General features: G+C 52.3%; 48 protein-coding genes. 20 read left to right on the forward strand and 28 right to left on the reverse strand.

All coding sequences use genetic code 11. The features are described 5' to 3' along the window. Window positions 1-729: 729 nt before the first annotated feature. Window positions 730-1,755, forward strand: a complete 1,026-nt coding sequence (locus PsWM33_RS07480) for a hypothetical protein (RefSeq protein ID WP_153039909.1) — start codon at window positions 730-732, stop codon at window positions 1,753-1,755. Between the two features lie 208 nt (window positions 1,756-1,963). Here the strand turns inward: PsWM33_RS07480 and ggt are convergent, their stop codons facing one another. Then, on the reverse strand, window positions 1,964-3,562 hold the full coding sequence (ggt, locus tag PsWM33_RS07485; RefSeq protein WP_063299756.1) for a gamma-glutamyltransferase: 1,599 nt from the start codon (window positions 3,560-3,562) through the stop codon (window positions 1,964-1,966). A 115-nt stretch (window positions 3,563-3,677) separates the two neighbouring features. Between ggt and PsWM33_RS07490 the strand changes: the two genes are divergently transcribed. The 3 genes from PsWM33_RS07490 (at window position 3,678) to PsWM33_RS07500 (ending at window position 5,632) form a co-directional block, all read left to right on the forward strand. After that, a complete protein-coding gene (locus PsWM33_RS07490) occupies window positions 3,678-4,109 on the forward strand; it encodes a GlcG/HbpS family heme-binding protein (RefSeq protein ID WP_063299757.1) in 432 nt (143 codons plus the stop codon). A gap of 84 nt (window positions 4,110-4,193) precedes the next feature. Further along, entirely contained in the window at window positions 4,194-4,826 is a 633-nt protein-coding gene (locus PsWM33_RS07495) for an HAD family hydrolase (RefSeq protein WP_063299758.1), read from the forward strand. 101 nt (window positions 4,827-4,927) lie between these two features. After that, window positions 4,928-5,632, forward strand: coding sequence for a methyltransferase family protein (locus PsWM33_RS07500; protein ID WP_208994448.1), 705 nt, complete (start codon window positions 4,928-4,930; stop codon window positions 5,630-5,632). A 53-nt stretch (window positions 5,633-5,685) separates the two neighbouring features. Here the strand turns inward: PsWM33_RS07500 and phaR are convergent, their stop codons facing one another. After that, window positions 5,686-6,303 carry a polyhydroxyalkanoate synthesis repressor PhaR gene (phaR, locus tag PsWM33_RS07505; protein WP_063299760.1) on the reverse strand — a complete coding sequence of 206 codons (618 nt, stop codon included), beginning with the start codon at window positions 6,301-6,303 and terminating at the stop codon, window positions 5,686-5,688. A 351-nt stretch (window positions 6,304-6,654) separates the two neighbouring features. Between phaR and PsWM33_RS07510 the strand changes: the two genes are divergently transcribed. From PsWM33_RS07510 to PsWM33_RS07520, 3 genes are all read left to right on the forward strand, one after another. Continuing rightward, window positions 6,655-7,839 (forward strand): acetyl-CoA C-acetyltransferase, encoded by a 1,185-nt coding sequence (locus PsWM33_RS07510; protein WP_063294534.1) that lies wholly within the window; start codon window positions 6,655-6,657, stop codon window positions 7,837-7,839. 169 nt (window positions 7,840-8,008) lie between these two features. Then, window positions 8,009-8,737 carry an acetoacetyl-CoA reductase gene (phbB, locus tag PsWM33_RS07515; protein ID WP_057464706.1) on the forward strand — a complete coding sequence of 243 codons (729 nt, stop codon included), beginning with the start codon at window positions 8,009-8,011 and terminating at the stop codon, window positions 8,735-8,737. A gap of 179 nt (window positions 8,738-8,916) precedes the next feature. Then, window positions 8,917-9,549 (forward strand): LysE family translocator, encoded by a 633-nt coding sequence (locus tag PsWM33_RS07520; RefSeq protein ID WP_057464731.1) that lies wholly within the window; start codon window positions 8,917-8,919, stop codon window positions 9,547-9,549. Window positions 9,550-9,676: 127 nt separating this feature from the next. On the opposite strand, the gene rpmF is transcribed toward PsWM33_RS07520, so the two are convergent. The 3 genes from rpmF to PsWM33_RS07535 form a co-directional block, all read right to left on the reverse strand. Next, the gene (gene rpmF, locus PsWM33_RS07525; RefSeq protein ID WP_057464705.1) at window positions 9,677-9,862 is read right to left on the reverse strand and encodes a 50S ribosomal protein L32; all 186 of its coding nucleotides are present in this window, start codon (window positions 9,860-9,862) and stop codon (window positions 9,677-9,679) included. Between the two features lie 140 nt (window positions 9,863-10,002). Further along, entirely contained in the window at window positions 10,003-10,719 is a 717-nt protein-coding gene (mtgA, locus tag PsWM33_RS07530) for a monofunctional biosynthetic peptidoglycan transglycosylase (protein WP_063299761.1), read from the reverse strand. Continuing rightward, complete coding sequence (locus PsWM33_RS07535; RefSeq protein WP_063299762.1) at window positions 10,716-11,660, reverse strand: hydrogen peroxide-inducible genes activator; 945 nt, start codon at window positions 11,658-11,660, stop codon at window positions 10,716-10,718. Before PsWM33_RS07535 ends, mtgA begins: the two co-directional genes overlap by 4 nt. A gap of 247 nt (window positions 11,661-11,907) precedes the next feature. On the opposite strand from PsWM33_RS07535, the gene PsWM33_RS07540 reads away from it, so the two are divergent. Both PsWM33_RS07540 and PsWM33_RS07545 read left to right on the forward strand, forming a co-directional pair. Next, window positions 11,908-12,459 (forward strand): peroxiredoxin, encoded by a 552-nt coding sequence (locus PsWM33_RS07540; RefSeq protein WP_063294537.1) that lies wholly within the window; start codon window positions 11,908-11,910, stop codon window positions 12,457-12,459. Window positions 12,460-12,630: 171 nt separating this feature from the next. After that, window positions 12,631-13,173: a carboxymuconolactone decarboxylase family protein gene (locus PsWM33_RS07545; RefSeq protein ID WP_057464702.1), complete on the forward strand. Its 543-nt coding sequence runs from the start codon at window positions 12,631-12,633 to the stop codon at window positions 13,171-13,173. Window positions 13,174-13,314: 141 nt separating this feature from the next. On the opposite strand, the gene PsWM33_RS07550 is transcribed toward PsWM33_RS07545, so the two are convergent. The 3 genes from PsWM33_RS07550 to PsWM33_RS07560 form a co-directional block, all read right to left on the reverse strand. Next, complete coding sequence (locus PsWM33_RS07550) at window positions 13,315-13,674, reverse strand: NINE protein (RefSeq protein WP_063294538.1); 360 nt, start codon at window positions 13,672-13,674, stop codon at window positions 13,315-13,317. A gap of 150 nt (window positions 13,675-13,824) precedes the next feature. After that, on the reverse strand, window positions 13,825-14,187 hold the full coding sequence (locus PsWM33_RS07555; protein WP_208859968.1) for an NINE protein: 363 nt from the start codon (window positions 14,185-14,187) through the stop codon (window positions 13,825-13,827). A gap of 128 nt (window positions 14,188-14,315) precedes the next feature. After that, window positions 14,316-15,557 (reverse strand): SAM-dependent methyltransferase, encoded by a 1,242-nt coding sequence (locus PsWM33_RS07560; RefSeq protein WP_063294540.1) that lies wholly within the window; start codon window positions 15,555-15,557, stop codon window positions 14,316-14,318. A 300-nt stretch (window positions 15,558-15,857) separates the two neighbouring features. Between PsWM33_RS07560 and PsWM33_RS07565 the strand changes: the two genes are divergently transcribed. Next, entirely contained in the window at window positions 15,858-16,763 is a 906-nt protein-coding gene (locus PsWM33_RS07565) for a polyprenyl synthetase family protein (RefSeq protein ID WP_063299763.1), read from the forward strand. Here PsWM33_RS07565 and PsWM33_RS07570 read toward each other — a convergent pair. Next, window positions 16,760-17,311, reverse strand: coding sequence for a cysteine hydrolase family protein (locus tag PsWM33_RS07570; RefSeq protein WP_063299764.1), 552 nt, complete (start codon window positions 17,309-17,311; stop codon window positions 16,760-16,762). The two genes, PsWM33_RS07565 and PsWM33_RS07570, sit on opposite strands and share 4 nt — an antisense overlap. 159 nt (window positions 17,312-17,470) lie before the next feature. Between PsWM33_RS07570 and PsWM33_RS07575 the strand changes: the two genes are divergently transcribed. Beyond that, window positions 17,471-17,683 (forward strand): hypothetical protein, encoded by a 213-nt coding sequence (locus PsWM33_RS07575; RefSeq protein ID WP_057464696.1) that lies wholly within the window; start codon window positions 17,471-17,473, stop codon window positions 17,681-17,683. Between the two features lie 4 nt (window positions 17,684-17,687). Here the strand turns inward: PsWM33_RS07575 and PsWM33_RS07580 are convergent, their stop codons facing one another. From PsWM33_RS07580 to PsWM33_RS07595, 4 genes are read right to left on the reverse strand one after another with little or no spacing between them, the layout of a single operon-like run. Next, window positions 17,688-18,161, reverse strand: a complete 474-nt coding sequence (locus tag PsWM33_RS07580; protein WP_063299765.1) for a YbaK/EbsC family protein — start codon at window positions 18,159-18,161, stop codon at window positions 17,688-17,690. A gap of 28 nt (window positions 18,162-18,189) precedes the next feature. Next, on the reverse strand, window positions 18,190-18,864 hold the full coding sequence (locus PsWM33_RS07585) for an alpha/beta hydrolase (protein WP_208994449.1): 675 nt from the start codon (window positions 18,862-18,864) through the stop codon (window positions 18,190-18,192). After that, window positions 18,861-19,295: a hypothetical protein gene (locus PsWM33_RS07590; RefSeq protein WP_063299766.1), complete on the reverse strand. Its 435-nt coding sequence runs from the start codon at window positions 19,293-19,295 to the stop codon at window positions 18,861-18,863. The genes PsWM33_RS07585 and PsWM33_RS07590 overlap by 4 nt, the downstream gene beginning before the upstream one ends. Window positions 19,296-19,332: 37 nt before the next feature. Next, window positions 19,333-19,974, reverse strand: coding sequence for a DNA-3-methyladenine glycosylase family protein (locus PsWM33_RS07595; RefSeq protein ID WP_063299767.1), 642 nt, complete (start codon window positions 19,972-19,974; stop codon window positions 19,333-19,335). Between the two features lie 72 nt (window positions 19,975-20,046). Here PsWM33_RS07595 and gluQRS point away from each other — a divergent pair, with 72 nt between their 5' ends. Continuing rightward, a complete protein-coding gene (gluQRS, locus tag PsWM33_RS07600; RefSeq protein WP_063299768.1) occupies window positions 20,047-20,904 on the forward strand; it encodes a tRNA glutamyl-Q(34) synthetase GluQRS in 858 nt (285 codons plus the stop codon). A gap of 1 nt (window position 20,905) precedes the next feature. Here the strand turns inward: gluQRS and PsWM33_RS07605 are convergent, their stop codons facing one another. Further along, window positions 20,906-21,868 carry an AEC family transporter gene (locus PsWM33_RS07605; protein ID WP_063299769.1) on the reverse strand — a complete coding sequence of 321 codons (963 nt, stop codon included), beginning with the start codon at window positions 21,866-21,868 and terminating at the stop codon, window positions 20,906-20,908. Window positions 21,869-21,898: 30 nt separating this feature from the next. Further along, window positions 21,899-22,912 (reverse strand): AEC family transporter, encoded by a 1,014-nt coding sequence (locus tag PsWM33_RS07610; protein WP_208994450.1) that lies wholly within the window; start codon window positions 22,910-22,912, stop codon window positions 21,899-21,901. A gap of 113 nt (window positions 22,913-23,025) precedes the next feature. Between PsWM33_RS07610 and PsWM33_RS07615 the strand changes: the two genes are divergently transcribed. After that, the gene (locus PsWM33_RS07615) at window positions 23,026-24,153 is read left to right on the forward strand and encodes an ATP-binding response regulator (protein WP_063299770.1); all 1,128 of its coding nucleotides are present in this window, start codon (window positions 23,026-23,028) and stop codon (window positions 24,151-24,153) included. Here the strand turns inward: PsWM33_RS07615 and PsWM33_RS07620 are convergent. After that, the gene (locus PsWM33_RS07620; RefSeq protein WP_063299771.1) at window positions 24,150-24,752 is read right to left on the reverse strand and encodes a 2-hydroxychromene-2-carboxylate isomerase; all 603 of its coding nucleotides are present in this window, start codon (window positions 24,750-24,752) and stop codon (window positions 24,150-24,152) included. The two genes, PsWM33_RS07615 and PsWM33_RS07620, sit on opposite strands and share 4 nt — an antisense overlap. A 211-nt stretch (window positions 24,753-24,963) precedes the next feature. Here PsWM33_RS07620 and PsWM33_RS07625 point away from each other — a divergent pair, with 211 nt between their 5' ends. Further along, window positions 24,964-25,803 (forward strand): phosphatase PAP2 family protein, encoded by an 840-nt coding sequence (locus PsWM33_RS07625; RefSeq protein WP_063299772.1) that lies wholly within the window; start codon window positions 24,964-24,966, stop codon window positions 25,801-25,803. Between the two features lie 67 nt (window positions 25,804-25,870). Here the strand turns inward: PsWM33_RS07625 and PsWM33_RS07630 are convergent, their stop codons facing one another. Further along, the gene (locus tag PsWM33_RS07630) at window positions 25,871-26,356 is read right to left on the reverse strand and encodes a low molecular weight protein-tyrosine-phosphatase (protein WP_063299773.1); all 486 of its coding nucleotides are present in this window, start codon (window positions 26,354-26,356) and stop codon (window positions 25,871-25,873) included. Between the two features lie 155 nt (window positions 26,357-26,511). Between PsWM33_RS07630 and PsWM33_RS07635 the strand changes: the two genes are divergently transcribed. Beyond that, on the forward strand, window positions 26,512-26,805 hold the full coding sequence (locus tag PsWM33_RS07635; RefSeq protein ID WP_063291276.1) for a 4a-hydroxytetrahydrobiopterin dehydratase: 294 nt from the start codon (window positions 26,512-26,514) through the stop codon (window positions 26,803-26,805). A 21-nt stretch (window positions 26,806-26,826) separates the two neighbouring features. On the opposite strand, the gene PsWM33_RS28360 is transcribed toward PsWM33_RS07635, so the two are convergent. After that, window positions 26,827-27,051, reverse strand: coding sequence for a sulfurtransferase TusA family protein (locus tag PsWM33_RS28360; RefSeq protein ID WP_057464685.1), 225 nt, complete (start codon window positions 27,049-27,051; stop codon window positions 26,827-26,829). A 94-nt stretch (window positions 27,052-27,145) separates the two neighbouring features. Here PsWM33_RS28360 and PsWM33_RS07645 point away from each other — a divergent pair, with 94 nt between their 5' ends. From PsWM33_RS07645 to PsWM33_RS07660, 4 genes are all read left to right on the forward strand, one after another. Continuing rightward, window positions 27,146-27,718, forward strand: a complete 573-nt coding sequence (locus tag PsWM33_RS07645; RefSeq protein ID WP_063299774.1) for a DUF924 family protein — start codon at window positions 27,146-27,148, stop codon at window positions 27,716-27,718. 365 nt (window positions 27,719-28,083) lie between these two features. Next, window positions 28,084-28,422: a P-II family nitrogen regulator gene (locus tag PsWM33_RS07650; protein ID WP_057464729.1), complete on the forward strand. Its 339-nt coding sequence runs from the start codon at window positions 28,084-28,086 to the stop codon at window positions 28,420-28,422. A 22-nt stretch (window positions 28,423-28,444) separates the two neighbouring features. Continuing rightward, window positions 28,445-29,761, forward strand: coding sequence for an ammonium transporter (locus PsWM33_RS07655; RefSeq protein WP_063299775.1), 1,317 nt, complete (start codon window positions 28,445-28,447; stop codon window positions 29,759-29,761). A gap of 364 nt (window positions 29,762-30,125) precedes the next feature. Next, entirely contained in the window at window positions 30,126-30,491 is a 366-nt protein-coding gene (locus PsWM33_RS07660; RefSeq protein ID WP_063299781.1) for a YybH family protein, read from the forward strand. A gap of 76 nt (window positions 30,492-30,567) precedes the next feature. On the opposite strand, the gene PsWM33_RS07665 is transcribed toward PsWM33_RS07660, so the two are convergent. The 10 genes from PsWM33_RS07665 to PsWM33_RS07715 form a co-directional block, all read right to left on the reverse strand. After that, window positions 30,568-30,942, reverse strand: a complete 375-nt coding sequence (locus PsWM33_RS07665) for a hypothetical protein (protein WP_208994452.1) — start codon at window positions 30,940-30,942, stop codon at window positions 30,568-30,570. A 138-nt stretch (window positions 30,943-31,080) separates the two neighbouring features. Then, window positions 31,081-31,899 carry a carbohydrate ABC transporter permease gene (locus tag PsWM33_RS07670; RefSeq protein WP_063299782.1) on the reverse strand — a complete coding sequence of 273 codons (819 nt, stop codon included), beginning with the start codon at window positions 31,897-31,899 and terminating at the stop codon, window positions 31,081-31,083. A 224-nt stretch (window positions 31,900-32,123) separates the two neighbouring features. Continuing rightward, entirely contained in the window at window positions 32,124-33,011 is an 888-nt protein-coding gene (locus PsWM33_RS07680) for a cation diffusion facilitator family transporter (protein WP_063299783.1), read from the reverse strand. Between the two features lie 168 nt (window positions 33,012-33,179). Further along, window positions 33,180-33,923, reverse strand: coding sequence for a DUF1223 domain-containing protein (locus PsWM33_RS07685; RefSeq protein WP_063299777.1), 744 nt, complete (start codon window positions 33,921-33,923; stop codon window positions 33,180-33,182). A 122-nt stretch (window positions 33,924-34,045) separates the two neighbouring features. Next, window positions 34,046-34,639: a DsbE family thiol:disulfide interchange protein gene (locus PsWM33_RS07690; RefSeq protein WP_063299778.1), complete on the reverse strand. Its 594-nt coding sequence runs from the start codon at window positions 34,637-34,639 to the stop codon at window positions 34,046-34,048. A gap of 5 nt (window positions 34,640-34,644) precedes the next feature. Next, window positions 34,645-34,875, reverse strand: a complete 231-nt coding sequence (ccmD, locus tag PsWM33_RS07695) for a heme exporter protein CcmD (protein ID WP_063294558.1) — start codon at window positions 34,873-34,875, stop codon at window positions 34,645-34,647. 5 nt (window positions 34,876-34,880) lie between these two features. Beyond that, window positions 34,881-35,660, reverse strand: coding sequence for a heme ABC transporter permease (locus tag PsWM33_RS07700; RefSeq protein ID WP_057464678.1), 780 nt, complete (start codon window positions 35,658-35,660; stop codon window positions 34,881-34,883). Window positions 35,661-35,838: 178 nt separating this feature from the next. Further along, the gene (ccmB, locus tag PsWM33_RS07705) at window positions 35,839-36,498 is read right to left on the reverse strand and encodes a heme exporter protein CcmB (RefSeq protein WP_181951980.1); all 660 of its coding nucleotides are present in this window, start codon (window positions 36,496-36,498) and stop codon (window positions 35,839-35,841) included. Between the two features lie 11 nt (window positions 36,499-36,509). Beyond that, window positions 36,510-37,214 carry a heme ABC exporter ATP-binding protein CcmA gene (ccmA, locus tag PsWM33_RS07710; RefSeq protein ID WP_208860058.1) on the reverse strand — a complete coding sequence of 235 codons (705 nt, stop codon included), beginning with the start codon at window positions 37,212-37,214 and terminating at the stop codon, window positions 36,510-36,512. 150 nt (window positions 37,215-37,364) lie between these two features. Continuing rightward, window positions 37,365-37,805 carry a cupin domain-containing protein gene (locus PsWM33_RS07715; RefSeq protein ID WP_063294568.1) on the reverse strand — a complete coding sequence of 147 codons (441 nt, stop codon included), beginning with the start codon at window positions 37,803-37,805 and terminating at the stop codon, window positions 37,365-37,367. A gap of 466 nt (window positions 37,806-38,271) precedes the next feature. On the opposite strand from PsWM33_RS07715, the gene acnA reads away from it, so the two are divergent. Then, window positions 38,272-40,947, forward strand: a complete 2,676-nt coding sequence (gene acnA, locus PsWM33_RS07720; RefSeq protein WP_063299779.1) for an aconitate hydratase AcnA — start codon at window positions 38,272-38,274, stop codon at window positions 40,945-40,947. Window positions 40,948-41,193 lie beyond the last annotated feature (246 nt).

Here is a 41,193-nt window from a genome sequence, read left to right on the forward strand (position 1 = left end):
TTCACCGCCCTCCCGCTCATAGCAAAGGGTTTGCGCCCTCAGAAAAAAGGCACAAAAAATCCGCTAGTTGACGGGAGCGGTTACCGCTGACAAAGAGGTTTCGAAGCCTCGTTGTCAGGATGACCGTAGATGTATGTGGTGTCAATGGGGGGTTCTAAAGCTGGCAATTAAGTGTGACTGGATTGCAAACTCGGGTACTCCACAAAACAGCAATTGCTAAGTACTTAACCCGATAGCGGTACCCACACACTAAATCACCTTAATATATCTCACCTGAAACATAAATTAGATTAATTAATTCAAGCAATTGACTCCAGATAACGATTGCAGCCATCAACACCACCTACTTACTATTAGATTCAGATTTTATTATTTTATGAGGGCAATATGTTTAATCCTGCAGATAACCTAAAATCTGGAGACAAAGCTCGTCTTTTTCCGGTTCTTTCTGAAAATTCCAAAGAAGGACGAGCACTATCTATTCTTCTTTCATGCCTTCAAAACATACCTGAGTTTGGGCAAGCAATGCTGGCTGACCTTGGTATACGAATTGGTGCTCGCACGAAGATTGAGACTTACACTGAAGTCGTTTTTTCCGACGCAGAAAACGAGAATAGACTTAGACCAGACGGGCTGATCGTCGTCAAAACTGGTTCTAAAATCTGGACGGCTCTGGTAGAGGCCAAGATCGGCAACGCTGATCTGGATGCTTCACAAATCGAGAGCTATATGGACATTGCGAAAGCCAACAAGATCGATGCGGTAATAACAATTTCCAACCAGTTTGCTCCGTTACCATCTCACCATCCGCTCACTGTTTCAGCCGCAACCAGAAAGAAAGCTGAACTTTATCATTGGTCATGGATGTATGTACTCACAGAAGCTTCATTGTTACTCCAAGGCGATATGATTGAAGATCTTGAGCGAAGGATTATCATCAACGAGTTTGTGCGTTTCCTTACTCATACCAGCGCTGGAATTAAAAGCTTCACGCAAATGCCTGCTGCATGGACAACAATTGTCTCAGCAGTCCAAGCAGGCGGAGCAATTTCTCAAAACTCAGAGGATGCAAAAGAAGTCATCGGAGCTTGGCACCAAGAAGCCAGAGACTTGAGTTTGATCTTAAGTCGGCAACTTGGTCGCGATGTGAATATTAAGACAACAAGAGCCCACGCTATTGATCACCAAGCGCGGATTAAATCTGATATTCAGAATCTCTCTGTTGAAATGCGTTTGGAAACCACGCTTTCTGTTCCTAACGCCGCAGCCCCAGTAGAGATTTGCGCCGATCTTCAGACGAAATCCATCAGTGTTTATATGCGCCTAAAAGCACCTGAAGACAAAAAATCGACGAAAGCACGTACAAACTGGCTGCTCAGACAATTGCAATCAGCTGAACCGGCAAATCTACACATTCGTCATTTCTGGCCCGGTCGCGGGCCATATGCTCAGCACTCTCTCGCTGACCTGAGGCAAGACCCAAGCCTCGCATTCACAGAAAAACCAAACGCAATTGCCTCCAGTTTTGAGGTGGTGATGGTCTGTGACCTTAGCGGCAAATTTGCCCAACGGAAAAACTTTATCAGCGAGCTGGAAAGAATAGTTCCTGAGTTTTATGAGCAAGCCGGACAGAACCTCAAAGCTTGGCAACCACCAGCGCCGCGATTGAAAGAGAATAAAACAGAAGCAGACAATGTTAGCCCTCAAGCACTCGCTGAAGCTGCCGATAGCGCAGAATTTGAAACGACAGAATAGACCATTGAACAGTTAAAACGCTTAGCTAACTTCTGGTTCAAAAAAGCCACCTCCGTCTGGATCCCGCATCAAGTGCGGGAAGACGGCGGTGGGTGACCAGCTTGTTGCTCCGCGAAGACCTATGCCTCACTGACATTGAAACACCAGCACCCAGAGCAACCACTCAGCCACTCTGGATACCCATCACAGCCAGCAAAGCACCTGCGCCTTAGTACCCCAGTGCGCAGCCGTCCTTGCGTGGGTCAGAGCCGCCAATCAGGCCGCCGCCGTTGGCTCGGTCAAACATGATCGCCTGTCCACCGCCGATAGGGGAAGCCACAATGGACACCTCATGGCCTAAAGCTTGCAGTGCTTCAACCGTCTCCGCTGAGACACTGGTTTCAGCTTGCAAAGACAAGGACTTCTCGTCGATGAACATACGTGGGCAATCAATCGCTTCCTGCATGTTCATGCCGTAGTCCAGATGGTTGGAGAGCACATGTGCATGCCCGCACGGCTGATACCCACCGCCCATCACACCAAAGCTCATATACGGCACGCCATCCTTCAGAACCATCGCCGGAATGATGGTGTGCATTGGCCGCTTTCCAGCAGCAATCTGGTTGGGATGCCCTTCTTCCAACGTGAAACAAGCACCCCGATTTTGCAGCAGCACACCAGATTTCGGCGTTGCAATGCCAGAACCGAAGCCGTGATAGATGGAGTTGATGAAGGAGATCGCAAGACCGTTCTCATCAACCACACTCAGATAAACCGTATCAGACTTTGGCGAGAGAACCTCTTCCGGCTGACGCGGCAACACCCCATCAGTGCGGATCAGCTTTGCAAGGCTGTCGATGTAGGCGCTATCAAGAAACGCCTGTGGGTCAAACTCCATAGACTCAGGATCTGCAAGAAAACGATCGCGTCCGGAGTAAGCAATCTTGGCAATCTCCAATTCCAGATGGAACCGCTCCGGCCCCGTCGGATCAAGATCAGCCCAGTCAAACCGCTTCATCAGCTCCAGCATGACAAGAGCAACAATGCCCTGCCCGTTTGGCGGCAACTCAGCAACCGTCACACCGCGATAGTCTGTGGTGACTGGCGTCAGATCAACAGCCTCATGCGCAGCCAGATCCTCCGCAGTCAGATAACCGCCCTTAGACTGGACAGTGGCTGCAATCTCTTCAGCAATTGGGCCGTTGTAGAACGCATCCGCTCCACCCTTTGCAACAGCTTCCAGTGTCTCAGCCAGTGGGAGGTTGCGCATCACTTCGCCAACAACAGGCGCACGGCCATCCTTCAAAAACAGCTCTGCTGCACCTTCATCACGCTTGAGAAAGTCAACAGCATCTTTCCAGTCAGCAGCCACACGCGGGCAGACTGAATATCCGTCACGCGCATAGCCAATCGCCCGCTTCAGAACCTTGTCGAAAGAAAACCGTCCATGGTCCTTGAGCAGTTTCTCCCATCCACGCAAGGCTCCCGGAACGGTCACTGCGTGAATTGAATCCACGGCAACATCAAGCAAACCATCAGCTATCAGCTTATCCGCACTCACATTTTCAGCAGCGCGCCCAGATGAATTCATGCCCGAGAGCGTCCCATCCGGCTGCGCAACAATGGCAAAGCAATCACCACCAATGCCCGTCATATGCGGTTCCACGACAGAATGAACAGCCATCGCGGCCACAGCAGCATCAACGGCAGTACCGCCCTCTCGCAAAATTTCGAGCGCTGCATTGGTTGCCAATGGATGGGATGTCGCTGCCATTGCATGTGGTGCATAAACAGCGGAGCGACCCGGAACCTGAAAATCTCTAAACACGAAAAATCCCTCTTTGTAATTACCAGTGAATCTCCGGTCCCCTAACGAAGAATTCCCCGCATCATCATCCTCTGCTAAAACAGGGTGATTCAGCAAAACCTATCAGGAAATACTTATGGTGCAATTCAATCTTGATCACGCCCGGACAATCATCTCAGCAGCACAGGCTAAGGGAAGCGAACTTGGCCTCAAACCGCTCACCGTCGCTGTACTGGATGCAGGCGGCCACCTCGTCGCGCTCGAACGTCAGGATGGCTCATCAATATTGCGCCCACAAATCGCAATGGGCAAAGCCTATGGAGCCGTAGCCGTTGGCGCAGGGTCCCGCTGGCTCAACGACAACGCCCAAAGCCGCCCTCACTTCGTGCAGGCACTCAACGGCGTTGCAGGTGGCGGCATTGTGCCAGTACCGGGCGGTGTTCTGGTCCGCAACACTGACGGCGAAATTCTAGGCGCAGTCGGCATCACCGGCGACACATCCGAAAACGACGAAGCTTCAGCCATTGCAGGCATTAAAGCAGCTGGTTTCACGGCTGACGCAGGCTGACACAACTTTACCGCAGTTGCTGGACTATATTGCGCCCAGCAACTGCACCACTATCACGGTTCACTTCATTTCAGATTGGTACCCATGCCTATTCGCTTTGTTATTTTTGATATGGACAACGTCCTTTACGATTATGACCATCCCTACCGTCTGAATGTCCTCGCTGACATGACCGGCAAACCAGCCGAAGAGATCGATCATATCGTCTTTAAGGGGCCAGAAGAAAACGCCGCCGAAGCCGGCACCCCGCACACCGCAGCAGAATACCTCTCGCAGTATCAACGGCTTCTGGGCCATCCTATTTCACGTGAAACGTGGGTCAAAATCCGCCGGGACATGATGACCGAATGGCCGGATATGCTCTCCCATGTGGAAGCAATCAAACAAAACCACGAAGTCGCATTGCTCACCAACAACGGCATGATGCTGAAAGACGCGCTCTATGAAGTCGCTCCAGCACTGGAGCCAATCTTTGGTGACCGCGGCCACGCCTCCGCTGAATTCGGAACCCGCAAACCAGACCCGAACATCTACCTGACAGTCTGCGAGAAGTACGGCTTCCAACCAGAAGAAGCACTGTTCGTGGACGACCGCCTCGACAATGTGGAAGGTGCCCGCGAAGCAGGCCTGACCGCTTACCAGTTCACCACAGAACCTGCGTTCGCCAGTTACATTCGTACACTGGGGCTGATCAATGAGCAGGTTCCGGCGAATTAGAAACATCCCACTAACCGGGCATTCAGCAGACCAGCAATCTGTTCGCCTCAAAGACGGTTTCTCTCCGTAAACTTGTGCAATTGCAACAAACGCAAGTTGAGATGGAGAGAAGTCTGTACCTACGTCTGACCATAAGCTCAGCGATGCTCGCCATATTCATCGCGCTCGCTATCCTGCCATCCATCGCCTTCGCCAGCTCATCACTGGCATGGCCACGCGGCTTGATGATTGTCGCGCTGGTTTACTTTGCGCAGATCGGTGTAGGCTTATGGCTTGCCCGCATAAATCCCTGGCAGTTCAAAGAACGCACCTCGTTCCCCTCCAAGGCCCTGAAGGGAGACAAACGCGCCACTCTCATCCTGTTTGGAGTGATCTTCGTCTACTTCCTGCTCGCTGCTCTGGACGCCCACCTCTGGCACATCCTGCCTCAAACAGGAGACGTGAAACCCATACTTAGAGGCCTGTTCCTCTTCATTTGCGGTGTCATTCTCATCGTCTGGACCTTCAGCAAAAGCCCATTCGCCAAACCAACACCTCAAATTGACCTGAACGAGCAACAATGCGTCGAGAGCTGCGGGCCTTACGCACTGGTCCGCCACCCCATGTATCTCGGCCTCATGTTCTGCATCGCAGGCCTTTCCATGATATTGGGCTCAAAACTCTTCGCCATCCTCGCAATCCCCCTCATCATCCTCGGCTTTTTGCCGTTGATGAGAACGGAAGAGAAAACACTCGCCAGCGATTGCGAAGGCTACACAACCTATGCACAAAAAGTCCCCTGCCGCCTGTTCCCATGGATATATTAAAAAAGCCGAAGGTGTCCCTCCGGCTTCCGTAATTCAGCAGTAATATTAGTGTATCAGGCGTCTTTTTTGGCCGCCGCAAGAGCTGCAATCTGCTTTTGCATTTCCGCAAGCTGCTCTTTTAAATCAGAAATATCGCCACTGCTGGCCTGCGTTTCTGCAGGTTTAGGCGCAGATTCCTTTTCCGGCGCTTGAGCTTGCCCCGGCATATCCGCAGGATTAGTACCATCAAACGGCAGGAACATTTTCATCGCGCGGTCAAACATGTCCGCATTGCGCTTCACCTGATCTTCCAGAACCTCAAAGGCTGAGGAGCCAAAGTTCTGGTTCATTTGGCTGCGCAGCTTCTCTTGCTCTCGTGTGAGAGAAGACATAGAGAATTCCAGATAGCTCGGCACGAGGTTTTGCATGCTGTCACCGTAAAACCGGATCAGCTGGCGCAGGAAAGTAATCGGAAGCAGGTTCTGCCCCTTGCTTTCCTGCTCAAAGATAATCTGCGTCAAAACAGTCCGGGTGATGTCATCACCCGACTTGGCGTCAATGACGACGAAGTCATCTTCATCCTTCACCATCACCGCAAGATCCTCGAGAGTCACATAGGTGCTGGTTCCAGTATTGTAGAGCCGCCGGTTGGCGTACTTCTTGATGATAGTGGCTTCGTTTGTCTTAGCCATCAGATTTGAGTACCTCAATGCGCTATTATGGCTGATCTGGAACACTATCCCAATTTGCTCCGGCCAGCTCCCCCCTGATCCCATATTTTTTACATACGAGATTAACTAGTAAGCCGCAGAGTAAGCTAAATCCCACCTTTCACGCTAGCGGTTTCATTGGTCTACTATGGTCTTAATTGGAATTATCGAATTCATCTGGCTTTCCCCCCTACAAATTGAATAGTCTACCCATTAGGTATTCTACGAATTCGAAGGATCTCTTATGCTGCAATGCACCAGCATGGCTGCCCGCCCTGGTGATTTGCGTGCGAATAAGAAGTCCCGCATTGCACAAATATTGGAGAATTGCACATGACCTCGCCTAATGATGTTGTAATTGTAAGCGCGACACGTACCCCAATCGGATCCTTCAACGGGTCCTATGCCAACACCCCAGCTCAAGACCTCGGCACAGCGGTTATCAAGTCAGCGCTTGATCAGGCGAAAGTGGAAGCAAACGACGTCAACGAAGTCATCTTCGGCCACGTGCTCACTTCTGGCCTTGGTCAGAACCCGGCACGTCAGGCAGCGCTCAATGCTGGCATGGCAGATGATTCGACTGCAATCGTCATCAACCAGGTTTGTGGATCAGGCCTGCGCGCTGTCGCAATGGGCATGCAGCAAATCCAGTCCGGCGATGCAGACATCATCGTTGCAGGCGGTCAGGAAAACATGACCCTGTCCCCACACTGCCAGAGCTTACGTGCCGGCGTGAAAATGGGCGACTACTCCATGACCGACACCATGCTGAAAGACGGTCTGATTGATGCGTTCCAAGGCTATCACATGGGTATCACTGCAGAAAACATCGCAGAAAAGTACCAGATCACCCGTGAAGCTCAGGACGAGTTCGCTGTCTCCTCTCAGAACAAAGCAGAAGCTGCTCTGAAAGCTGGCAAATTCAAAGACGAAATCACTCCAATCACCGTGAAAGAGCGCAGAAATGAGCGCGTGGTGGAAGATGATGAGTTCATCCGCATGGGCGCTGAAATCTCCGCAATGCAGAAATTGCGCCCGGCATTCAAAAAAGACGGCACCGTCACAGCAGCAAACGCATCCGGCATCAACGATGGTGCAGCAGCTCTTGTTTTGATGAGCGCAGATGCAGCTGAAAAGCGTGGCCTAACACCGCTGGCAACCATCAAGTCATGGGCAACCGCTGGTGTTGATCCTGCATACATGGGTCTTGGCCCAATCCCTGCTTCCAAAAAAGCACTCGAAAAAGCTGGCTGGGCTATCGATGACCTCGATCTCATCGAAGCAAACGAAGCGTTCGCAGCGCAGGCACTTGCCGTTGGTCAGGAACTGGGAATCGACTCAGATAAGCTGAATGTCAACGGCGGCGCAATCGCTCTTGGTCACCCAATCGGCGCGTCCGGTGCGCGTGTACTTGTAACACTTCTGCATGAAATGAAGCGCGAAGAGAAGAAAAAAGGCTTGGCAACCCTATGCATTGGTGGTGGCATGGGTATCGCACTGTGTGTTGAGAGAAAATAACCTCAACATTGGTAGTAATGTCACCTAATTGGAATAATTGAGCTTTATGGTCCCTGCGTAAAGTTCAAGTCAATTCCCTAACTAATGACGGAGTTGTCTTTGCTCCGTCATTATTATTACCTGTAACGGTGGGTTCCAATATTTTATTCCTAAGGCGGGGAGTATATCGATGAGCAGGGTAGCAATTGTAACCGGAGGAACGCGTGGCATCGGCGCAGCGATTTCCAAAGGATTGAAGGATGCAGGGTACACAGTTGCAGCAACATATGCAGGCAACACGGAAGCGGCTGATAAATTCAGCGCAGAAACCGGCATCAGTGTTTACAAATGGGATGTAGCGGACCCTAAGGCCTGTGAAGCAGGCATTGCTCAGGTGGCAGAAGAACTCGGCCCGGTCGAAGTTCTCGTAAACAACGCGGGCATCACCCGCGATGGCTGGTTCCACAAGATGGATTATGACCAGTGGACCGCCGTGATGAAAACCAACCTCGACTCAATGTTCACAATGAGCCGCCCAGTTCTGGATGGCATGCGCGAGCGTGGTATTGGCCGCATCATCAACATTTCTTCCATCAATGGACAGAAAGGCCAGATCGGCCAGACCAACTACTCCGCAGCAAAAGCAGGCGTGATCGGCTTCACAAAAGCACTGGCGCAGGAAACAGCACGCAAGGGCATCACCGTGAACTGTATCTGCCCGGGCTATATCGACACTGACATGGTCGCTGCTGTCCCTGAGAAGGTTCTGGAAGGCATCATCGGCCAGATCCCGGTGGGTCGCCTGGGCAAGGCAGAAGAGATCGCAGGCATGGTCTGCTACCTCGCCTCCACAGCCGCAGCCTTCGTCACCGGCTCCGTCATGACCATCAACGGCGCTCAGTACGTCGCAAACGGTTAAAATCAAGCGGTGAGGAACCTCCCGCTCTGTAACATTACATGACGACAAATCACCAAAACCGCCTCTCTACGGGGCGGTTTTTCTTTGCTGGAACGCACCCGCAAAGTTGAACTAGTTTGATGTGTGCGGTCAATTCCGATATGACCTCTCGTTTGCATACGAACTCGGGTGGAAACGCAATGCCAGATCTTTCAACGCTGCTTCTGTTCACAGCAGCGTCCTTTGCCCTTACTGCAACTCCTGGCCCGGACATGCTGCTCATTGCCTCCCGCAGTGCAGCTCAGGGAAGACGCGCAGGGCTAGCCACCTTCGCAGGAATTGCCACAGGAACTTACTTTCATGCGTTTGCCGCAGCCTTTGGCCTTTCACAGCTCTTTCTTGCTGTTCCTATCGCTTATGATGTTGTTCGGTTTACAGGCGCTGCTTATTTGCTGTTTCTGGCTTGGAAGGCATTCACCTCAAAATCAGAGGCCGCCAGTACAACTATTGAAAATAAAACGCACTCATCCATTCAGATGTTTCGTCAGGGCCTTCTAACTAACCTGCTCAATCCCAAGATGGTCATCTTCATCCTGGCCTTGTTTCCTCAATTTGTGAAACCTGAAGCTGGAAACGTCGCAGTTCAGATAATGATCCTTGCCACCGTGTTGAACACAGTCGGCTTCTTCATCAACGGAACTGTCATTGTCGCAGCAAATCACATGATGCGAACACTCGGAGGCAACGGAAAGCTTAAGTTTCTCGCAAATTATGTTTTAGGTGCCGTGTTCGCAGGTCTTGCAGCAAGATTAGCTTTCGAAACCCAACGCTAGCAGAAAATCAAAAAAGGCCGCCCTTTCACAGAGCGGCCTTTCTTAGTTCAAGCGAAGCATCACAAAAAGAAAAAGCCGCCCCGAGGGACGGCCTTTTCAAAATCAACTCGCGCTGATCGCTTCAGACTTAAGCGTCGTCTTTAGCCTGAAGGATCTGACGACCCCGGTACATACCACTCTTCAGGTCAACATGGTGCGGGCGACGAAGTTCGCCGGAATCCTTGTCTTCCACGTAAGCTGGTTGTGCCAGAGCATCAGTAGAACGGCGAAAGCCGCGCTTCATACGCGATACTTTTTTCTTAGGAACAGCCATTGTAGCTCTCTCTCTCGTCACATGCGCACGCGCCACTCAAGCGCGGCGTTAACGTGCGAAATACACAATCTCTCAGATTGGCGGGGGTTATACAGGCAAACAGAAGGATTTGCCAGTCCTTATACGAAAATAATTTCGCACTACCTCTCCGGCGCCGAAATACAGTTAAGCACTTCGCCGGCCACCTGAGCTCGGCTACGGTTTATACCGGCAAGCCTGCGATGTCCAGAGCTAGGTTTTGCGGGGTTCCTGGCAATTGGGTTTGGGAGCGCTGTAGCCAGCAAAGAGGCCTGAGTCGCAGAAAGTTTTGCAGCACTTTTCCCAAAGAAAGTTTGCGATGCAGCTTCCACTCCAAAGATCCCCGGACCCCACTCCGCAACGTTCAGATAGATCTCCAACACCCGCCGTTTCGACAGCACCGTATCGATGAGCATCGCCAGAGGAACTTCCAGCACTTTGCGCAGATAATCCCTGTCGTTCCAGAGAAACAGGTTCTTCGCAAGCTGCATGGTGATGGTGCTCGCCCCCCGAGGGCGCTTGCCTTCAAACAACTTCCAGGCCTGCCCACGCACCGCAGGCCAGTCAACGCCGCCATGAGTGCAGAACGTAGCGTCCTCGGAGACAACCACAGAACGTTGTAAATTAACGGAAATTTCTTCCATAGGCACCCATTCACGCCAAACGGGTTGACCAGTCACAACGCGAAACAGCATCAAACTGGAATAAGGAGGAACCACAGAATACAGCAGGGTCAGCACCACCGGCAAAGCCACAAGCACCCCGAGTGTACGCAACACCCAACGCCTGATCCTGCGCTTTAATGGCTCTGGTTTCTCCTTTGAACGCGCTTTTTTCAAGCACTTTTCTCCGATACATCTTGAGGAACCGAGACGTCTCTTTGAGTTTCAACCATAAAGCGTTCCAGAGCCTTGCAAAGTAATTTTGCATTTCCTTCAAAAGAAGATTTATGCCTCCAGACCATTCCAATCGTCCGGCGCGCATTCTTGTCGGCAATCTTGATCAGCTTCAAAGAGGTCCCGCGGTCGATATCTGCATCTACTGCAATACGTGGCACCAAAGTGACGCCGATGCCGTTATCCACCATTTGCACAAGTGTTGATAAAGATGTGGCTTGTACATCTTCATTTGCCGTCAGCATGCGCCCTCCCGTTGCGGCAAGCACATGGTTTCGCAAACAGTGGCCATCTTCCAACAGCAACAACACCTCATCTGCCAGATCTTCCATCATCACTTCATGGGCTCCCGCCAGCGCGTGTGCGCTCGGCACGGCCAGATAAAAGTCATCGCTCCCAATCTCGGCAGATTCAAACCCCGTCGTGTCATAGGGCAGCGCCATCAGTGCCGCATCAATGCGCCCTTCCCGCAAAGCAATCATCAGATTGCGCGACAGATCCTCACGAAGGAACAATTGCAGCTCAGGATAAAGCTCTCTGAGCTGAGGCAGAAAGCGCGGCAGCAGAAACGGAGCGACAGACGGGATCACCCCCAACCGGAACCGACCACACAACGGCTTGTTCTGCGCACGAGCCCCCTGCACAAGGTCCTCCGCATCACGCAACAGCAAGGATGCCCTCTCAAGCACCTTCTCTCCCGTTTCAGTCAGGACGAGCGTGCGACCAGAGCGGTCCAGCAGCTCACATCCAAGAATGCCTTCCAACTGCTTGATCGAGGCAGAAAGCGTTGATTGTGTGATGAAACAAGCCTCTGCCGCCTTCGAAAAAGACAGGTGTTTGGCCAGCGATTTGAAGTACTGAAGCTGTTTTAATGTGGGTAACATTGTGCGACCAGATGACACAGATCAAAGCTCATAGATTAGAATTTCTCTAAGTTTTGGCGGAATTTGGCCAATCCTGAGACAACTTAGCATACCCATCGAAAAAATCGATGGACTTCTTCGTTATTATCGTTTTGACCGATCAAAACAAGAGTTGCATAAAGACCCCAACGAAGATGCGTTTTTCGACATTTTCATGAGAATCACTAATCGACGCGCTCTGGCGTCATTCCATATTTAGGAGAGTACCATGCTCGGTATCGGCGAAAAGCTTCCAGAATTTGAAGTAGTTGGCGTAAAGCCTGGTTTCAACAACCACGAAGAAAACGGCGAAAGCGCATTTGAAGCAATCACTGAAAAAAGCTTCGAAGGTAAGTGGAAGGTAATCTTCTTCTACCCAAAAGACTTCACTTTCGTATGCCCAACCGAAATCGCTGAATTCGCTCGCCTTGCAGGTGAGTTTGAAGACCGTGACGCAGTTGTACTCGGCGGTTCTTCCGACAACGAATTCTGTAAGCTGGCATGGCGCCGTGACCACGCAGACCTCGACAAGCTGCCAATCTGGGCATTCGCTGACACCAACGGTTCCCTGATCGATGGCCTTGGCGTTCGCTCCCCAGACGGCGTTGCATTCCGCTACACCTTCGTTGTCGACAACGAAAACACCATTCAGCACATTTACGCAACCAACCTGAACGTTGGCCGTAACCCTAAAGACACACTGCGTGTTCTTGACGCTCTGCAGACCGACGAACTCTGCCCATGTAACCGTGAAGTTGGCGGCGACGTAATCGCAGCTTAATTCCGGAATGATCAGGACCGGAGCACATAAAGCGAAAAATCGCAGGCTCCGGTCTTTTTTAGCGTACTTCCGAAGACAATAAAAAACAGGTTTCGGAAGAGTTTACGCATCAAAAACTAAAAACCATCACTTTGCACGTGGCCTATTGCCAAAATCATTAGGAGAAACATCATGTCCATCGATTCCTTGAAATCCCGCCTTGGTGACTTTGCTAAGGACGTTCGTTTGAATCTTGGCTCTATGGGAACTGATGAATCTCTGACTGCTCAACAGAAATACGGCCTGATCGTCGCTTGCGCCATCGCCACCCGCAACGCAGACGTGAAAAAGGCCCTGATTGCAGAAGCTGCTCCGCACCTGTCCGCAGAAGCGATGAGCGCCGCCAAAGCTGCTGTGTCAATCATGAGCATGAACAACATCTACTACCGCTTCGTACACCTCTCCTCAAATGAGCAGTACGGAACCATGCCTGCCAAATTGCGCATGAACGTGATTGGCAAGCCGGGCGTAGACAAAGTTGATTTTGAATTGTGGTCGCTTGCTGTATCCGCCATCAACGGCTGTGGCATGTGCATCGATAGCCATGAAGCTATCCTGCGCAAAGCTGGAGTAACTGCCGAGATGGTGCAAACAGCTGTTCGTTTCGCATCAATCATCCAATCTGCTGCTGTCGCCCTTGAAGCATCAGAACTGGAATTGGAAGCAGCTGAATAACCACAAGCGCCTCTCCTAAGGTTTTCGCCCTGTTTAATCCCCTCCCAGGATTATTCGTGCCCGAATAACAGGCGATCCCTAAACTGGCTCCAAGAGCTAAGCCGAAGCCCCCCAGCTTCGGCTTTTCTTTGTGATGAGCCTCTAACGAACCTCATTCGGCTCGGAAGGTGTATTGAACACTCCCACAAGGATGATCAGAAGATCAACGAACGCCCACGCAGAGACAATCATTCCCAACCCCAAAGCTCCACTGACAACGGCCAGCATCCCGTTTGGATCCAACGTTTCCATCCAGTTCAGACCGCTCACAATCAGAAAAGCCGTAATCAAAGAGAGAACAAGCATCACTGCTCCGCTCAGCGGCTTACCAAGATAAAACCGATGCAGCCCCAAGCCACCCAAAAAGAGCGACAGGATCACCGTCACCACAGCAGATTTGTGCGGATTCTTGAGATAAAAGAAACCTCTTTTACTAGGCGGAATGACGGTTTGATCGCTCATAACTACGACCTCCGGTGAGCTTCGATCACACTCAGAGGCTGACACGCATTATCGATCAACACATCTCTCGAAATTTACGGCATAGAACTAGGGGTTATGAATTCTTCCTAGGCAAATCTGAAGCAACCAAGTCGCCACCTCACAGCTGCCCTAAAAGCTCTCCCGAATAAGCAATACAATCAGCACGATCAGATCGATAAACACCCAAATGTTCGCAATCATTGCCATGCCGATGGCAACGCCGAAGCCAACCCACTCGCCTGTCGTCAGATCAGCAATCAAATTATGCCCGTCCAATCCCATCAGCAACGGGATCAGGATCAAAACTGCTGTAATGTTCAGGCAGTTGATGACAACAGCACTGCCAAGCTTGCGCAGATAAAACCGGTGGGCCGCGAACTGCCCAAGCAATAGCGCAAACAAAACGGCATAAGCTGTCGATTTACCCGGTTCGGAAAAATTGAAAATGCCCTCTCGCCGCCTTTGCGAGGGCAATGGAATATCATCAAACACCAACGACCTGCTTTCACCCATGCATTCTAAACATCGGGAAAGTAGCCAATGATTTTACTGGGCGTCAATGATCCAATCCAACAAACCCCGGAACTAATTCCGGGGCCATTTCTTTAATACAGAGCAGCTTAGGCCGTTTTTCTGCGATCATCACGATGAGAGATCATCGCCTGCTCATTGTCACCAATGAAGTCACGGATAATCGGCACAGCATCCCGTTCTTTAGACAGGATCAACTGGAACACCATGAGTCTCCCGTGCAGGAAGTTCATTTCGCAGCCTGACAGATAAAACTCCCACATTTTGCAAAAGCGCTCGTCATACAGCTCTTTGATCTTGTCTCGGTTACGCTCAAAGTTAAGGCGCCAATCTCTCAGGGTGTAATAATAGTGCAGCCGTAAGATCTCGTTATCACAGACCCAAAGACCTGTTTTTTCAATATCGGCAAAAGTCTCTGAAAGAGCAGGACAATATCCACCTGGGAAGATGTACTTACTCAGGAACGGACCCGTTACACCCGGAGGTCCACTGCGACCAATTGAGTGAATGACAGCATAGCCATCCTGTTTCAGACAGTCTCTGACCTTAGCAAAGTAAGCACCCAGATTGCCGTGGCCAACATGCTCCATCATGCCGACAGAAACAACGCGGTCAAACTCACCTTCAAACTCGTTGTAGTCCAGACAGACAAAATCAACCTTGCCCTCAAGACCGGCAGCTTTCACCCGTTCTTCAGCAATTTTGATCTGCTCGGTAGAGACATTGAGAGAGGTCACCTGCGCACCGGTCTGCGCCATGCGAATGGCCAGAGAACCCCAACCACCACCAATTTCAAGCACTGACATACCCGGCTTCAGGTCCAGCTTGGCAACCAGATGATCCAGCTTGGCCTGCTGGGCTTCTTCAAGTGTGTCTTCAGGTGTCCGGTAATAAGCGCAACTATAATTGAGCCCGTCATCCAGAAACAGCCGATACAAGTCCGTCGACAGATCGTAATGATGACGCACCTGCGCTTTGTTTTTCTTCAGGTTCAGGCCAAGTCGCCGCCGCGTATGGCCGTCTTTCATGAAGGTTAGAATTCGTTGAATAGGATGTTCTGTAAGCAGGCCATCATTCGCCATGAATACAGCAACCAGATCATTCAAAGTGTGACCCGGCTCCATGGTGATCAAGCCATCCATATAGGCTTCGGCTGCTTTCAGCTCAGGATCAATCAGAAGTGTGTAGGGAAGCTTCTGACTGTGAAAACGCAATGCAGCGGAGGGGCCGCTTTCATCGCTACCAAAAACATGCTTTTTATCTTTGGCATCAAAAATTACAAGTTGCCCTATCTGGACAAAATTCGACAAAATCTTCGAAAGTGCACGCATTTCTATTCCCCCTATCATCTCTTATAGCTGACTTACTAGGGCGCCTTATTACGAGGCTCTTATTATATGACCTTAGGTAACTTTAGATTTAACCTAAAGAAAAAAACAGCATCAAGGCAACTCCGCAGGAAATCTCAGCCGAATATTTACGGGGCGAAAATCCGCAGGAACCTTACGGAAACACTCCATTTCACTTGACGTTGAGCTGTTTTCAGGACAAACGATCAACTTGCTATCTGTCGAATAGGTAAGCACTTTCAAATCTGTTGTACTTTATTTGCTCGTTTGGGATGGGGTTCTGTGTCTGTTGCTTTAAAATCGGTCATCACCGAAACCGCTCAGTCTCTTGAAGAAAAGCTCACCTCTCTTTTAGGGGAGACAGTTCGTTCTGAGGAATTGGCCCGCCCTGAACGCTTACTGGAAGCGATGAACTATGCAGCGCTGTCCGGAGGCAAACGTCTGCGCCCGGTTCTCATGGTGGAAGCTGCCCGTTTATTCGGTCACGAAGATGAAGGCACGCTTGTAGCCGCATCGGCACTGGAATGCATTCACTGCTACTCCCTCGCCCATGACGACCTGCCTGCAATGGATGATGACGATGTGCGTCGTGGCCGTCCAACAACCCATAAGGCATTTGACGAAGCAACGGCGATCCTTGCAGGGGATGCACTACTCACGATCGCATTTGACTTCATTGCTGATGAGCAGGTGCATCCTGATCCGGCCATTCGTCTGCGATTGTCTCGGGAACTCGCCCGCGCATCCGGCATTGGCGGTATGGCAGGCGGCCAGATGCTCGATCTGGCCTCTGAACATCGCGACAGAACAGAAGCTGAGATCCGTCAGCTACAGGCGATGAAGACCGGCGCCCTCATTCGCTATGCATGTCGTGCAGGCGCAATGCTCGCAAATGCCACAGAAGACGACATCGCTCGCCTCACCCGTTTTGGCGAAATCATCGGTCTGGCGTTCCAACTGGCAGATGACCTGCTGGACTTGACTGGCGATGCAGAAGTGGTTGGCAAGGCAACGGGCAAAGATGCAGAAGCTGGCAAGGCGACCCTCGTCAGCCTGCTGGGTGAAAACCACACCCGTCAAGAGCTCTCACGCTTGATTGCAGAAGCAGATGAACTGCTGGAGCCATACGGTGCAAAGGCCAACACCTTGAAGACGCTGGCCCGTTACATCGCAGATCGCGAAAGTTAAGCCGTCACTGCCTGCGCAAATTCAACATCAACCTCTGGAAGGGCGGAAATGCTGCCCTCATACCCACGAAGATAAATCAGCGTGTTGTTGTGATGCTCTCTGATTTGCTGTCCAGTAGCGTGCTCTTTGTCGTGCGTGGTGTGCGCATCATTCACCAGTCGCAGGTTAAACCCAAGCGAAGCCGCACGGCGGAACGTGGTATCTACGCAAAACTCTGAAGCAAACCCGCAGATCGTCAGATCCGTAATGCCGCGCTCATCCAACAACTCTTTCAGATTGGTTTTGTAGAAGGAATCCGGTGCAGTTTTCCGCACCTTCAAATCACTGTCCGTTACAACAAGATCATCCGGCAATTCCCATCCCTCAGAACCATAAGCCAATTGATGGTTTGCCCGCTCATGCTGAACAACGATAACTGGTACGCCTGCTTCACGAGCTTTTGCGCTCAGTCTGTTGATACGGGCAATCGTTTCATCCCGCTCAAACGGGTGCGGCTCCACATCAAATAAGTATTTCTGGACATCAATAATAATCAGCGCGGTGCTCATCGTACCCTCATTTGTTGGAGGAATAGGTCTGTCCTTCTTCCCCTAAAAATACGCCCATGAATTAGTCATAAGCAATTGTAATCAATAAATATTTTCTTTGACCTTTGTAACCATCAAACAGATAGTTGGTCCTGAAGCAGGTAGACAGGAGGTCGTTACATGGATCATGAAATGATGATGGAAGGCTTCGCTCTTTGGCAAGTTGTCATTATGATCGTCTGGATACTGGTTGTTGTCATTCCAATCGCCAGAATCCTGAACCGTCTCGGCTTTTCAAGGATCTGGACCATTCTGGCTTTCATTCCCCTGGTCAACCTGATCTTCCTCTGGATCCTAGCCTACGTTCATTGGCCAGTCGAAGACAGAATGTAGCCTGCTACTTCACGCAGATGACCTGATGGTCTCCCAAAATGTCCGGCAAATTTCCGGGCATCATGAACACTGCACTCGGCGTTCCGGCGGCAGCCCACACTTCATCAAAGCTCAACAGATCTTCATCCACGAAAACCGTCAGCTCCTGTTTATGTCCCAGCGGTGGAATGCCGCCAATTGAGAACCCGGTGACGTTTCTGACGAACTTGGCATCAGGCCGCCCGATCGGCCCACCAACAACTGTAGAAATGGCGTCTTCGTTAACGCGGTTCGTCCCGCTCGCCAGCACCAAAATAGCTTCCTCGGTATCCAGCTTTTGAAAGACAAGGGATTTCACGATCTGTTCCTGAGCGCAGCCCAGCGCCTGCGCAGCCTCTGCAGCAGAACGTGAAGACTCTGGCAGCTCAACGACTTTTAACCCAAGTCCACGATCATCCAAAAAACTCTGAAATTGCTTTGCACGCTTACTTCGCAACATATAACCCCTCCTCCGGCCTGTGCTTCCTTTAGATAGTGGTTGGCGCTGAAATTCCAAACCGCTCTTTTAGGAACCGGAGCGCCAATGCCTGTGCCTCGCTATTGATGGAATGATCGAGCCCCGCTAGATCATGCGCTTCCACATCAAACCCTGCATTCTCCAGCACCGTTTGGGCAGCACCAAGATACGCCGCAGACACCACATCATCCTCACTGCCATGCAGCAACATCACCGGAGGCCGCACAATCATCTGCTCCACCAGATGCTCAGGCCCGCCCAGAACACCCGAGAAACTTAGCAAGCCTGCCGCCTCAGAAAAACGCCGAGGCCCCACATGCAAAGCAACCATAGCACCCTGCGAAAAGCCACCCAGCACCATGTCTCGCTCTAACAGGCCATAATGCTCCAGCTCGGCATCCAGCACCCGGTTGATCAACGGTGCAGCAGCCTGCACACCAATCCAGATTTCTCGTGCATCAAACTCAGAGGCCACAAACCACTGCCGCCCCTCAACCCAATGTGCGCATGGCTCTGGTCCATTCAGGCAAACAACAGCGGTTTCAGGCAGCTCGTCGCGCAAGGCACGCGCCGTCGGCTCCATGTCCCCAGCATCACCGCCATACCCATGCAGCAACATCAGCAGTTTGCACACCGGTGCATGGCTCGGCTCCAAGCGGATGCACTCAAGCTCGTGCATACTCATTCAGCCTCTTTCATCGTCATATGACCAGCAAGGTCTTGAAGCAGACCATCCTTCAAAAGGGCGCGCATCACCTCACCATCATAATAGCGCTCTTCAACAACCTTACCAGCATCCCAGCGCTGCCAGCACAAACCGTCAATCTGCTGCAACACACCAGCACCATCCACAAACTGGCTGAGATTGCGGAAGGCGCATAAACCACGCGCCTCATCAATCACAACATCTTCAATCTTGCCAATGATGGATTGCGCCGCTGAAATAAACGGCTCTTGCTTGGCACAACCTTCAGCAGCGCCATCCGCAAACAGCACATCATTGGCATACATCTGCACAGAGGACGCAAAGAATGCATCAAACGCTTCAAGCGGCTTCCCATCGCGAAGCAGTTCAATCTGTGCGTCCACAGCACCCACAAAATCATTAGATTCCATCAAACAGCTCCCCATTTCATGATTGGCTCAGCCCCCTTCAAACTGGCAGGGTCTCGCGCCCTTCTTTCATCACGCGATAATAAGACCAGAACAAACGCGCCGCAGTTCCACGATGAGGAGACCATGCCTCAGTAATTTCGACAAGCACTTTTCCCTTGGGGCGCTCTTCCAGATCAAACGCATGCTGCACAGCCGCCTGCAAAGCCACATCACCAACCGGAAACACATCCGGATGCCCAGCGCAGAACAGCAGGAAGATATCCGCAGACCAAGGGCCGATGCCCTTAATCTCACAAAGCCGCTTGTGTGCTACCTCACCCGGCCAGTCCACCGCCTCGTTCAAACACAAACCAGCCTTCAGCTCTTCAGCAATGGCCTTCAATGTTCGCAGCTTGGCATTGGAAAGCCCAACACCCAACAGTTCCTCATCGCTTTTGGAAAGCAGCACATCCGGCTCAAATGGCACCACCAGTGCCTCCAACCTTGCCCAGATGCTTGCCGCAGCCGCCACAGAAAGCAACTGCGCCACCACGATATTGCAAAGTCCGGCAAAATCAGCTGAGCGCCTGCGCAAAGGCACCTCACCTGCAACATCAGCAACGCGAACAAGCCGCTCATCTAACTGCACAAGGGACGCGAGCTCCCGCTCAATATCCTCAAGCGTATTTATAGGTCTCAACGCCCTCTCCTCAAGCAAGCAAAGATGCTCTAATAACAAGCTGTCCATATTCCAAGTAGAACCATTTCGCAAATGAACTCGCCTGTCTATCGCTTTGCCCCTTCACCCAACGGCCACCTCCACCTTGGCCATGCCTATTCGGCCATCCTCAACGATGAAGCTGCAAAGCAAAACGGCGGAAAGTTCCTACTGCGCATCGAAGATATCGACACAGTCCGCTGCACTCCGCAACTGCAAGAAGATATGCTGGAAGACCTGAAATGGCTGGACCTGCATTGGGTAACGCCAGTTCGCAAACAGTCAGAGCATTTCAGCGAATACGCCAAGGCACTCGCACAGCTGGAAGCAATGGGCCTTGTCTACAAAGCCTACCTCACCCGCGCCCAGATCAAACGCTTCGTCGCGAAGCAGGATGCATCGGACACGCCATGGCCACGAGACCCTGACGACGCTCCACTTTACCCCGGAGACAGCAGCGTTCTCTCTGAACAAGAACAAAAAGCCCTTCAGAACTCCGATGCGCCCTATGCCCTGCGCCTCAACATGGCCAAAGCCATTGAGCTAGCGGGAACATCTCTCTCTTGGAACGAAGCACATCACAGAAAAATTCAAGCCGACCCGGCAGCTTGGGGCGATGTCGTCCTTGCCCGCAAAGACACCCCAACCAGCTACCATCTTTCAGTAGTTGTAGATGATGCCCTACAAGGCATCACCCACATTCTGCGCGGCAAAGACCTCTACCACGCCACCAGCGTCCACCGCCTGCTGCAAACTCTATTGGACTTGCCAGAACCGCACTACGAACACCACGACCTCATTCTCGACAAAACAGGCCGCAAACTCGCCAAATCCGCCAAGGACACTTCCCTCCGCGAACTAAGAGCAAGCAGCGTCACTCCCGAGCAAATCAGAGAGAAGCTGGGTCTTTAGCTCAATACCCCTGTACCTGAATGAACCAGAGCCAGAAGCTTACGGTGAAAACCGAGATGCCTGTGGTGATTGCGATGCCGTTGGTGGACATGGCATGACCGGTGCCAAACTGGTTGGCCATGATAAAGGAGAACACGCCTGTCGGGCACGCTGCGATCAGCGTTGCCACACCCACCCAGACAGAGGGCAGGCCCACCACGTGTGCAGCAACTACAAACACCACAAACGGCATCAGGATCGACTTGATAATCGCCAGCACGCTGCCAATCGCCAGATTGCCTCGAATACCGTAGTTCACCATACTCATCCCCACTGCGACCAGCGCCACAGGTGAGGCAGCTTTCGCCAGTGGAGCCAGAACGTCATCAGCCAGCTTTGGAATTTCCAAACTTGATACATTCCAGAGCAGCCCACCCACAACACCATACAGGATCGGGTTCGCCAACAAGCCTTTGCCAACTGCAATTAAAAGCTCTTTCTTAGAGCGCGGCGCCTTATGACCATCAATCACCACCGCACGCTCCATCAATACAGAAGACGTCAGCGCGGTTAGCGGTGCGTGGAACACAATGAGAAGCGAAATCAAAAGCGTCCCCTCAGATCCATAAACCGCATCTATCAATGGAATACCAACCAACACGGTGTTGGAGAAAGACGCCGTCAGCCCGGCAATCACAGCTGCACGTGCTTCACGCTTAAACCCAATGCGGACAAGCAGGCCACCCAAAAAAGCAACCACAATCATGGAACCGTAGTAAGTCGCCCAATACCCCCAAGGCGAGATGCCATCCAGGTCAGCGGAACCAAGGCTACGGAACAACAGGATAGGAATGAGAAGGTTCACGCAGAACTTGCTCAGAATATCGCCAAGACTGCGATCCAGATATCCAACATTTGCTACAACATAGCCAATGCCAACAAGAGCGAAGATCGGGAAGACGACGAAAAAGACCTGAACAATCATGGGAAACTCGAAAGAGGGTGCAAGACCTTCTTAGTAGCCCAGAAAGTTTAAGATCCAAAGCCAGAAGCTCATTGTGATTATTGAGAAAATGGTCGTCAGGCTGATGGAGTTCGCACTCATGGCGTGCCCGGTTCCAAACTGGCTGGCATAAAGGTAAGCCACAACACCGGTTGGGCAGGCCGCCGCCAGTGTCGCCACCGCCACCCAAAGCGGTGAGAGCGGAAAGACATAAGCACCCAGAGCCAGCACCAGTGCTGGCATCAGCACAATCTTGAGCAAACTCAACACGCTGCCAATGGCAATGTTCCCACGCACACCATAGTTGAGCAGCGTCATACCAACAGAGAACAGCGCAACCGGGCTGGCAGCTTTTGCCAGAGGATGCAGCACACCATCCAGCAACACAGGCAACTCGTAGCCCGAGAAGTTCCAGCCCACACCCAGCAAAATCGCGATGACCAGCGGGCTCTTGATCAGCGTGGTGAACAGCGAATGCATAACGTCTTTGAAAGGCCGTGCTTCCTGATAGCCATCCACCACAACCGCCCGCTCCATCGCCAACACAAACACCAGTGTGACGGACGGCGCATGCACGGAGATAATCAGTGAAATAGGGACCAGTGCCTCCTGCCCAAAGGCTGAGGTAATCACCGGAATGCCGACCAACGACATATTGGAGAACGCCGCAGAGAACCCGCCAATGCAAGCAGCTCTTGCTTCCCGACCGAACACCTTGCGCACCATATAACCACCCAGCACGGCACTGGTTGCCAATGCTGTGTAATAGGTGCCCCAAAGCGCCCATGGGCTCAGCCCGGCAAGATCAGATGTCGCCAGAGTACGGAAGATCAGAACCGGAATAAGCACAGTGATGCAGAAGGTGCTGAGGTTGTCGCCAACCTGCTTGCTCAGCAGTCCGGCATACCCAAACCCATAGCCCACACCCACTGTCGCAAAAATGGGAAACACCACTTGCAGCGTACTAAACAGCATTCCGTGTCCGCTCTCTTTCCACCGTACAGCACTCTCCCAGAGCGCAAGCATATGCGCTTGCAGCAGCAAAACACAAAATCTCGGTGGATCCTTGCCAGAACTGGGCGAACTTTTTCTGCCAGTGTTTTAGGCTCTTCTTCGAGGATTGATCAAGGAGTTATCTCATGCCTGCGCCAAAACCGGCTCCAAAGCAGGATGTTGCAAGGCTGGTGCACGACCTGAAGACACCACTGTCTGCCATGAAAACGGCTTCTGACCTGATCGCACAGGAACCACTCAGCGATCAGCAGCAACATCACCTGAACACTCTGCAAACAGCCATCAATTCGCTTAAGGAGCTGACGGCTGCAATCCTGGGAGCAAACACACAGGCTGAGCATCATAGCCATGCAACAAGCAAGGCCGGGCCTCAAGCAAAATCGCTTTTGGATCAGCTCACCTACATCGCAGATTTGTTTTCACCGCAAGCAGCAAGCTCTGGTCACACCCTCACCCACCGCTGGTCACGAGAAGCCATGTCGGCCTACCAAACCCAGTCAGATGAGCTGCAGCGCATTCTCGCAGTCCTGGTTGATAATGCTATTTTGTACAGCAATACGGGCACCATCACGCTAAGCGCACATATCAAGTTCTCAAACCATCAACCCAACATCGTGGTAACGCTCAAGGATGCTGGCCCAGGCCTGACACCAGAGCAAGCCTCACATCTGGACGCCGCCCCAACGCCAAAACGTAGATCCGACGGCCACGGCCTCGGGCTCTGGAGTGCACGGCACCTTGCCTGCGACCATCAGGGAGACCTGAGGCTCGTCACCAACACCGGGCATGCAGCTTGTTTTGAGCTCGTTTTGCCAATCCAAGAGATCGAGCAGACACAGCAGCTTTCAACTCCAGCCCCAAATATGACGCGCTCCAAACTTTCCGGCTCTGTGCTAGTGGTTGACGACAATGAGCCAAACCGGGAGTTGCTGGCAGCAATCTTCTCATCATTTGGCCTGACAGTGCGCATCGCAAACAGCGGAAAACAAGCGCTGGCAGTACAGTCAGAAGCGCCGTCCGACCTGATTTTTCTGGATTTGAACATGCCGGAAATGAGCGGCTCGGAAACTCTCACTCAAATGCAGGCAAACGGACATATCAAAGATAAAGCTTGCTTCGCGATCACAGCGAGCATCGCACCAGAAGATCGCCCGGCACTCTTCAAACAAGGCTTCACGCAGATTCTGGAAAAGCCAATCAATCCATCCGCACTCTATAGCCTTCTGGAAAGCACGCTTCAGAAGGCTAGCTAACCAATCCGTACAAAGGAGGCATCCAACGCCTCATCAAGGCGGTCGTTGCCCCAGTAAAGATCGCCCTTTTCGGTGATCATGCTTGGTGCTCCAAACACACCCAGTGCTTCTGCCTCCGCAACCGCTGCCCGCAAGCCAATCTTGACCTCAGTGGTTTCAGCCTGCCGCATGACCTTATCTGCATCCAGATCCAGCTCACGCAACAAGGCAATCATCAGCTCTGGTTTGGAGATATCCTCATCCAGCACAAAAGCCATATGATACACAGCGCGGGTAAATGCACCGATCCACGGCTCCTTACGTCCCGCAAAAGCAATACGAGAGGCAAGCAGGCTGTGCTGTGGAAAGATCTGTGGCTTCTTCCAGGGCAACCCGAGGTTCGCAGCGGTACGCGCAACATCCCGCCACATATAAGCCCCCTTCTTCGGGTTCTCTAAAAATGGAGAGCTCTCTATCCCCTGACGCCGGAAGATCGGCCCCAACAGAAAAGGCCGCCAATCAATATCTATGCCCCTATCTTTCGCAAGCTGTTCAATACGTGCTGCGGTCAGGTAGGAGTATGGGCTGGCAAATTCATAATAAAACGCGAGCCGAGGCATTTATTCTCTTTCTGATCCAATAGACCGGTAAGACCCAACCTACGGCAATGGAAACAATTTGAATTTATCTCGCAGGCCCCTATATGGGGGTTTGGCACTGCGAGACGTAATCTTGCTGAGCACCAATGGAATTTCAAGGCAGCACATTGGCGCAACCTTCGAAAACAAGTATACCGCCTTGTAACCCAAAAGAGCGAACTCAGGAATTCCCGTGGCAAAAGACGGTTCGAAGACTTCAATCCTAAATATAATCATTAGTTTCTGCGGAGAACGCCCGTTCACGGCAATCCTGACATATATCCTTGTCGTCTCAGCAATCTTTCTGATTTTCCCGAGGCTGGATATCTGGGCCTCCACCTTCTTTTATGACGGTGAAGGCAGTTTCCCTGTTTCAAAAGACCCGTTTTGGCGCGGTCTGCGATACTTCGGCGTCTACATCTTCCAGTGGGTTGCAGGCCTGTCCTTGTTTGTGATGCTCTTCAAGCTTGCATTTCCAAAGCTGAAAGCGCTGATGGATTTGCGCCACCCGATCTTCGTCGTATCCACGCTCATCCTCGGGCCGGGCCTCGTCGTCAACGCGTTCTTCAAGAACCTGTGGGGCCGCCCACGCCCGCGCGAAACGGAAATCTTCGGCGGAGACCTGCCATTCATCGGCGTGTGGCAACCGACTAACCATTGTGATAGTAACTGCTCGTTTGTATCCGGTGAGGCGTCAGCATCCATCTGGTTGTTCGTGCTGGTCTTTATCGCCCCCAAATCCTGGCGCATTCCTCTGGCAACAGCCATCGGGGCATTGGTCTTTTTCCTTTCCGCCAACCGTGTGGCTTTCGGCGGGCACTTCTTTTCAGACACCCTGCTCTCCTGGGGCATCACCATGCTCGTAGTTGTGGGCGTCTATCACTACCTGTACCAGCGCACGCCAACATGGGCCCAGCCAACTAACCTGGACACCTCCTTCACCAAAGGGGGCCACTGGCTGCGTGCTAAACTTGGCCGCGCTGCCTGCTGGTGCGCACGAAACAGCAAAAGCTTCCTGCGCAAATTCAAATAGTCAGCCCGAAGACAAAAAAAGCTCCGCAACCAACTGCGGAGCTTTTCTTCAATATCCTGCAAAGAACCTAGATCTCGGTCGGTTCCATCTCCTCACGGATCTCCTGAAGCAAATTATACGTCCCGTTGCTCACCAGATCGTACACCTCATCAAAGCCCTCATTCGCTCCGTAATACGGATCAGGCACATCCTTCTGCTCATCCTGAAGCAGCAAGCGCACATTTGCTGTATGCAGATACGGCGCTTTGGACTGGATGTTCGCTAGATTGCTGGCATCCATCGCAATGATGTAATGAAACTTTTCGAAATCCTCATCAACCAGCTGGCGCGCTTCTTGTTTAGAAATATCAACGCCATGCTTTTGCGCTGTCTGGATGCTGCGGATATCCGGCTTTTTGCCACTATGCCAGTTCGCAGTTCCCGCGGAGTCCACGTAAATCTGCTCTTCCAGCCCAGCTTGTTTGACATGATGACGGAAGACACCCTCTGCCAACGGACTACGACAAATATTGCCAAGACACACAAACAGTACACGACGCTGCAACAAGACCACTGCTCCCTCCAAATCTGACTGCCCGAATATTTAACCCAGCCGAAATCTTTGCTCCAGACTTTCGCGCTGATCTACTCAAATATCCATGGATTTTGCGAGTCAGAAAAACCTACTAAATCTGAGACGCCCCTTGCAACAAAACCAAAGGTGGTCTTGTGTCCGAGCTGTTGACCTCTACCGCAAAAGAATTTGCCCTCGCAGAATTACCGCATTGGACCTTGTCTGAAGATGGCAACGCGATAGAACGCACTTTCACCTTCCGGTCCTTTGCACGCGCATTTGGCTTCATGGCCAGCGCTGCAATTCTGGCAGAAAAGATGAACCACCATCCTACATGGACGAACACCTACAACAAAGTGGATGTGTTACTTACCACCCATGATGCAGGTGGGCTGACCGAGCTGGATTTCAAGCTTGCCCGCAAACTGGACAGGCTTTGCGACGCTTAATCGCCTTCAAGAAGAGTGCAATTAGCATTCAATCTTGAACTGACGCACGTCACCTACCATCTTATTCTCAATCAGCACATGGCCGTCTTGCTGGCACATATGTGGAATATCGATTGCAGACATTGGATCAGTAGCTTTCACAACAAGCTGCTCGCCTTTTGCCATACGTTTAAGATGCTTGCGCGTCTTCATCACCGGCAGTGGGCAGTTGAGACCTCTCAGGTCCAAAATATTTGAATCTTCCACCAATGTTTCACCAGGTACTCGAGTGTGGCACTGTGTTTGATGCTGGGCTAACGGAACTTTGCGCAACAGTAAAGTGAATATTGGGGAGTAGACCATGGCGACGATGGAACTGGACGGAAAAACAGAGACCAGCAAAGCGCTTGAGATTCTGGACTTCTGGTGGACGGCAGGCGGCCCCAAATGGTTCAACGGCGGCGAAGCGTTCGATCAGGAAATTCGTGAGAACTTTGAAGCCGACGTAGAAGCCGCCAATCGCGGAGATTACGACACCTGGACAGCAACACCTCACGGCACTTTGGCCCTCCTTTTGCTGCTCGACCAATTCCCGCGCAACATCTACCGCGGCTCCTCAAAAGCATTTGCATCCGATCCCAAAGCTGTAAAAGTCGCTCTTGAGTCATTGAACAAGAACTTCCATACCGCCTTTCCTATGGGCTATCGCATGTTCTTCTTCCTGCCATTTGAGCATTCTGAAGAGATGGACATGCAGGATTTGAGCGTGGACCTGTTCCGCGGTCTTGGCGATCAGGACACCTACCATTACGCGCTGATCCATATGGACGTGATCCGCCGGTTTGGCCGGTTCCCTCACCGCAACGAAACTCTTGGACGCACCTCAACGCCAGAAGAGACCAAGTTCCTCGCCTCTGGAGGTTTCAGAGCATAAGTATCTTGGCTAAAAATTAGCCAAACATCACACATGACTACAAAATAGGCAAAGTCAATTTATGGCTCTGCCTATTTTAGTGACAGCCACATTCTGCGCAATTCCGCCAGATCAGCCCACCCTCAAGAAAATATAATTTCAAACAAGCCGCTGAATTTTCGAGATTATTCCAACATCTTCCCCACGCGGAATCTACGTAAAAATCGATATTTCTCAAAACTGGCACGCTCCTTGAAGGAGAGGAGGCAAGCGTGCCGGCCGGGCATTCTGAGAACGACCAGATAACTGGCAACTTTCCCGGTCCCAAAGAGGTCTCCAGAACTCTTTACGGCGCAATCGATGAGAGAGGGGAACGGGAATCTGACATGAAAATCATTATGGCAATCATCAAGCCCTTTAAGTTGGATGAAGTGCGCGACGCACTCACCACTTTAGGCATCCAGGGGCTCACGGTAACCGAAGTCAAAGGTTATGGCCGGCAGAAAGGGCACACCGAAATCTACCGCGGCACAGAATACGCCGTCACCTTCCTCCCAAAACTAAAGGTCGAAGTCGCAGTTGCAACAGACATGGCAGACAAAGTTGTCGAAGCCATTGGCAGCGCAGCGAAGACCGGCCAGATCGGCGACGGCAAAATCTTCGTCTACTCCATTGATCAAGTTGTCCGCATTCGCACCGGCGAAGCCGACGCAGAAGCAATATAATGAAATGAAGGGGACAGAGAATATGAAACGCGCCTCCACCCTTGTTGCCGCAGGCTCACTCCTGGCACTTTCCGCAGGTCCAGTCATGGCAGAAGAAAAATACGCTCTGGCTGTCGACACCGCCTACATCTTCAACACCCTGCTCTTCCTGATTGGCGGATTTCTGGTGATGTGGATGGCTGCTGGCTTCGCCATGCTGGAAGCTGGCCTCGTTCGCACCAAGAACGTTTCCATGCAGTGCCTCAAGAACATCGCCCTCTACTCCATCGCTGGTCTGATGTTCTGGATCACCGGCTACAACCTAATGTACACTGGCGTTGATGGCGGCTTCATGGGTTCCTTTGGCCCATACTCCTTTGACCCTGTCGGTGGCGATGCACTCGACGCAGGCTACTCGACAGCGTCCGACTGGTTTTTCCAGATGGTCTTTTGCGCTACAACAGCCTCCATCGTGTCCGGCACCATGGCAGAGCGCATCAAGCTTTGGGCTTTCCTGATCTTCGTTGTCATCCTCACAGGCGTTCTTTATCCAATCACCGGCTCCTGGCAGTGGGGCGCTGGCTGGCTCTCAGAAATGGGCTTTGCTGACTTTGCTGGTTCCACTCTCGTCCACTCCGTTGGTGGCTGGGCAGCTCTTTCTGGCGCAATCATCCTTGGCGCACGTAAAGGCAAGTACGGTAAAAACGGTCAGGTCTACGTAATGCCGGGCTCCTCCATGCCGCTGGCAACTCTGGGCACCTTCATTCTGTGGCTCGGTTGGTTCGGCTTCAACGGCGCGTCCCAGCTCGCAATGGGCACAATTGGTGACGTCACAGACATCTCCCGCATCTTCGCAAACACCAACATGGCTGCTGCGGGGGGCGTGGTTACCGCAATTGCTCTGACACAGGCCCTCTACAAGAAGGTCGATGTCACCATGGCTCTGAACGGTGCATTGGCTGGTCTTGTGTCCATCACCGCCGAACCGCTGGCCCCAAGCGTACTTCAGTCCGTCATCATTGGCGGCGTCGGTGGGGCAATTGTCGTCTTCGCAGTTCCAATGCTCGACAAACTGAAGATCGATGATGTAGTCGGCGCAATCCCGGTTCACTTGTTGGCTGGCATCTGGGGTACTCTCATCGTGCCACTGTCCAACTCTGATGCGTCATACGTCACCCAGTTCATCGGCGTTGCAGCCGTCGGTATCTTCACCTTCGTTGCCTCCACCATTGTCTGGTACGCAATCCAGCTTGTGGTCGGCCTGCGTGTCACAGAAGAAGACGAAGCCATGGGCCTCGACAAAGCGGAGATTGGTGTCGAAGCCTATCCGGAGTTCGGAACCGGCTCCCAGCGCCTCTAAGCTTGCGCTAATTCTGGGAGGATCAAAACACTCCCCCAGAACTAAAAGATGAAATTACAAAGCCCGGCAACCACCGCCGGGCTTTTTCTTTGGCAGCATTTGCCAGCCTATCAATTTCTCTCAATAGATAGCTCTGTGCTCAAACGCTAAATACTACAAAATCAAAGCAACCCAAAAGCTTAGGAAAGTTGATACCCCAGCTTACTAGTCGGTTCAAATCCGCCTACCACATTTGAAAGACGGACTTCACCTTTCATAGGTGGTACTTTCAGGAATGCCATATACGTCCATTTCTAATCAAGATTCGCTCTTCATCCTACGTCCAAACAAAGAGGCGCAAGCGCCCGAGCTTTGGAGTCCGATGATGAACAGTGAGTTGGAAGCTGCAGTTAAAGAGGCCAGTCAGAAGTGGCAGAACGCGTTCAATGCGGGTGATGCTCAAGGTTGTGCCAACTGCTATGAGGCAAATGCTGTTATGGAGGCCAAACCGTTTGGCACCTATCACGGACGAGCCGAAATTCTCGAGTTCTGGCAAATGCTCATTCGGGAAGGCTTCTCAAAAATCGAATACATCAACCCCAAAATCGTCGCTTCAGGCGAAAGCTCCGCAATCCTTTCTTCCGACTGGAAGATGAACAAAGCCCACGGCAACATCTCAAAAGAACTCTGGGTTCTGCAATCAGACGGCACCGCGCTGCTCAGAGAAGACTACTTCAGCGCCGCATCTTGACAGCGCGATACGGCGCACAAAAAAGCCCGGCACATGGCCGGACTTGGTCGCATCGCTTTACAGCTGAGACAATTGCTCAGCAGTCGCGATAGTAAAAGTAGTCTAGACGGTCCGCGATATCATCCAGAGCAAAGGAGTAGCCGCTCCAGTCCTCATCGATCCATGCATCTTCCAGGCGGTCAACCGCACGGTCCAGCTTACCATCATCTCCCAGTTCACTGAGCAGACGACCTACATCAATCAGGTGACCCAGAACGCCATCAGCACTTGAGCCAGCACGCACACCACCTTCAAAGAAGACTTCATCGGAAATATCATCGATATCTGAAATCGCTACATTTAGGTCGGAGCAACTCAGTTCACCCCATGCATAAGCAGGGCTTTGAGAGACCCATCCAGCAAAACCAATTGAAACAACGACAGCAAGTGCTTTGAAACCACGCAATATCATTCCGAGACCTTCTTCTGTGAGATGCATCTGGAGCAAAGCTCACAAGATACCTGTAACCCACACAGAATTAGCAAGGTCGCAAGGCGGCGCTGTCTCAAAGAAGACAGAAATTATGGTCCCTTTGAGATTTCTCAGTGATCACTGACGCCCGTCTGTCAGCCCTTTCACAAAGGCTTTCTGACAGAAGACTACAAGCAGGATCGGCGGCAACATGGCCAGCACAGCAAGCGCCAACCCTTGCGGGCTTGTGCGCCCGACCAAGCTAAGTCCCTGCACCAAAGTCATTCTGGTCTCCTCACTGGAAACCATCACAGGCCACAGATACTGGTTCCATCCCTGCACAAACATCAGCAGACCGAGCGCTGCAATCATCGGCGCAGATGCAGGTACCAGAACGTCCTTCAAAAACTTGATCGGCCCTGCCCCATCAATCCGTGCAGCCTCAGAAAGCTCAGTCGGCACCCCCAAAAAAAACTGACGGAAGAAGAATGTCCCAACCGCGGAAGCCAACAGCGGCAACATCAAGCCCGGATAGGAGTTCACGAGCCCAAGCTTGCTGGTCACAGCATATGTCGGCAAAAACCGAGATTCCAAAGGCAGCAGCAAACTACAAAGGATTACCCAGAAAAAGAACGTCCCAAAGCGCACCCGAAAGAACACCAGCGCATACGCCGCCAACAGAGAAACAGCCACTTTCGCCAGTGCAAACCCGGCAGCCAGATAGAGCGAGTTCAACACCATGGTTATGCCAGTGACACCGCCAGTAAACCCACGCCCTTCAAACAGCGCCCGGCTATACACCTCCACCCCATATGGCCCCGGCAGAAACTGGAGGCCATCCTGACCAAGCGTAGCGCCAGAGTGCGTTGAAGAGAAAGCGATCACGATCACCGGTCCGACGATCAAAAACACGCTGGTAAGCAGAATAAGGTGATCAAAGAAATGTTTGCGGGGCATATTCATCTCAGAAACGAAGCGCAGTCCCCCACCACGAAGCATGGTTTTCGAAGACAAAGACGCAATCAACAATACTGAAAGCAGTAGGAGTGGCCCCATTTCCGGGCAAACTGCTTTAAAGGATCGTTCCAGAGAGAAGGCAAAAGGCAGCCAGACCAACAGAACGCAGCAACAACGGAAACACCGTAGAACTACGCAGTCCAGGTTTCAAGCTCTCTAAGTGCCTATAAAACCACAATTCCTGAATGCTTGGCATGATTTTCCGGCTCAACATGGATGGTCACACGTGCGCCCGGCATCTTTTCTGCGATGCCTTCCTCAATACGATCACAAATCGCATGGGCATCCAGAACGCTCATCTCACCTGGTACAACCAGATGAAAATCAACAAACGTCACATGTCCAGCATGGCGGGTCCGCAAGTCATGAGCCTCCAGCGCACCATCTCCAAACTTGGAGATCAACGCCCGGATTTCCTCCTGCTCCTCTTCGGGAGCCGCCTCATCCATCAGGCCACCAACAGATTCACGCACCAGCTTCCAACCGGACCACATGATGTTGACCGCAACAATCCCCGCAAGGATCGGATCAAACATCTGCCAGCCCGTCGCCCACACAGCAGCGATACCAACAAACACACCGAGAGATGTATAAACATCCGTCATGATATGCCGGGCATCCGCCTGCAGCGCAGGTGAGCGATGCGCTCGACCAATGCGCATCAAGGCCATTGCCCAGAAAAAGTTGATGACGGAAGACAGGAAGTTCAGCGCGATACCCTGAAAATTGACCTCAAGCTCATACGGCTCAGTCAAACCCATATAGGCTTTGCGCAGGATAAGAATTGCTGCCAGAACAATCAGAACCCCTTCAAGAACAGCAGCAAAATATTCTGCTTTGTAGTGTCCATATGGATGGTTCTGATCAGCAGGTTTGCGCGCCAGGTACAACGCACCGGCAGCAGCAGAAGCACTTGCGATATTGATGGATGTTTCAAGAGCGTCAGAATAGAACGCGATGGAGCCAGTCAACGCAAAGGCGAAGTATTTAAGAGCAAATACCAGTATGCCAATGACGATGCTGCCCAGCGCAAAGCGCATGCTCTGGTCCATGTGCCACATCCACCCTAATTCAAACTCGACGACTGCTTAGAAAGTTATCGTCCTCTATCAGGTTTCAGTGGCATATTAAACAATGGAACAGGTTCAAACAGCCAGTTTTTATTCTTATTTGCACTCAATGTTTGCAAATGAAAATCACTCGCAATTTATCAGCCAATTCTACTTGTCGTAAAACGCTGCACCAATGATTTTGCCTGGCATCTCACCAGAGTTGGTCTGAACCAAAACAGCCCAGTTCTTGGAGTCGAACATCTTCAAAGCGGTCCGCGGCAGACGGAACACTTCAGCGGTACCAGACCACATGCCAATCGGCATAATGCTGCGCACCACGTTCTTATAAGTTTGCGTTGTACCAGCGTTTTCACCGCGCTGGATCTCCACAACCGCTTCCTTGTCAATTCCAAGAAGATAGACGTCAGCCTTCTTATCTGGCTGTTTCAAAGAACCAGAGAGCTGAACTTCGAGCGCATTGTCGTCAAGCATCGCCTCAACCTGAACGCTCATACCAGAAGACTTGCGGATAGCATTCTTGACGGAACCACGATCACTGCCGACCATATGCCCACGACCATTCACAACGACCTGAGGGGTATAGATCTGAGCATCACCACGGCTCTTGGCATAATCCTTCTGGCGCTGAGTGAACACAGGTGAGCCCAAGGTGTCTTTCCAGCCGAAGTAATCCCAATAATCTACGTGGTAAGAGAGGGTGACCACATCCTTCTGGTCTGAGACAAGCTCCTCCAGAAACTGGTCTGCAGGTGGACATGACGAGCAGCCCTGGCTGGTGAACAGCTCAACCACAGCCTTCGGTGTTTCCGCCTGAGCTGAGAGAGAGGTCGCAAAACCAATTCCTGCTGCGAGAAGAACACCCGTCAATCTATTTACAGAAAACCACCGCATTTCGGCCCTTCGCAATTATTCAAGTCATCGCTGATGCAGCGCTAACCTAAACAATAACCAGATAACTGTAGAATCACATCCCAGTGAGCCCCTGAAAACCGAAGGCATCAGGGGCACTGGTTCTATTTGGACTCAGTCAGCACTTTTTCAAGCTCTGGTAAGAAGACATCCCGATAGCTGGCTGCACTCAATGGCCCGATAAATTTATAGCGGATCTGAGCCTTCTCATCGACGATGAATGTCTCAGGAACCCCGTAAACGCCCCATTCAATGCCAGCTCGGCCAGTGTCAAACCCAACGCGGTCGTAAGGGTTGCCCAACTCAGCAAGGAACCGGTTCGCCTTAACGTCAGTGTCCTTGTAGTTCAGGCCAGCAATCTCAAAACGATTGTCCTTGGAAAGTTCCATCAAGTATTTGTGTTCGGCGCGGCACGGCGCACACCAGGACGCAAAGATGTTCACGACGGTCACTTGACCAAGAAGATCACTGCGCTGGAACCCTGGAACCTGCACACCATCACGCTCCAATCCGGCAACTGGAGGCAGCGCAAATTCAGGCGCAGGTTTGTTGATCAGTGCAGAAGGCAGTTCCTTGGAATCATGGCCTGACAGCATCATGAAACCCATCAGAACCGCGAGAGCACCAAAAACAATCAGCGGAAGAAGAAACAGCGGAGAAACGCCTGACTTCTTTTCCTCATCCATATCACTAGCCATTCCTGTTAGCTCTCACTCTTATCATCAGCACCTGAGGAAACCACCTGGCTGACGGAAGGACCAGCACGACGTGTGGAACGACGGCGAATACCGCTCGCTTCAAGCGCCTGCATTTCTTTGTCCAACTGAGATTTGTCTGAGCGCACCCAGATAATCAGCACTGCGATGACAAGTGCAGCCATTGCATAAGCAGCAATCACATACTCAGCGTGACGACCAAACTCTGAAAAATCCATTGTCCTTACCTCGCACCAGCAGGAGCTGCTTTCGTGACTGTGCTGCTGGAAGCAGCCGGAGCAACAGATGCTGCACGCATCCGCATTGCTCTGATCCGACGGCGCATAATCTCGTTACGCATGCTCATCAGATGCAAAGTCACAAACAAAAGCACAAAAGCCAACGCCATCAAACCAAGCGGAATAAGAATGGAAGAGTGAATGGCAGGGCCATCAGCACGAATAATGCTCGGCGGCTGGTGCAGCGTGTTCCACCACTCAACAGAGAACTTAATAATGATAACGTTGATCACGCCAACCAGCGTAATAATCGCGTTCACTTTTGCAGCCTTGATAGGATCTTCAATCGCCTTCCACAGCGCGATAATGCCAAGATACATAATCAGCAGCACGAGGAAGGAGGTCAATCTTGCGTCCCAGACCCAAAAGGTCCCCCACATTGGCTTACCCCAGACAGCACCGGAAAACAAAGCCAGAAATGTGAATGCAGCACCAATAGGTGCAGACGCCTTGGCCGAAACATCAGCCAGCGGATGCTTCCAGACCAGAGAACCAATCGAAGAAAGTGCCATCATTGCATAACACATCAATGCAAGCTGGGCAGCAGGGACATGCACAAACATAATGCGCACTGTCTGGCCTTGCTGATAATCTTCAGGCGCAACAAAAAACGCGAAGTACAAGCCAACTGCAAGCGCAGCGACCGTCGCAACGATAAGCCAGGGAAGCACAGCTTTCACAAGCTTCAGGAACCGGGTTGGGTTTGCAAGATCGTATAAGGTCATAGAGCCGTTCTAAACTGAGAATGACGAAGCATCAATGTGTACATAGTGTCACGGACCCATCACAGTCATTGATTACGCGCAATTTGACGCTTCACTTCTTCGGGATTTCACCCATTTTAGACGATTTTACATAGACTTAACGCTTCTGGTAATTTCAGCAGCCTCGCGGCTGCCATCATCAGTCACCAGAAACGCGAAGCGCTGCAGCTGCTGCAAGAGGTCCAACAACAAGACCAAAAAGTGTCAGGGCACACAAAAACAGGAACGGAACGAGGAAGTTATTAGAGTCGATCGCTCCCGCTGTCGCGGCACTTACACCAAAGATCAGGATCGGAATTGCCAGCGGAATAACCAGAATGGAGAGCAACACCCCACCCCGCCGCATGGACACGGTAACGCCAGCACCAACCGCACCAACAAGCGTCAATGCAGGAGCGCCAACAAGCAAGGTCAGGGTCACCAGAACGATACTCTGGAAATCCAGACCCACAAAGAGAGACAGAACCGGTGTTGCCAGCACCAGCGGAAGTCCCGTCGCCGCCCAATGGGCAGCACATTTAATCAGCACAACCAGCTCAAGCGATCGCCCGGACATTACCAGAAGTTCAAGACTGCCGTCCTCACGGTCAGCCTGAAACAAGCGATCGAGCCCAAGCAAAGTCGACAGCAACGCGCCAATCCAGAGGATCGCAGCGCCAATGCGGGACAGCAGGATCATGTCCGGCCCAACGCCGAACGGAAAGATCGTCACCACAGCCAGAAAGAACAGAACACCGATCAGCGCACCACCACCAACGCGGTTCGCCAATTGATATTCACGGACAAAAAGACTCTTCATCCAACTCATGATCAGCCCTCGTCCTGCTCGTCTTCGTCGAAATAATCATCCAGATCCGCTCCGGCAAACATATGCTCACTCTCGGTCGTCACAGGCGACAGATTGAGGAACTTGGTGTTTGGCAGGTTGAGCGGCAGGTGTGTGGCAGCAACCACAAGGCCACCAGCGTGGATGTGATCGGCAATCAGCCCCAGCAACACCTCTTCAGAGGCCTTATCAAGCGCCGAGGTCGGCTCATCAAGCAACCAGATTGGACGTGGCACCACCAGCAAGCGCGCCACCGAAAGGCGTCGGCGCTGTCCGGCACTCAGGTACCCTGCTGGCAAACTGGCAGTATGTGCAATACCAAGAGTATCCAGCGCTTCCAGCTCGCTCATGCTCTCACGCACTTTGCCACCACCAAAAGCTGCAGGCTCAAAGAAATCACGCCAAAAGCTCAGGTTTTCAAGGACGGATTGCAGCGGCTTCAATGCATCAAGATGGCCAAAGTAGTGCGAGTGCTCGGCAACAGAGCGTTCAGGCATGCCACCTTCCAGCTCAATCGTGCCGTTGGCTTTCGCAACCAACCCTGCAATCACGCGCAACAGACTGGATTTCCCGACACCATTGGGACCCTGGACAATCAGAGCTTCGCTTGAACCAACTTCGAAGTCGACATGGTTCAAAACTCTGCGGCCACCGCGATCACATGCAACACCCTGACAGATTAACTTCAATTGGTTCATCGCGCCCGAAACCACCACAGCAGCACACACTGCTTATCAAACTGACGGCGTATCCCGAAAAATGGATCCGATTTCCGGATAAGATACGCTCCAACAAAGAATTAAAGCGATTTGCATGATCCCGTCTTTGCGCAAACCACTTTATTCAGGAGGCACTATCACATTCGGCAAATCCTTTGCTCCCATAAACACGGCTAGGATTCGCGTTGGCACTGTTCCGGTGTTCTTGCCGAAGTGCCAGGTATTGACGGCCTCAATAAACGCCTCCCCCTTTTTAAAGGTCAGAGGAGCCTCCTTCTCATAGGTGATCGTCAGCTCACCATCAAGTATATATCCGTAAAGAGGAACGGGATGCATATGCTCTTTAACAACCTCTCCCGGTGCCAGCGTAATGATGAGAGACGTCACCTGAGCCTGCCGACCAGTCGGATAGAACAAAGGCTGCTTCGTAACTGTAGTCTCACTCTTATCCAGCAAAACCTCAGTGTTTGAGTAAGCCTCCCCACTCTCCTGGGCCAGAGCACTGACGACATATCCACCCAACACCAGACAGCAAGCACCAACCAAAACTACAGATTTCATTGGAAACGCCTTTCTGTTGTTTTCAGCTATTCTCTGCGCACTTTTTCGCCACTTCCGGCGATTATTCATAGGTGAACCAGAAGCATCCTACCGATAATCCCCTTCCGAGCCTTTAAAGCCACAAAGGACCAACTCACAGGCTAGACACATTGTATACCACTGTATATAATATGATTCATATAAACCCAAACCCGCTTGATCGGGCATCCCATTCCGGCCTAATCTCACCCTAGGTAAATTATTAGCCTTCCGCTGCGGTTCAGCTGGAACCTGCGTCAGAAAGACGCTATAGGGACGACAACTATAAGCTGATTGAATTTCAAGAAGCGCTTTTAATGCATTTGTTAAATGATCAAGCCAACGCCATGACGGCGAGCCACTAAACTCCGGGAGATATCGGAGAGGTTCGTCAGCTCAAAGCTCCGTTTCCTGTTCACGGCGGGAAACGAAATAAGGAGATCGCCGAATGACACAATCTCTAAACAGTTTTAATGCCAAACAAACGCTGCAAGTCGGCGGCAAGTCTTACACTTACTTTTCCATTCCTGAAGCAGAAAAGAACGGCCTGACTGGCGTTTCCAAACTGCCATTCTCGCTAAAGGTGGTTCTGGAGAACCTGCTGCGTTTTGAAGATGGCCGCTCTGTTACAGCGGACGACATCAAGGCCGTTGCTGAGTGGCTCACCACCCGTACCTCCACCCACGAAATCGCTTATCGCCCTGCCCGTGTGCTCATGCAGGACTTCACCGGCGTTCCAGCTGTTGTCGACCTTGCCGCCATGCGCGATGCTGCCGTCAGCCTTGGCGGTGACCCGAAAAAGGTGAACCCGCTGGTTCCTGTTGATCTCGTCATCGACCACTCCGTGATGGTGGATTACTTCGGCACCACTTCAGCTTTCGCGCTCAACGTGGAACGCGAGTATGAGCGCAACAACGAGCGCTATGAGTTCCTGCGTTGGGGCCAGTCCGCGTTTGATAACTTCCGCGCCGTGCCTCCAGGCACTGGCATCTGCCACCAGGTCAACCTTGAGTACCTCGCCCAGACCGTCTGGACGAAGGAAGAAAACGGCGAGACCATCGCTTACCCAGATACCCTCGTCGGCACTGACAGCCACACCACCATGGTCAACGGCCTTGCGGTCCTCGGCTGGGGCGTGGGCGGCATTGAGGCAGAAGCGGCCATGCTTGGTCAGCCGATCTCTATGCTGATCCCTGAAGTCGTCGGCTTCAAACTCACCGGCGAAATGGCAGAAGGCATCACCGCGACCGACCTCGTGCTCACCGTGGTTGAAATGCTGCGTAAGAAGGGCGTTGTCGGCAAGTTCGTAGAGTTCTACGGCCCCGGCCTCGACAACCTCTCGCTGGAAGACGCTGCCACCATCGCCAACATGGCACCGGAATACGGCGCCACCTGTGGCTTCTTCCCGGTGGACGGCGACACGCTAAAATACCTCAGGTCCACAGGCCGCGACGCCCACCGCATTGCGCTGGTGGAAGAATACGCCAAGGTGCAGGGCATGTACCGCGACACCCACGCGGAGCCAACCTTCACCGACACGCTGGAGCTGGACATCTCCACCGTTGTGCCATCCATCGCCGGACCAAAGCGCCCGCAGGATCGTATCTCCCTCGCTGACGCCTCAGAAGGCTTTGCCAAAACCATGGCGGAGGAATTCAAGAAGGCGGGCGAAGAGTTTAAACGCGCATCGGTGGAAGGCCGCGACCATGACCTTGGCAACGGCGACGTTGTCATCGCCGCGATCACAAGCTGCACCAACACCTCCAACCCGTCCGTTCTCATCGGCGCTGGTCTGGTGGCCCGCAAAGCCCGCGCCAAAGGCCTGCACGTGAAGCCATGGGTGAAAACCTCACTGGCGCCCGGCTCTCAGGTGGTGACGGATTATCTGGAGAAAGCTGGCGTTCAGGAAGACCTCGACGCCCTCGGCTTCAACCTCACTGGCTACGGCTGCACCACCTGTATTGGTAACTCAGGCCCACTGCCGCCGGAAATCTCCAGGTCCGTCAACGACAACGACCTCGTGGCGTGCTCCGTGCTGTCAGGCAACCGCAACTTCGAAGGCCGCGTCAATCCGGATGTGCGCGCCAACTATCTGGCCTCACCGCCACTGGTTGTCGCTTATGCCATCGCAGGCTCGCTCAACATCAACGTGGCCAAAGACCCGCTCGGCAACGATCAGGACGGCAACCCCGTCTACCTGAAGGATCTGTGGCCAACCACGGAAGAGATCACCGACCTCATCCGCTCCTCCATCACGGAAGAGATGTTTGAAGAGCGTTACGGCGATGTGTTCAAGGGCGACGAGCACTGGCAGAACATCAAGGTGGAAGGCGGCATGACCTACGGCTGGCCGCCAGCATCCACCTACGTGCAGAACCCGCCTTACTTTGAAGGCATGACCATGGAGCCAGCACCCCTCACCGATATTGAGGGCGCGGCAGTCATGGGCCTCTTCCTCGATTCCATCACCACCGACCACATCTCCCCAGCCGGGGCGATCAAGGCAGACAGCCCGGCGGGCCAATACCTTGAATCCCATCAGATCGCACCAAAAGACTTCAACTCCTACGGCTCCCGCCGTGGCAACCACGAAGTTATGATGCGCGGCACCTTCGGCAACATCCGCATCAAAAACCAGATGGTGCCGGGCGTGGAAGGTGGCTACACTACCAAGGATGGCAAGCAGCGTTGGATCTACGACGCCTGCATGGAATACAAGGAAGCTGGCACCCCGCTTGTTGTGTTTGCAGGCAAGGAATACGGCACCGGCTCCTCCCGTGACTGGGCGGCAAAAGGAACCAAACTGCTCGGCGTCCGCGCTGTGATCGCTCAAAGCTTCGAGCGCATCCACCGCTCCAACCTCGTCGGCATGGGCGTCCTGCCCTTCACGTTTAAAGAAGGCGAGAGCTGGCAGTCCCACGGCATCGATGGCACTGAGCGAGTAACCATCCTCGGCGTAGCAGACCTCAAGCCCCGCCAGATGGTCGACATTCAGGTCGAATTCGCAGACGGCTCAAAGAAAACCATCGAAGCCCTCTGCCGCATCGATACCGAAGACGAACTAGAATACATCAAAGCCGGCGGCATCCTCCACTACGTGCTGCGGAATCTGGTCTCTGGCTAAAACCGGCAGACACACCACAAACACAAAAACGGGCCTCCAAGGCCCGTTTTTCATTGGCGACCCCACCTTCTGAGCCACCACCCCCACCGATGTCATCCCACACAAACAATCCCCCTCCGACGCCATCCCGCACAAGCGCAGCGCGATGCGGGACCCAGAGCCACACACTCAAACCTTAGCCACCCCCGCACTGGATCCCGCATCAAGTGTACATACCGGAGACATAGGTTACAGGTGTTCGGAGAG

The sequence above is a fragment of the Pseudovibrio sp. WM33 genome (assembly GCF_001623165.1).
GTDB lineage: Bacteria > Pseudomonadota > Alphaproteobacteria > Rhizobiales > Stappiaceae > Pseudovibrio.

Coding starts and splice junctions, on each gene's coding strand:
- PsWM33_RS07520 (WP_057464731.1), top strand. CDS start 8,917: ATGCCAGATCTTTCAACGCTGCTTCTGTTCACAGCAGCGTCCTTTGCC.
- PsWM33_RS07570 (WP_063299764.1), bottom strand. CDS start 17,311: ATGAGCACCGCGCTGATTATTATTGATGTCCAGAAATACTTATTTGAT.
- PsWM33_RS07685 (WP_063299777.1), bottom strand. CDS start 33,923: ATGCGGTGGTTTTCTGTAAATAGATTGACGGGTGTTCTTCTCGCAGCA.
- PsWM33_RS07605 (WP_063299769.1), bottom strand. CDS start 21,868: ATGATTGTTCAGGTCTTTTTCGTCGTCTTCCCGATCTTCGCTCTTGTT.
- PsWM33_RS07620 (WP_063299771.1), bottom strand. CDS start 24,752: ATGCCTCGGCTCGCGTTTTATTATGAATTTGCCAGCCCATACTCCTAC.
- PsWM33_RS07550 (WP_063294538.1), bottom strand. CDS start 13,674: ATGAGCGATCAAACCGTCATTCCGCCTAGTAAAAGAGGTTTCTTTTAT.
- PsWM33_RS07670 (WP_063299782.1), bottom strand. CDS start 31,899: ATGCCCCGCAAACATTTCTTTGATCACCTTATTCTGCTTACCAGCGTG.
- PsWM33_RS07715 (WP_063294568.1), bottom strand. CDS start 37,805: ATGAAATCTGTAGTTTTGGTTGGTGCTTGCTGTCTGGTGTTGGGTGGA.
- gluQRS (WP_063299768.1), top strand. CDS start 20,047: ATGAACTCGCCTGTCTATCGCTTTGCCCCTTCACCCAACGGCCACCTC.
- phbB (WP_057464706.1), top strand. CDS start 8,009: ATGAGCAGGGTAGCAATTGTAACCGGAGGAACGCGTGGCATCGGCGCA.
- PsWM33_RS07495 (WP_063299758.1), top strand. CDS start 4,194: ATGCCTATTCGCTTTGTTATTTTTGATATGGACAACGTCCTTTACGAT.
- PsWM33_RS07590 (WP_063299766.1), bottom strand. CDS start 19,295: ATGGAATCTAATGATTTTGTGGGTGCTGTGGACGCACAGATTGAACTG.
- ccmD (WP_063294558.1), bottom strand. CDS start 34,875: ATGGATTTTTCAGAGTTTGGTCGTCACGCTGAGTATGTGATTGCTGCT.
- PsWM33_RS07575 (WP_057464696.1), top strand. CDS start 17,471: ATGGATCATGAAATGATGATGGAAGGCTTCGCTCTTTGGCAAGTTGTC.
- PsWM33_RS07645 (WP_063299774.1), top strand. CDS start 27,146: ATGGCGACGATGGAACTGGACGGAAAAACAGAGACCAGCAAAGCGCTT.
- ccmB (WP_181951980.1), bottom strand. CDS start 36,498: ATGAAGAGTCTTTTTGTCCGTGAATATCAATTGGCGAACCGCGTTGGT.
- PsWM33_RS07480 (WP_153039909.1), top strand. CDS start 730: ATGGACATTGCGAAAGCCAACAAGATCGATGCGGTAATAACAATTTCC.
- PsWM33_RS07680 (WP_063299783.1), bottom strand. CDS start 33,011: ATGGACCAGAGCATGCGCTTTGCGCTGGGCAGCATCGTCATTGGCATA.
- PsWM33_RS07490 (WP_063299757.1), top strand. CDS start 3,678: ATGGTGCAATTCAATCTTGATCACGCCCGGACAATCATCTCAGCAGCA.
- PsWM33_RS07665 (WP_208994452.1), bottom strand. CDS start 30,942: ATGATATTGCGTGGTTTCAAAGCACTTGCTGTCGTTGTTTCAATTGGT.
- PsWM33_RS07545 (WP_057464702.1), top strand. CDS start 12,631: ATGTCCATCGATTCCTTGAAATCCCGCCTTGGTGACTTTGCTAAGGAC.
- PsWM33_RS07585 (WP_208994449.1), bottom strand. CDS start 18,864: ATGAGTATGCACGAGCTTGAGTGCATCCGCTTGGAGCCGAGCCATGCA.
- PsWM33_RS07560 (WP_063294540.1), bottom strand. CDS start 15,557: ATGCGTGCACTTTCGAAGATTTTGTCGAATTTTGTCCAGATAGGGCAA.
- rpmF (WP_057464705.1), bottom strand. CDS start 9,862: ATGGCTGTTCCTAAGAAAAAAGTATCGCGTATGAAGCGCGGCTTTCGC.
- PsWM33_RS07690 (WP_063299778.1), bottom strand. CDS start 34,639: ATGGCTAGTGATATGGATGAGGAAAAGAAGTCAGGCGTTTCTCCGCTG.
- phaR (WP_063299760.1), bottom strand. CDS start 6,303: ATGGCTAAGACAAACGAAGCCACTATCATCAAGAAGTACGCCAACCGG.
- acnA (WP_063299779.1), top strand. CDS start 38,272: ATGACACAATCTCTAAACAGTTTTAATGCCAAACAAACGCTGCAAGTC.
- PsWM33_RS07610 (WP_208994450.1), bottom strand. CDS start 22,912: ATGCTTGCGCTCTGGGAGAGTGCTGTACGGTGGAAAGAGAGCGGACAC.
- PsWM33_RS07660 (WP_063299781.1), top strand. CDS start 30,126: ATGAACAGTGAGTTGGAAGCTGCAGTTAAAGAGGCCAGTCAGAAGTGG.
- PsWM33_RS07535 (WP_063299762.1), bottom strand. CDS start 11,660: ATGTTACCCACATTAAAACAGCTTCAGTACTTCAAATCGCTGGCCAAA.
- PsWM33_RS07655 (WP_063299775.1), top strand. CDS start 28,445: ATGAAACGCGCCTCCACCCTTGTTGCCGCAGGCTCACTCCTGGCACTT.
- PsWM33_RS07700 (WP_057464678.1), bottom strand. CDS start 35,660: ATGACCTTATACGATCTTGCAAACCCAACCCGGTTCCTGAAGCTTGTG.
- PsWM33_RS07615 (WP_063299770.1), top strand. CDS start 23,026: ATGCCTGCGCCAAAACCGGCTCCAAAGCAGGATGTTGCAAGGCTGGTG.
- PsWM33_RS07580 (WP_063299765.1), bottom strand. CDS start 18,161: ATGTTGCGAAGTAAGCGTGCAAAGCAATTTCAGAGTTTTTTGGATGAT.
- PsWM33_RS07500 (WP_208994448.1), top strand. CDS start 4,928: ATGGAGAGAAGTCTGTACCTACGTCTGACCATAAGCTCAGCGATGCTC.
- PsWM33_RS07650 (WP_057464729.1), top strand. CDS start 28,084: ATGAAAATCATTATGGCAATCATCAAGCCCTTTAAGTTGGATGAAGTG.
- PsWM33_RS07540 (WP_063294537.1), top strand. CDS start 11,908: ATGCTCGGTATCGGCGAAAAGCTTCCAGAATTTGAAGTAGTTGGCGTA.
- PsWM33_RS07510 (WP_063294534.1), top strand. CDS start 6,655: ATGACCTCGCCTAATGATGTTGTAATTGTAAGCGCGACACGTACCCCA.